At 67.7% G+C, this 45673-nt stretch carries 48 protein-coding genes (1 of these 48 cut by a window edge); 25 read left to right on the top strand and 23 right to left on the bottom strand.

What is annotated here, in order from left to right; translation table 11 throughout:
* Together AC1DFC_RS11820 and phbB are read right to left on the bottom strand one after the other, a co-directional pair.
* Positions 1 to 1169: dicarboxylate/amino acid:cation symporter (locus AC1DFC_RS11820; protein WP_478179290.1), on the bottom strand; the 1169-nt coding region annotated here is incomplete at its 3' end.
* Positions 1170 to 1298: 129 nt separating this feature from the next.
* A complete protein-coding gene (phbB, locus tag AC1DFC_RS11815; RefSeq protein WP_007833119.1) occupies positions 1299 to 2036 on the bottom strand; it encodes an acetoacetyl-CoA reductase in 738 nt (245 codons plus the stop codon).
* A 203-nt stretch (positions 2037 to 2239) separates the two neighbouring features.
* On the opposite strand from phbB, the gene AC1DFC_RS11810 reads away from it, so the two are divergent.
* Positions 2240 to 2887, top strand: a complete 648-nt coding sequence (locus AC1DFC_RS11810; protein WP_007833117.1) for a DJ-1/PfpI family protein — start codon at positions 2240 to 2242, stop codon at positions 2885 to 2887.
* Positions 2884 to 3405, top strand: coding sequence for a CinA family protein (locus AC1DFC_RS11805; RefSeq protein ID WP_007833116.1), 522 nt, complete (start codon positions 2884 to 2886; stop codon positions 3403 to 3405). Before AC1DFC_RS11810 ends, AC1DFC_RS11805 begins: the two co-directional genes overlap by 4 nt.
* A 5-nt stretch (positions 3406 to 3410) precedes the next feature.
* Here the strand turns inward: AC1DFC_RS11805 and AC1DFC_RS11800 are convergent, their stop codons facing one another.
* Genes AC1DFC_RS11800 through AC1DFC_RS11780 form a run of 5 tightly spaced genes read right to left on the bottom strand, consistent with a single transcriptional unit; the run spans position 3411 to position 8383 of the window.
* Positions 3411 to 4415, bottom strand: coding sequence for a tripartite tricarboxylate transporter substrate-binding protein (locus tag AC1DFC_RS11800; RefSeq protein ID WP_413335364.1), 1005 nt, complete (start codon positions 4413 to 4415; stop codon positions 3411 to 3413).
* Between the two features lie 29 nt (positions 4416 to 4444).
* Entirely contained in the window at positions 4445 to 5296 is an 852-nt protein-coding gene (locus AC1DFC_RS11795; RefSeq protein ID WP_478179295.1) for an HpcH/HpaI aldolase/citrate lyase family protein, read from the bottom strand.
* Between the two features lie 2 nt (positions 5297 to 5298).
* Positions 5299 to 6480: a CaiB/BaiF CoA transferase family protein gene (locus AC1DFC_RS11790; RefSeq protein ID WP_478179289.1), complete on the bottom strand. Its 1182-nt coding sequence runs from the start codon at positions 6478 to 6480 to the stop codon at positions 5299 to 5301.
* A gap of 15 nt (positions 6481 to 6495) precedes the next feature.
* A complete protein-coding gene (locus tag AC1DFC_RS11785) occupies positions 6496 to 7392 on the bottom strand; it encodes an HTD2 family dehydratase (protein WP_007833111.1) in 897 nt (298 codons plus the stop codon).
* Positions 7393 to 7402: 10 nt separating this feature from the next.
* On the bottom strand, positions 7403 to 8383 hold the full coding sequence (locus AC1DFC_RS11780; protein WP_478179288.1) for a tripartite tricarboxylate transporter substrate binding protein: 981 nt from the start codon (positions 8381 to 8383) through the stop codon (positions 7403 to 7405).
* 110 nt (positions 8384 to 8493) lie between these two features.
* On the opposite strand from AC1DFC_RS11780, the gene AC1DFC_RS11775 reads away from it, so the two are divergent.
* Positions 8494 to 9405 carry a LysR family transcriptional regulator gene (locus AC1DFC_RS11775; RefSeq protein WP_007833108.1) on the top strand — a complete coding sequence of 304 codons (912 nt, stop codon included), beginning with the start codon at positions 8494 to 8496 and terminating at the stop codon, positions 9403 to 9405.
* Positions 9406 to 9846: 441 nt separating this feature from the next.
* On the opposite strand, the gene AC1DFC_RS11770 is transcribed toward AC1DFC_RS11775, so the two are convergent.
* A complete protein-coding gene (locus AC1DFC_RS11770; protein ID WP_478179287.1) occupies positions 9847 to 10437 on the bottom strand; it encodes an NADPH-dependent FMN reductase in 591 nt (196 codons plus the stop codon).
* Positions 10434 to 11315, bottom strand: a complete 882-nt coding sequence (yghU, locus tag AC1DFC_RS11765; protein WP_007833104.1) for a glutathione-dependent disulfide-bond oxidoreductase — start codon at positions 11313 to 11315, stop codon at positions 10434 to 10436. The genes AC1DFC_RS11770 and yghU overlap by 4 nt, the downstream gene beginning before the upstream one ends.
* A 28-nt stretch (positions 11316 to 11343) precedes the next feature.
* On the opposite strand from yghU, the gene AC1DFC_RS11760 reads away from it, so the two are divergent.
* A complete protein-coding gene (locus AC1DFC_RS11760; RefSeq protein WP_413335371.1) occupies positions 11344 to 11976 on the top strand; it encodes a glutathione S-transferase family protein in 633 nt (210 codons plus the stop codon).
* Positions 11977 to 12006: 30 nt separating this feature from the next.
* Here AC1DFC_RS11760 and AC1DFC_RS11755 read toward each other — a convergent pair whose 3' ends face one another.
* Both AC1DFC_RS11755 and phaC read right to left on the bottom strand, forming a co-directional pair.
* Positions 12007 to 13185, bottom strand: a complete 1179-nt coding sequence (locus AC1DFC_RS11755) for an acetyl-CoA C-acetyltransferase (protein ID WP_007833100.1) — start codon at positions 13183 to 13185, stop codon at positions 12007 to 12009.
* Between the two features lie 43 nt (positions 13186 to 13228).
* Positions 13229 to 14980, bottom strand: a complete 1752-nt coding sequence (gene phaC, locus AC1DFC_RS11750; RefSeq protein ID WP_478179294.1) for a class I poly(R)-hydroxyalkanoic acid synthase — start codon at positions 14978 to 14980, stop codon at positions 13229 to 13231.
* Between the two features lie 113 nt (positions 14981 to 15093).
* Here phaC and AC1DFC_RS11745 point away from each other — a divergent pair, with 113 nt between their 5' ends.
* A complete protein-coding gene (locus tag AC1DFC_RS11745; RefSeq protein WP_081502654.1) occupies positions 15094 to 15420 on the top strand; it encodes a hypothetical protein in 327 nt (108 codons plus the stop codon).
* Here AC1DFC_RS11745 and pgeF read toward each other — a convergent pair.
* Positions 15349 to 16110, bottom strand: a complete 762-nt coding sequence (gene pgeF, locus AC1DFC_RS11740; protein WP_007833093.1) for a peptidoglycan editing factor PgeF — start codon at positions 16108 to 16110, stop codon at positions 15349 to 15351. The two genes, AC1DFC_RS11745 and pgeF, sit on opposite strands and share 72 nt — an antisense overlap.
* A gap of 5 nt (positions 16111 to 16115) precedes the next feature.
* Positions 16116 to 16754: a maleylacetoacetate isomerase gene (gene maiA, locus AC1DFC_RS11735; RefSeq protein WP_007833091.1), complete on the bottom strand. Its 639-nt coding sequence runs from the start codon at positions 16752 to 16754 to the stop codon at positions 16116 to 16118.
* A gap of 140 nt (positions 16755 to 16894) precedes the next feature.
* On the opposite strand from maiA, the gene AC1DFC_RS11730 reads away from it, so the two are divergent.
* From AC1DFC_RS11730 to AC1DFC_RS11715, 4 genes are all read left to right on the top strand, one after another.
* Positions 16895 to 17596 (top strand): fumarylacetoacetate hydrolase family protein, encoded by a 702-nt coding sequence (locus AC1DFC_RS11730; RefSeq protein ID WP_007833089.1) that lies wholly within the window; start codon positions 16895 to 16897, stop codon positions 17594 to 17596.
* A gap of 17 nt (positions 17597 to 17613) precedes the next feature.
* A complete protein-coding gene (locus AC1DFC_RS11725; protein WP_007833088.1) occupies positions 17614 to 18165 on the top strand; it encodes an NUDIX hydrolase in 552 nt (183 codons plus the stop codon).
* Between the two features lie 14 nt (positions 18166 to 18179).
* Positions 18180 to 18662, top strand: a complete 483-nt coding sequence (locus tag AC1DFC_RS11720; RefSeq protein ID WP_478179286.1) for a CreA family protein — start codon at positions 18180 to 18182, stop codon at positions 18660 to 18662.
* A gap of 155 nt (positions 18663 to 18817) precedes the next feature.
* Positions 18818 to 19324: a murein hydrolase activator EnvC family protein gene (locus AC1DFC_RS11715; protein ID WP_478179285.1), complete on the top strand. Its 507-nt coding sequence runs from the start codon at positions 18818 to 18820 to the stop codon at positions 19322 to 19324.
* An 89-nt stretch (positions 19325 to 19413) separates the two neighbouring features.
* On the opposite strand, the gene AC1DFC_RS11710 is transcribed toward AC1DFC_RS11715, so the two are convergent.
* Both AC1DFC_RS11710 and AC1DFC_RS11705 read right to left on the bottom strand, forming a co-directional pair.
* Entirely contained in the window at positions 19414 to 21042 is a 1629-nt protein-coding gene (locus AC1DFC_RS11710) for a phospholipase D family protein (protein WP_478179284.1), read from the bottom strand.
* A gap of 93 nt (positions 21043 to 21135) precedes the next feature.
* Positions 21136 to 21366, bottom strand: coding sequence for a hypothetical protein (locus AC1DFC_RS11705; protein ID WP_042673331.1), 231 nt, complete (start codon positions 21364 to 21366; stop codon positions 21136 to 21138).
* A 161-nt stretch (positions 21367 to 21527) separates the two neighbouring features.
* Between AC1DFC_RS11705 and alkB the strand changes: the two genes are divergently transcribed.
* Both alkB and AC1DFC_RS11695 read left to right on the top strand, forming a co-directional pair.
* Positions 21528 to 22211, top strand: coding sequence for a DNA oxidative demethylase AlkB (gene alkB, locus AC1DFC_RS11700; protein WP_478179283.1), 684 nt, complete (start codon positions 21528 to 21530; stop codon positions 22209 to 22211).
* Positions 22212 to 22346: 135 nt separating this feature from the next.
* The gene (locus tag AC1DFC_RS11695; RefSeq protein WP_413312755.1) at positions 22347 to 22553 is read left to right on the top strand and encodes a hypothetical protein; all 207 of its coding nucleotides are present in this window, start codon (positions 22347 to 22349) and stop codon (positions 22551 to 22553) included.
* A 30-nt stretch (positions 22554 to 22583) separates the two neighbouring features.
* Here the strand turns inward: AC1DFC_RS11695 and AC1DFC_RS11690 are convergent, their stop codons facing one another.
* On the bottom strand, positions 22584 to 22850 hold the full coding sequence (locus AC1DFC_RS11690; RefSeq protein ID WP_007833071.1) for a hypothetical protein: 267 nt from the start codon (positions 22848 to 22850) through the stop codon (positions 22584 to 22586).
* 207 nt (positions 22851 to 23057) lie between these two features.
* Between AC1DFC_RS11690 and AC1DFC_RS11685 the strand changes: the two genes are divergently transcribed.
* From AC1DFC_RS11685 to AC1DFC_RS11670, 4 genes are all read left to right on the top strand, one after another.
* The gene (locus tag AC1DFC_RS11685; RefSeq protein WP_478179282.1) at positions 23058 to 24731 is read left to right on the top strand and encodes an alpha/beta hydrolase; all 1674 of its coding nucleotides are present in this window, start codon (positions 23058 to 23060) and stop codon (positions 24729 to 24731) included.
* Positions 24732 to 24836: 105 nt separating this feature from the next.
* Entirely contained in the window at positions 24837 to 25793 is a 957-nt protein-coding gene (locus AC1DFC_RS11680) for a S1C family serine protease (protein ID WP_478179281.1), read from the top strand.
* A 65-nt stretch (positions 25794 to 25858) separates the two neighbouring features.
* Positions 25859 to 26704: a 3-deoxy-8-phosphooctulonate synthase gene (kdsA, locus tag AC1DFC_RS11675; RefSeq protein ID WP_007833068.1), complete on the top strand. Its 846-nt coding sequence runs from the start codon at positions 25859 to 25861 to the stop codon at positions 26702 to 26704.
* 10 nt (positions 26705 to 26714) lie between these two features.
* On the top strand, positions 26715 to 27548 hold the full coding sequence (locus AC1DFC_RS11670; protein WP_413335729.1) for an alpha/beta hydrolase: 834 nt from the start codon (positions 26715 to 26717) through the stop codon (positions 27546 to 27548).
* 20 nt (positions 27549 to 27568) lie between these two features.
* On the opposite strand, the gene AC1DFC_RS11665 is transcribed toward AC1DFC_RS11670, so the two are convergent.
* The gene (locus AC1DFC_RS11665; protein WP_413335727.1) at positions 27569 to 28222 is read right to left on the bottom strand and encodes an alpha/beta fold hydrolase; all 654 of its coding nucleotides are present in this window, start codon (positions 28220 to 28222) and stop codon (positions 27569 to 27571) included.
* Between the two features lie 272 nt (positions 28223 to 28494).
* Here AC1DFC_RS11665 and fusA point away from each other — a divergent pair, with 272 nt between their 5' ends.
* Entirely contained in the window at positions 28495 to 30555 is a 2061-nt protein-coding gene (fusA, locus tag AC1DFC_RS11660) for an elongation factor G (RefSeq protein WP_478179280.1), read from the top strand.
* On the opposite strand, the gene AC1DFC_RS11655 is transcribed toward fusA, so the two are convergent.
* From AC1DFC_RS11655 to AC1DFC_RS11635, 5 genes are all read right to left on the bottom strand, one after another.
* On the bottom strand, positions 30552 to 30989 hold the full coding sequence (locus tag AC1DFC_RS11655; protein ID WP_056599619.1) for a CBS domain-containing protein: 438 nt from the start codon (positions 30987 to 30989) through the stop codon (positions 30552 to 30554). The two genes, fusA and AC1DFC_RS11655, sit on opposite strands and share 4 nt — an antisense overlap.
* Positions 30990 to 31034: 45 nt before the next feature.
* Complete coding sequence (locus AC1DFC_RS11650) at positions 31035 to 32090, bottom strand: 2-oxoacid:ferredoxin oxidoreductase subunit beta (protein WP_413312747.1); 1056 nt, start codon at positions 32088 to 32090, stop codon at positions 31035 to 31037.
* Positions 32087 to 33928: a 2-oxoacid:acceptor oxidoreductase subunit alpha gene (locus AC1DFC_RS11645; RefSeq protein ID WP_042673326.1), complete on the bottom strand. Its 1842-nt coding sequence runs from the start codon at positions 33926 to 33928 to the stop codon at positions 32087 to 32089. The genes AC1DFC_RS11650 and AC1DFC_RS11645 overlap by 4 nt, the downstream gene beginning before the upstream one ends.
* Before the next feature lie 2 nt (positions 33929 to 33930).
* Positions 33931 to 35730: an FAD-dependent oxidoreductase gene (locus tag AC1DFC_RS11640; RefSeq protein WP_413335725.1), complete on the bottom strand. Its 1800-nt coding sequence runs from the start codon at positions 35728 to 35730 to the stop codon at positions 33931 to 33933.
* Positions 35731 to 35907: 177 nt separating this feature from the next.
* On the bottom strand, positions 35908 to 36720 hold the full coding sequence (locus AC1DFC_RS11635; RefSeq protein ID WP_007833054.1) for a class I SAM-dependent methyltransferase: 813 nt from the start codon (positions 36718 to 36720) through the stop codon (positions 35908 to 35910).
* A 177-nt stretch (positions 36721 to 36897) separates the two neighbouring features.
* Here AC1DFC_RS11635 and AC1DFC_RS11630 point away from each other — a divergent pair, with 177 nt between their 5' ends.
* The 4 genes from AC1DFC_RS11630 to AC1DFC_RS11615 are packed head-to-tail and all read left to right on the top strand — an operon-like array spanning position 36898 to position 40305.
* Positions 36898 to 38118 carry a hypothetical protein gene (locus tag AC1DFC_RS11630; RefSeq protein ID WP_007833052.1) on the top strand — a complete coding sequence of 407 codons (1221 nt, stop codon included), beginning with the start codon at positions 36898 to 36900 and terminating at the stop codon, positions 38116 to 38118.
* A gap of 43 nt (positions 38119 to 38161) precedes the next feature.
* Positions 38162 to 38842, top strand: a complete 681-nt coding sequence (locus AC1DFC_RS11625) for a Vgb family protein (protein ID WP_007833049.1) — start codon at positions 38162 to 38164, stop codon at positions 38840 to 38842.
* A 1-nt stretch (position 38843) separates the two neighbouring features.
* Positions 38844 to 39644 carry a DUF899 domain-containing protein gene (locus tag AC1DFC_RS11620; RefSeq protein WP_413312738.1) on the top strand — a complete coding sequence of 267 codons (801 nt, stop codon included), beginning with the start codon at positions 38844 to 38846 and terminating at the stop codon, positions 39642 to 39644.
* Between the two features lie 34 nt (positions 39645 to 39678).
* Positions 39679 to 40305: a hypothetical protein gene (locus AC1DFC_RS11615; protein WP_007833045.1), complete on the top strand. Its 627-nt coding sequence runs from the start codon at positions 39679 to 39681 to the stop codon at positions 40303 to 40305.
* Here the strand turns inward: AC1DFC_RS11615 and AC1DFC_RS11610 are convergent.
* The gene (locus tag AC1DFC_RS11610; RefSeq protein WP_478179279.1) at positions 40302 to 41207 is read right to left on the bottom strand and encodes a LysR family transcriptional regulator; all 906 of its coding nucleotides are present in this window, start codon (positions 41205 to 41207) and stop codon (positions 40302 to 40304) included. The genes AC1DFC_RS11615 and AC1DFC_RS11610 overlap by 4 nt on opposite strands.
* A 75-nt stretch (positions 41208 to 41282) precedes the next feature.
* Here AC1DFC_RS11610 and AC1DFC_RS11605 point away from each other — a divergent pair, with 75 nt between their 5' ends.
* The 5 genes in view from AC1DFC_RS11605 to AC1DFC_RS11585 are tightly spaced (at most 35 nt apart) and all read left to right on the top strand, a layout consistent with a single transcriptional unit that may run on beyond the window.
* Positions 41283 to 42152: an HpcH/HpaI aldolase/citrate lyase family protein gene (locus AC1DFC_RS11605; protein ID WP_007833041.1), complete on the top strand. Its 870-nt coding sequence runs from the start codon at positions 41283 to 41285 to the stop codon at positions 42150 to 42152.
* 35 nt (positions 42153 to 42187) lie between these two features.
* Positions 42188 to 43162, top strand: a complete 975-nt coding sequence (locus AC1DFC_RS11600; protein WP_478179278.1) for a tripartite tricarboxylate transporter substrate binding protein — start codon at positions 42188 to 42190, stop codon at positions 43160 to 43162.
* 26 nt (positions 43163 to 43188) lie between these two features.
* Positions 43189 to 44382, top strand: a complete 1194-nt coding sequence (locus tag AC1DFC_RS11595) for a CaiB/BaiF CoA transferase family protein (protein WP_478179277.1) — start codon at positions 43189 to 43191, stop codon at positions 44380 to 44382.
* Between the two features lie 4 nt (positions 44383 to 44386).
* Positions 44387 to 45262 carry an amidohydrolase family protein gene (locus AC1DFC_RS11590; protein WP_413335715.1) on the top strand — a complete coding sequence of 292 codons (876 nt, stop codon included), beginning with the start codon at positions 44387 to 44389 and terminating at the stop codon, positions 45260 to 45262.
* 23 nt (positions 45263 to 45285) lie between these two features.
* Positions 45286 to 45673 carry the 5' end (the start) of a tripartite tricarboxylate transporter substrate binding protein gene (locus AC1DFC_RS11585; protein ID WP_007833033.1) on the top strand. 575 nt of this gene lie beyond the right edge of the window, so 388 of the gene's 963 nt are visible here — the first part of the coding sequence; the start codon lies at positions 45286 to 45288; the stop codon falls past the right edge of the window.

The raw sequence follows: 45673 nt of genomic DNA, 5'->3' as shown, positions 1-45673 counted from the left end.
TCCGACATGAAGCGGTCGATGCCCAGGATCAGCGCAAGGCCCGCCACCGGCACGTGCCCCACGGCCGACAGCGTGGCCGCCAGCACGATGAAGCCGCTGCCCGTGACGCCCGCCGCACCCTTCGAGGTGAGCAGCAGCACGGCCAGCAGGGTGATCTCCTGCGTGAGCGTCATCGGCGTGTTGGTGGCCTGTGCGATGAACACGGCCGCCATGGTCAGGTAGATCGACGTGCCGTCGAGATTGAACGAGTAGCCGGTGGGAATGACGAGGCCCACGCAGGTCTTGTTGGCGCCCAGGTTCTCCATCTTCTCCATCATGCGCGGCAGCACCGATTCGCTCGACGACGTGCCCAGCACGATCAGCAGCTCTTCCTTGATGTACTTGATGAACTTCCAGATGCTGAAGCCGTGGAAGCGCGCGATGAGTCCCAGCACCACGAAGATGAACAGCAGGCAGGTCAGGTAGAAGGTGCCCATCAGCTTGCCGAGCGAGAACAGGCTGCCCAGGCCGTACTTGCCGATGGTGAATGCCATCGCACCGAAGGCGCCGATGGGCGCGAGCTTCATGATGTAGTTGACGATGCCGAAGAGCACGTGCGAGCCTTTCTCGATCACGTCGAACACCAGCGTGCCGCGGCCGCCGAAGCGGTGCAGCGCGAAGCCGAACAGCACCGCGATCAGCAGCACCTGCAGGATCTCGCCCTTGGCGAAGGCGTCGACCACCGTGCTCGGAATGACGTTGAGCAGGAAGTCGACCGTGCCGGTCATCTTTCCCGGGCCGGTGTAGGCCGCGATGCTCTTGGTGTCGAGCGTGGCCGGGTCGATGTTCATGCCGGCGCCGGGTTTGAGCAGGTTCACCAGCACCAGGCCGACCAGCAGCGCGATACTGCTGACGATCTCGAAGTACAGCAGCGCCAGCCCGCCGGTCTTGCCTACCTTCTTCATGTCCTCCATGCCGGCGATGCCCACCACCACCGTGCAGAAGATGATCGGCGCGATGATCATCTTGATCAGCTTGATGAAGCCGTCGCCCAGCGGCTTCATCGCCTCGCCCGTCGCCGGGTAGAAGTAGCCGAGCAGCACGCCGATGATCACCGCGGTGATCACCTGCACGTAGAGGGAACGGTAGATCGGGAGCTTTCTGGCGGGTGTGGTTGTTGTGCTTTCCATGGCTTGCCTTCCGGAGGGTTTGGAAACTGTAGGACGCATATCGGCCGCTTTCTATCCGTGGAACCCGCATCGATGAAATGAAAAAACCCGCCGAAGCGGGTCTTGTCGATCAGGTACAGGTCCGCATGCTCAGTGCATGTGCAGGCCGCCGTTGACCGAGAAGTCGGCCCCCGTGCTGTAGCCGCCCTCGTCGGTGGCGAGCCACGCGATGATCGAGGCGATTTCGCTCGGTTCGCCCAGGCGCTTGACCGGGATGGTGGCGACGATCTTGTCGAGCACTTCCTGTCGGATGGCCTTGACCATGTCGGTGCCGATGTAGCCCGGGCTCACGGTGTTGACCGTCACGCCCTTGCTGGCCAGCTCCTGCGCCAGCGCCATGGTGAAGCCGTGCATGCCGGCCTTGGCCGCCGAGTAGTTGGTCTGGCCCGCCTGGCCCTTGGCGCCGTTGACCGAGCTGATGTTGATGATGCGGCCCCAGCCCTTCTCGACCATGTCGCCCACCACCTGCTTGGTGACGTTGAACATGCTGTTGAGGTTGGTCTCGATCACCGCGCTCCAGTCCTCGGGCGTCATCTTGAGGAACATGCGGTCCCGCGTGATGCCGGCGTTGTTGACCAGCACGTCGATCGGGCCGTGCGCGGCCTTGGCGGCGGAGAAGGCCTCGACGGTGGATTGCCAGTCGCCGACATTGCCGACCGACGCATGGAACTCGAAGCCTTCGGCTTTCTGTTCGGCCAGCCACTTGGCGTGGTCGCGCGTGGGGCCGCATCCGGCGACCACGGTGAACCCGTCCTTGTGCAGACGCTGGCAGATGGCAGTTCCGATGCCACCCATGCCTCCGGTGACATATGCAACTTTCTTGCTCATGAGATTTCCTTTATGTACATAGCAAAAGCCTGAACGGCCGCCTTCACTCTAGCGAGTTTCAAGCCGTGGTCCTCTGAGGAAAACACTGAGCCGAGCTTGCAACCAGCTGTCACGAAGCGACCTTCGTGCCCGGGCTCTATCCTCGCATCTGTACGCTCTCGCGCAAGCGTCATCGCCAACCTTATTACCAAGGAGTCGAAAGTATGAATTTCGGGATCATCGTCTTCCCCGAGGTCGAGGAACTCGACTTTGTCGGCCCCTGGGAAATGCTCACCATGTGGAGCAAGCTGGCCGGCGGTCCCGAGCATTGCCTGATCGTGGCCGAAAAGCGCGAACCGGTGGTCTGCGCCAAGGGGCTGTCCATCAACCCGCACGTGTCCTTCGCTGACTGCCCGCCGCTCGATCATCTGCTGGTGCCCGGCGGCATGGGCACGCGACGCGAGGTCGACAATCCCGCAATGACCCGTTTCCTCGCCGACCAGGCGCCGGGATGCCAAACGCTGATGTCGGTATGCACCGGCGCCTTCGTGCTGCACGCGGCCGGGCTGCTCTCGGGCAAGACCGCCACCACGCACTGGGGATCGCTGGACCGCCTGCGCGCACTGGGCGACGTGAAGGTGGTCGAGCAGCGCTTCGTGCAGGACGGCAACGTCTGGACATCGGCGGGGGTATCGGCCGGTACCGATCTGATGCTGGCCTTCATCGCCCACACCGCCGGCGATGAAGCCGCCGCCCGGGTGCAGCTGCAGGCCGAGTATTACCCGGCGGATACGGTATACGGCAGTACCGCGAGCCACGAGCGCGCGCCGGCCTACGTGACGCGTCCGGGCACGCCCTTCAAGACGCCATGAGCGCCGTTCCCCTGCCCGAACTTCTGTCCGTACTGGCCGCGCGCGTCGGCGAAACGCTGCGCGCGCGGGGCCAGACGGTGTCGGTCGTCGAGTCTTCGGCCGGCGGCCTCGTGTCTGCCGCCCTGCTCGCCATTCCCGGTGCATCGGCCTACTTCCGCGGCGGCGCGGTCGTCTATTCGCGGCGCGCCGGCCGCGCGCTGCTGGGCCTGACCGCGGAAGACATGGCCGGCATGCGCGGGGAAACCGAGCCCTACGCCCGGCTCGTGGCAGGCCGGGTGCGCGACACCCATCACACGACTTGGGGCATCGCCGAAAGCGGTGCGGCCGGCCCGTCGGGCAGTCCGTATGGCGATGCGCCGGGGCACGTGTGCGTCGCCGTGGTCGGTGGGGTCACGGTGAGCCGGACTATCGAGACCGGCGACACGGACCGTCCGAGGAACATGGAGGTGTTCGCGCGGCACCTGCTCGCGCTGTTCGACGAGACGCTGCGGGCGCAGCCGCAGACACCGCCCGCCTGAGAGATTCAATCCGCCTGCACGCCCGCTGCGCGGATCACCTTGCCCCATTTCTCGATCTCCGCCGCGAGGTGCGTGCGCAGGCCTTCCGGCGTCTGCTTGTCGAGCGGCACGATCTCCGAGCTGAGTTCGGCCAGCCGGTGCTTGACCATGTCGTCCTGCAGCGCGGCGCGCAGGGCGACGTTGAGCTTCTCGAGCACTGCGGGCGGCGTGCCCTTGGGCGCGTAGATGCCGTGCCACACCTTCACGTCGAAGCCCTTGAGCCCCTGTTCGTCGAGCGTGGGAATGGTCGGCATGCTCGACAGCCGCCTTGGCGTGGTCACGCCGAACACCTTCACGCGATTGCCGTCCTTGATGACCGGCGCGGTCTGCGTGGTCTGGTCGCACAGCAGGTCGACCTGCCCGCCCATGAGGTCGTTGAGCGCCGGGCCCGCGCCCTTGTAGGGCACGGTGGTCAGCTGAACGCCGATCTGGTTCATGAACAGCAGGCCGCACAGCTGCGACACCGCGCCCACGCCCGCATTGGCCAGCGTCACCTTGTCCTTGTGGGCCTTCACGTAAGCCAGCAGCTCCTGGTAGTTGTTGGCGGGGAAGTCCTTGCGCGACAGCAGCGTCATCGGCACGTCCATCACCTGGCCGATGTATTCGAAATCTTTCAACGGGTCGTAGTTGAGCTTCTTGTAGAGCGCGGGCGCGGTGGCCATGCCCATGTGATGGATCAGGATGGTGTAGCCGTTGGGCGCCGCCTTGGCCACCCGCGTGGGCGCGATGGTGCCGCCCGCGCCCACCGTGTTCTCGACGATCACGGTCTGGCCCAGCGACTTGCCCATGGGAATGGCCAGCATGCGCGCCACCACGTCCGTCGGGCCGCCGGCGGAGTACGGCACGACCAGGGTGACGGGCTTGTCGGGCCACGCAGCCTGTGCGGCCGCCGGTGACTGAAAGGCAAGCAGGCAGGCGCTCGCCGCGGCCGCGAGCAGGGCCTTGGATTTCCAGGTCTTCGTTGCTGTCACTTCGTTGTCTCCTTCTGGGGGTTATTTATTTACGGATGTTCGAGCGCGAGCAGGCGTTCGGCCAGGCGCACCACGGGCGCGTCGACCATGCGGCCGTCCAGGCTGACGACTCCGCCGCCGGCTGCGCGCACGGCATCGATCACGCGACGGGCCCATGCCACTTCGTCGGCGCTCGGGCCGAGCGCGGCGTGCACCGGCGCGACCTGATCGGGGTGGATGCACAGCTTGGCGCCGAAGCCGCCGCGCCGGGCGCGTGCGGTGTCGGCCGCAAGCCTTGGCGCATCGCGCCAGTCGGGCGTCACGCCGTCGATGGGCGCGGGCAGGCCGGCGCGGCGCGAGGCCAGCAGCAGCGCGAGGCGCACCGGCACGAGTTCGGCTTCGTCCGCATCGCAGGCCAGGCCGAGGTCGGCCTGGAAATCCAGGTTGCCGAACGCCAGGCGCAGCACCTGCGGGCCAGCCGCGAGCTCATCGACCGCCGACAGGCCTTCAGCCGACTCGATCAACGGCACCAGCACGCCCTTCGGGCCGATGGCTTCCGCAATCCTGGACAGATGAGCCGCGCGCTCCGCCTTGGGCAGCACGACGCCGGCAATCAAGCCTTGCGCCGCCAGTGCGCCGACCTGCGCGCAATCGTCTTCATGCCACGGCGTGCCGGCAGCGTTGATGCGCACCAGCAGGCGTTGCCGGTCGATCTCGGGCAGCTTGGCGAACGAGGCGGCGAGCGCCTCGCGCACCGCCACCTTGCGCTCGGGCGCCACCGCGTCTTCGAGATCGACGATCACGCCGCCCGCACCGGTCGCCAGTGCCCGCGCATGGCGCTCGGGCCGGTCGGCCGGCACGAAGAGAAAGGCGCGCGCGAGAGCAAGCGGAGCCAATGGCACGCTCACACCGCCCCTGCCTCGCGCAGCGCCGCGATGTCCGCCTCGCTGCGGCCGAGGCTGCGCAGGATGGCGTCGGAGTGCTCGCCCACCGCCGGGATCGGGTCCATGCGGTAGTCGAACGCGCTCTGCCGGCCGGCCGGCAGCAGGGCCGGGATGTTTCCGGCCGGAGACCCCACCTGCCGCCAGCGCTCGCGTGCCTGCAACTGCGGATGGGCCCACAGCCCGGCCATGTCGTTCATGCGGGCGTTGGCGATCTGCGCCGTGTCGAGCCGTTCCAGCACCTGCGCGGTGCTCAGCGCGCCGAAGGTCTCGACGATGATTGAGCGCAGAGCCTCGCGGTTGTCGTTGCGCCGCGCATTGCTGTCGAAGCGCGCATCGGCCGCGAGCCCGGTCTGCAGCAGCACCTTCTCGCAGAAGGTGCGCCATTCGCGTTCATTCTGCAGGCCCAGCATCACCGTGCCGCCATCGCCGACGGGGAACGGGCCATAGGGATAGATGGTCGCGTGCGAAGCGGCGCTGCGTGGCGGCGGCGCCGCGCCTTCGTACGCGTAGTACATCGGATAACCCATCCACTCGGCGAGCGATTCGAGCATCGACACGTCGATGTGCGAGCCCTTGCCGGTCTTGCCGCGCTGCAGCAGCGCCGCGAGGATGCCGGTGTACGCATACATGCCCGCTGCGATGTCGGCGATGGAGTTGCCCGACTTGCACGGATCGTTGGGCGTGCCCGTGACCGACAGGAAGCCGGCTTCGCTCTGGATCAGCAGGTCGTAGGCCTTCTTGTCGCGGTACGGGCCGTCTTCGCCGTAGCCCGAGATGTCGCAGACGATGAGCCGCGGATGCTTCGCCTGCAGCGCCTCGGCGCCGAGCCCCATGCGCGCCGAGGCCCCGGGTGCGAGGTTCTGCACCAGCACGTCGGCGCCGGCCAGCAGCTCCTGCAGGACCGCGAGCGCGGCGGGCTGCTTGAGGTCGAGCGTGAGGCTTTCCTTTGAGCGATTCACCCACACGAAGTGCGAGGCCTCGCCGGCCACGCGGGCGTCGTAGGCCCGCGCGAAGTCGCCTACCTCGGGGCGCTCCACCTTGATGACTCGGGCGCCGAGGTCGGCCAGCTGGCGGGTGCAGAACGGTGCGGCAATCGCGTGTTCGAGCGAGATGACGGTGATGCCGTCCAGGGGTCTTGTCATGTGTTCCTTCTCTTGTCAGGCGAGTACGGCCGTGGCCTGCATCGTGAGCCAGCCGTCGGCGTCTTCGCCCCAGAGGCTGAATGTCTTTCCATCGGCGTCCGGCTTGCCGTGCACGCGGAACGGCGCGATGTCGAAGGTCGGGCGCACGGCGCGAAATTCGAAGCGCGCGAGCAGCGCGCCCGGCACGTTGCGGCGAAGCAGGTCGACCAGCAGCGTCGCGATCAGCGGGCCATGCACGATCAGGCCCGGGTAGCCCTCGACCTGCGTCACGTAGCGGCGGTCGTAGTGGATGCGGTGGCCGTTGAAGGTCAGCGCGGAGTAGCGGAACAGCAGCACGTCGTCGGGCGCAATGTCGCGGCTGAAGGCAGCGTCTTTCGGCGCGGGCGTGGGCGGCGGGGCCTTCTCGCCAGGCGCGGCGGCGGCGCGGTAGACGATGTCGTGCTCCTCGGTCAGCGCGAGGCCGCGCTCGTTGCGCACCTCATGGCGCACGAGCACGAACACCAGCTCGCCGGTGCGGCCCGCCTTGTGCGTGACCGAGGCGATGGTCGAGGTGCGCTCCACCTTGTCGCCGACCTGCAGCGGATTGCCCGCCTCCCAGTTGAGCCGCCCGCCGGCCCACATGCGGCGCGGCAGCGGCACGGGCGGCAGGAAGCCGCCGCGCTTCGCATGGCCGTCGTCGCCGATCTCGGACTGGCGATGGTGCGGCAGGAAGTAGAGCCAGTGCCACAGCTCGGGCAGGCGCGTGCCGGCCTGCGGCAGCGGATCGTCGCGATCGAGCGTCGCGGAGAGCGCGCGCACGGGTGCGGCGGTGATGTCGTCGGCCAGCGTTTCGCTGCGGCCCTGCCAGGCCTGCAGCCTGGCCAGCGCCTCGCTGTCGATCATGGAAGGCGCCGTGTGGTTGTCGTTGCTCATGGGGCTTCCTTCAATCGACCGCAGCGCCGGAGGCCTTGACGATGCGCGCCCACTTGGCGAGATCGCCCTGCAGCAGCGCCGCGAACTGCTCGGGAGAAGTCGGCGCCGCGATCTCGACGCCCTGCTGTTCGAGCTTGTCGCGCAGGTCCTTCGAGGCGAGCGCCTTGCGCGTGGCGTCCTGCAAGGTCGCCAACACGTCGGCCGGCACGCCTGCGGGTGCGAACAGGCCGATCCACAATGTGCCGTTGTAGCCTGGCACCGCCTCGGCGATGGTCGGCACGTCGGGCAGCACGGCCGAGCGCTTGTCGCCGCTCACGGCCAGCGCGCGCAGCTTGCCGGCCTTGATGTGCGAGAGCGCAGAAGGCAGGCTCGCGAACACGATCGGCAGTTGCCCGCCCAGCACGTCGTTGAGCGCGGGCGCCACGCCCTTGTACGGCACGTGCTGCAGCGAGATGCCGGCCATGCTGTTGAGCATTTCGCCGAGCAGGTGGTTGAGCGTGCCGTTGCCGGCCGAGGCGTACTGGTAGTTGGCACCCTTCTGCCGTGCGAGCTTCAGGAACTCCGCGAGGTCCTTCGCCGGGAACGTGGGATTGACCAGCAGCACGTTGGGCACGGCGCCGATCAGGCCGACGGGCTTGAAGTCCTTCACCGGGTCGAAGCCCGGGTTCCTGTACAGCGCCGGGTTGATCGCCTGGCTGCTGCTGATGGTCATGAGCAGCGTGTAGCCGTCCTTCGGCCCCTTGGCGACAAGCTGCGTACCGATGTTGCCGCCCGCACCGGGACGGTTGTCGACCACCACGCTGGCGTTGTTCATCACCTCGCCGAGCTTCTGACCCACGAGGCGCCCGACGATGTCGTTGGTGCCTCCGGCAGCCTGCGGCACGACCAATGTGATGGGGCGCGAGGGATACGGCTGGGCGCTCGCCGGGCCCGTCGGGATCAGAAGCGCTGCCGCAGCCAGCGACAGCAGCGCACGTAGGCGGAATCTCATGTGTGGTGTCTCCATGGCCGCATGGTCGTTCGCCCTCCTCCTGCGCGCAATCTGCGATTTCGGAACCCAGCCTTCTGCATTTCCGAAGGCTCGGCGCATAACATCGCCTCATGCTTTTCGATCTCACCGACCTGCGGCTGTTCGTGGCCACGGCCGAACTCGGCAACCTCACTCGGGCCGCCGAACGCCAGCACCTGTCGCTGGCCGCCGCGAGTGCGCGCATCAAGGCGCTGGAAACACAGGCGGGCCTTCAGCTGTTGCAGCGAGAAGCCCGCGGCGTGCGGCTGCTGCCGCCGGGCGAAGCCTTCCTGCACCACGCGCGCCTCGTGCTGCACCAGACCGAACAGCTGCGCGCCGACCTGCTCGAGTACGGCGGCGGGCTGCGCGGCCACCTGCGCGTGTTCGCCAACACCACCGCGGTGACCGATTTCCTGCCCGAGATCCTGCCCGGCTTCCTCGCGCACAACCCGCGCATCAACGTCGACCTTCAGGAAAAACCGAATGCTCAGATCCCGCGGGGCGTGCTCGACGGCCGCGCCGACATCGGCATCGTCGCAGGCCGCGTCGACACGCTAGGCCTGGAGGCAATCCACTTCAGCACCGACCGGCTGGTGCTCGTCACATCGCGCAAGCACCGCTTCGCGAAGCGCCGCAGGATCGCCTTCGCCGAGACGCTCGACGAGGATGCCATCGGCATGCAGCAGGGCAGCACGCTGCAGACCTTCCTGGCGCAGATCACCGACAACCTCGGCAAGCGGCAGAAGCTGCGCATCCAGCTCGGCAGCTTCGACGCGATGTGCCGGATGATCGGCAGCGGCGTGGGCATTGGCGTGGTGCCGGAGTCGGCGGCGCGGCGCAACCAGGAGAGCATGCAGCTCGCGCTGATCGATCTCAGCGATGCGTGGTGCGTGCGCGAGCGGTATCTGCTGGTGCGGAACCGGGAGGCGCTGCCGGTCTATGCGCAGGCGCTGGTCGAAACCTTGTGCCGGCACTACGCCGAACAGCAAGCCGAAGAAGACTGAGCGTGGCCTCCCGAAAAACAGGGGACTTGCAGGCGATTGCCGAACAAGTCGATCCCGTCCCCATTTTCCGTGGACAACTTTGGGGGTAACTCACGAGGAGCCTTGTAAAACAGATTTAAGTCATTGTTTTACAAGGGTAATCCTTAGTTTGCTCAAAATTTGGGCGGTGAACAACCTGAGCGGGCAAAACGGTTCCGATGGGCCTGAAAACGGCGATGAAGAGAACTTTCCTTCAATTTCTGGAGGGCAGAAAGCCCCATCGGATCAGTGACTTACGCCCGAATCAAGAAAACCTGATGTCGTCCCCATTTTCAGTGCACAACTTTGGGGATAACTCATGGGGAGCCTTGTAAAAGGCTCATAAGTTATTGTTTTATAAAGAAATTAATCACTTTGCCCAAAAAATGGGCGGTGAACAAAGTGCTTCGCCTGGCCTGTCGCTCAGTATGGCGGTGCCTTGCGCTCACGTTGCGCTCGCGCCGCTTCGGTCCACCACGCCAGGTCGTCCGCAAAGCGGTCGAACGAGCGCTCGAGCGATTCACCCGCCGGCCCGGTCGGCTTGCCGGCCGCGTCCAGCGTCTGCGAGATCGGGCCAACCGCGAGCGTGCTCGACACGACGACCATGCCCATCTCCGACAGGATCGAATGCCACACCGTGCCCGAGCGCACGCCCGAGAAGCGCCCCGCCGAATAGCTCGCGATGGCCGCGGGCCGCCAGAACCACTCTTCGAGAAAGTGGTCGGTCAGGTTCTTCAGGCCCGGCTGCGGACCCCAGTTGTATTCGCCGGTAACGAAGACGAAGGCATCGGCTGTGCGGATCTTTTCGGCCAGCGCTTCCATCGCCGCCGGCGCGGTGCCCTTGGGATATTCCTTGTACATGCGGTCGAGCATGGGCAGGTCGACCACCTTCGCGTCCACCAACTCCACATCGTCGCCCCGCGCGCGAAGGCCGGAGACGACGTAGTCCGCCAGGCGCACGCCCATGCGATCGGAACGGTACGAACCGTAGAAGACCAGGATCCTGTCGCTCATCGCTGTTCCGTTTCGAGCTTGTCCTGGGTGCGGGTCCCGAAGTCGCCTGCGTCGTGGCGCTCGTGCAGCTGGCTCGAAGGCTGGCCCCAGGCGCGATTGACCATGCGGCCGCGCTGCACCGCCGGGCGCTGCGCGATCTCGTCGGTCCAGCGCAGCACGTTCCTGTACTCGCCCACCTGGAGGAACTCGCCCGCCTCGTACAGCTGCCCCTTGGCGAGCGTGCCGTACCAGGGCCAGACGGCCATGTCGGCAATGGTGTATTCGCTGCCCGCCAGGTAGCGGCTCTCGGCCAGCCGGCGGTCGAGCACGTCGAGCTGGCGTTTGGTCTCCATGGCGAAGCGATCGATCGCGTATTCGATCTTCGTTGGCGCATAGGCATAGAAGTGCCCGAAGCCGCCGCCCAGGTAGGGCGCGCTGCCCATCTGCCAGAACAACCACGACAGGCATTCGGCGCGGGCTGCCCGCTCGGTCGGCAGAAAGGCATTGCCGAACTTCTCGGCCAGGTACTGCAGGATCGCGCCGGACTCGAACACGCGGATGGGCGTAGCGCCGCTGCGGTCCATCAGCGCGGGGATCTTGGAATTCGGGTTCACCGCCACGAAGCCGCTGCCGAACTGGTCGCCGTCGCTGATGCGGATCAGCCAGGCGTCGTACTCGGCGCCGGTGTGGCCGAGCGCCAGCAGTTCTTCGAGCATCACCGTCACTTTCACGCCGTTCGGTGTCGCGAGCGAATAGAGTTGCAGCGGATGCTTCCCTATCGGCAGGTCTTTCTCATGGGTGGCACCCGCGATCGGGCGATTGATGTTCGCGAAACGGCCGCCGCTTTCCTTGTTCCAGGACCAGACGGTGGGCGGCGTGTAGGCTGTCGTGCCATTCATGCGATGAGTTCCAGGAGTTGGACAGACGATGATCATTCTCTACGACTGCGCCACCGCGCCGAGTCCGCGGCGCGCCCGCATCCTGCTTGCCGAAAAGGGCATTGCCCATGAAACGGTGCAGGTCGACCTGGCACATGGTGAGCAATTGGGTGCAGCCTACCGCGCGATCAACCCGCAATGCACGGTGCCCGCGCTGCGCACCGAGGAAGACGGGCTGCTGACCGACAACGCCGCCATCGCGGCCTGGCTGGAGGCCCGCTACCCGGAGCCACCGCTGATGGGCCGCACGCCCAAGGAAAAGGCCGAGATCGCCAACTGGAACTGGCGCATCGAATTCGAAGGCCTGCTGGCCATTGCCGAGACGCTGCGCAACGGTTCACCGGCCATGGCCAATCGGGCACTGCCCGGCCCTGTGGACTATGCGCAGATTCCCGAGCTGGCACAGCGCGGGCTGGCACGTGTGCAGCATTTCTTCGAGAGGCTGAACGAACGGCTGGCCGGCCGCGAGTTCGTCGCCACCGACCGATTCAGCCTGGCCGACATCACCGCCGTGGTGGCGGTGGACTTTGCCCGCGTGGTGCGGGTCAAGCCCGGGGAACAGCACCCCGAGCTGCTGCGCTGGCGCGCTGCGATGGCGCAGCGCCCGTCGATGTCGCGCTGAGCGGCACGACGGCGCGCCGGGCGCTGTGGATCAGCGCTCGATGGTCAGGGCCACGCCCATGCCCCCGCCGATGCACAGCGAGGCAATGCCCTTCTTGGCGTTCTGGCGCTGCATTTCGTGCAGCAGCGTCACCAGGATGCGGCAGCCCGACGCGCCGATGGGGTGGCCGATGGCGATGGCGCCGCCGTTGACGTTCACCTTGTTCACGTCCCAGCCCATTTCACGGTTCACGGCGCAGGCCTGCGCGGCGAAGGCTTCGTTGATCTCGAGCAGGTCGAGGTCGGCCGCCTTCCAGCCCGCGCGCTGCAGCGCCTTGGTCGATGCAGGCACCGGGCCCATGCCCATGATGGCCGGATCGAGGCCGGCGGTGGCGTAGCTGGCGATACGGCCCAGCGGCTTCAGGCCGAGCGCGGCGGCTTTCTTGGCAGTCATCACCATCACGGCGGCAGCCCCGTCGTTCAGGCCCGAGGCATTGCCCGCGGTCACGCCGCCGGCCTTGTCGAAGGCGGGACGCAGGCCGGCCAGGCCTTCGGCGTTGGTCTTGCGGTTGATGAATTCGTCCTTGTCGAAGACGACGGGATCGCCCTTCTTCTGCGGAATGCTCACGCCGACGATCTCGTCCTTGAACTTGCCGGCGTCCTGCGCGGCGGCGGCCTTGGTCTGGCTGCCCAGGGCCAGCTCGTCCTGCGCGGCGCGGCTGATTTCGTACTTCTTGGCCACGTTCTCGGCCGTGATGCCCATGTGGTACTGGTTGTAGACGTCCCACAGGCCGTCCACGATCATGGTGTCGACCATCTTCCAGTCGCCCATGCGCTGGCCGTTGCGCGAGTTGGGCAGCACGTGGGGCGCTGCGCTCATGTTTTCCTGGCCGCCGGCGATGACGATCTCGCTGTCGCCCGTGGCCACGGCCTGGGCCGCCAGCATCACGGCCTTCAGGCCCGAGCCGCACACGGCGTTGATGGTGAGCGCCGGCGTTTCCTTGGCGCCGCCGCTCTTGAGCCACGCCTGGCGCGCGGGGTTCTGGCCGGCGCCGGCCGCCAGCACCTGGCCCATGATGGCCTCGCCGACCTGTTCGGCGGTGAGGTTCGCGCGGGCAATCACTTCCTTGATCACGAGGGCGCCCAGCTCGGTGGCGGGAATGCCGGCGAGCGAGCCGCCGAACTTGCCGACTGCCGTGCGTGCAGCCGAAACGATGACGATGTCTTCCATGAGGTTCTCCGTTGAAGTGATCTGAAATTCGAGGTGAGAGGGATCAGGCGCGAGCCTTGACGTAGCGGCCCGGCGCCGGCTCGATGGCCTTGTAAGCCTTGCCGTTGCCGTAAGCCTTGGGCGCGGGGATCTGTTTGCCCGCGTGGCCCTTGAGCCATTGTGCCCAGTCGGTCCACCAGCTGCCGGGATGCTCCTGCGCGCCGGCGAGCCATTCGGCCTGCGTCTTCGGGAACTTGCCGTCGTCGCGGATCCAGTGGCTGCGCTTTTTCTTGGCGGGCGGGTTGATCACGCCTGCGATGTGGCCCGAGGCGCCCATCACGAAACGCTTCTTGCCCGGCAACAGTTGCGTGGAGGCATACGCGCCGCCGATGGGCACGATGTGGTCTTCGCGCGAGCCGTAGATGTAGGCCGGGATGTCGATGTTGCCGAGGTCGATCTTCTGCCCGCATACCGTCAGCGCATTCGGCTTGGCCAGCTTGTTCTCGTGGTACGTGTTGCGCAGGTACCAGGCATAGAACGGGCCCGGCAGGTTGGTCGCGTCGCTGTTCCAGTACAGCAGGTCGAAGGGCGGCGGGGTCTCGCCCTTCAGGTAGTTGCCGACCACGTAGTTCCACACGAGGTCGTTGGGCCGCAGGAAGCTGAAGGTCGAGGCCAGGTCGCCGCCCGGCAGCAGTCCGCCCTTGCCGAGCTGCATTTCGCGGTACGCCACCATCTGCTCATCCACGAAGATGTCGAGGATGCCGGTGTCGCTGAAGTCGAGGAAGGTGGTCAGCAGCGTGACCGATGCGGCCGGCTTCTCGCCGCGCGCCGCGAGCACGGCCAGCGCGGTGCTTAGGATGGTGCCGCCCACGCAGAAGCCCAGTGTGTTGATCTGGTTGCTTCCGCTGATCTCCTGCACCGTGTGGATCGCCTTGATGGCGGCGTTCTCGATGTAGTCGTCCCAGGTGGCCTTGTCCATCGACTCGTCGGGGTTGCGCCAGCTCACCACAAACACGCGGTGGCCCTGATCGTTCGCATAGCGGATCAGCGAGTTCTCGGGCTGCAGGTCGAGGATGTAGAACTTGTTGATGCACGGCGGCACCAGCAGGAACGGCCGCTCGTACACCTTGGGGGTGAGCGGCTTGTATTCGAGCAGCTGGAAGAACTCGTTCTCGAACACCACGGCGCCTTCGGTGGTGGCCACGTTGCGCCCCACCTCGAAGGCGCTCTCGTCGGTCATGCTGACGTGGCCCTGCTTCATGTCGTGCAGCAGGTTCTGGATGCCCTTGGCGATGCTCTCGCCCTGCGTGTCGATGGCCTTCTTCTGCGCTTCGGCATTGAAGGCCAGCGAGTTGCTGGGCGACGAGGCCGCCATCCATTGCTCGACCGCGAAGCGCAGGCGCGCCTTGGTCTTTTCGTCGGCGTCGATGGCCTCGGCCATGCCGAGCATGGTGCGGCCATTGAGCAGGTACACGGCCGCCGAGAAGGCCGACAGCGGGTTGCGGCCCCAGGCGTCGCCAGCGAAGCGCTTGTCGCCTTCGGGCTTGGCGCCGAAGCCCTGGCGCCAGAGTTCGGTGGCTTCCGCCATGTACTGCTGCTGGATGGACTGGAGCTTTTCGGGGTCGATGGAGAATTTTGGCAGCTCGGGCATCTTCGCGGCCTGCGGCAATTGCCATAGCGGCGTGCCGCCGCCGTTGAAGGCCGAAGCCCCTTGCGCGGCGGACTGCCGGAAAGCTTCCAGCGCCTGGGTCCATCCCTCGGTCATTGCCTGCTGGAAGGGCGCGAACGCATCGGCCCCCGTGGCTTGTTGCTTCATCATGTCTCCTGGTCCTCGCCTGAGTCGAAACGGATGGCTTGCGTGTTTTGAGTATCCTGCATTTCACGGGGCCCTCACAACGCCGCTTCCTTGCTTACCAACTGAAACTACTTGTGTTTATCCATCTGATCGTCATCGGTTGGTTGTACGTCGCCCTGATGATGGCGGTGGCCGAGGCCACCAACACCACAGGCACGGTGCTGGGCGCCATCTTCACATTTCTTTTGTACGGATTGGTGCCGGTGGCACTGGTGGTTTACCTGATGGGCACTCCGGGCCGCCGCCGCGCGATGAGGCAACGCGAGGCCGAGGCACAGGAAGCCGCCCGGCGTGCCGCAACCGAGAAATCGGCGCCGCCGGTCGCAGGCTCAGGCCTTCTTCCAGACCAGGGCGGCGAAGCGGCCGCTGACGCTGTCCCGCCGGTGCGAAAAGAACCTTGAGGGATTGGCGACGGTGCACCAGCCGTCGCTGCCGTCGTTGCCATGGACGGCCTCGATACCCACCGCGTGCAGCCGCTGGCGCGCCAGTGCGGGCAGGTCGGCCAGCCATTTCCCGGTGGCAGCCGCGGGCCTGAAGCAGGACGCCGCTTCGGGCGCATGCGCCTCGAAGGCAGCCCTGACCTCGGGGCCGACCTCGAAGGCCTTGGGCCCGATGCACGGGCCCAGCCAGGCGATGACGCGGGCCGCGCCATCGGCCTCGAAGGCCTTGGCGGTCTGTTCGAGCACACCGCCCGCCAGCCCGCGCCAGCCGGCATGCGCGGCCGCCACGCGGTGGCCCGCTTCGTCGGTGAAGAGCACGGGCAGGCAATCGGCCACCATGATCGTGCAGGCCAGGCCGCCGGCAGTGGCCGTGCAGGCATCACCAACGGTGCCGTCGCGCACCGCGTCCTGTGCGGCGTCGAGCGAGACGACGCCGGTGCCGTGCACCTGCTGCAGGAAGACCGGACCCGCTCCGATGGCCGCGCGCAAGCGGTTCCGGTTCTCCGCCACATGCGCGGGCTGGTCGCCCACGTGGTCGCCGAGGTTCAGGCTCTCGTAGCGCCCCAGCGAAACCCCGCCGTCGCGCGTGGTGCACACGGCCCGCACGTTCGGCGGCGCGGGCCAGTCGGGGACGAGCCAGCGCTCGTTCATGGGGCTCAGGCTTCCGCGTCGGGCGCCTGCGAGGGCTGCGCGCGCTGGAAGGCGTCGAGCTCCATGCAGGCCTCGAAGGCGGCCATGGTGCGCGGCAGGCCGCTGAAGTCGCAGTCGAAGCGGCGGCCGTTGAAGATCTGCGGCACCAGGCAGCAATCGGCCATGGTGGGTGTGTTGCCCCAGCAGTAGATGCCGGCTGGGTGCTGCGCAAGCTGACGCTCGAAGGCCAGCATGCCGTCGCGCACCCAGTGGCGGTACCAGGCGTTCTTGGCCGCATCGTCGAGCTTCAGCTCTTTCACGAGGTACTTGAGCACGCGCAGGTTGTTGAGCGGATGGATCTCGCAGGCGATCGACTGCGACAGTGCGCGCACGTGGGCGCGGCCCACCGGATCGGTCGGCAGCAACGCCGGCTCGGGGTGCACTTCGTCGAGGTATTCGATGATCGCCATCGATTGCGAGAAGCGCTCGCCCTCGTCCTCCAGCAGGGGCACCAGCATGTCGGCCGAGATGGCGGAGTAAGGGCCGGTGCGGTGGTCGCCGCGCGCGATGTGCACGGGGATGTACTCGAAATCGAGGCCCTTCAGGTTGAGGGCGATGCGCACGCGGAACGAGGAGGAGGAACGGAAATAGTTGTGCAGCTTCATGATTTCCCAAGCATAGCGCTCCGTCACGGGCGCGGCACGGCCCTTCAGCGCGCCGTTCTGGCCGGCTTCTATTGTGGACCTCCCGCCTCTGGCACACTGCCGATCTCCCGCTTAGGTTTCGCTGAAAAGGACACGTCGCAATGGCTTCCGAGTTCGTCTTCGCCCCGCCCGCCACCGTCTCGGTGCCGGTGGCCGGCCAGCCCGCCCGCTTCCCGGTGCACCGCATCTACTGCGTGGGCCGCAACTACGAAGATCACGCCAAGGAAATGGGCTTCACCGGCCGCGAGCCGCCCTTCTTCTTCATGAAGCCGGCCGATGCGCTGGTGGTGGTCGACGCGGGCCAGACCGGCACCATGTCCTACCCCTCGCTCACGAAGAACCTGCATCACGAGATCGAGCTGGTCGTGGCCATCGGCACGGGTGGCAAGAACATCCTGGCGGCCGATGCGCACAAGCACATCTACGGCTACGCCGTCGGCCTCGACATGACGCGCCGCGACTTGCAGAACGACATGAAGAAACAGGGCCGCCCCTGGGACATCGGCAAGAGCTTCGAGCAGAGCGCACCCATCGGCCCGATCGTGCCCGTGGCGCAGGCCGGCAATGCGGAAAAAGCCGAGATCTCCCTGCAGGTGAACGGCACCGACCGCCAGCGCAGCAACGTGGGCAAGCTGATCTGGAACGTCGCCGAGACCATCGAGCACCTGTCGGCCGCGTGGGAGCTGCAGCCCGGCGACCTGATCTTCACCGGCACGCCCGAAGGCGTGGCCGCGGTGGTGGCCGGAGACACGCTCGTGGGCGAAGTCGCGGGCCTGCCCAAGCTGACCGTCAAGATCGCCTGAAGACGGCAGCCGGCTCCATGCTCCTGCGCGTACCCATCAAGCATTGCAAGAACTGCGGCACCGCGGTGGTCTACCGCGTGCCGGACGACGGCGACACCAAGCAGCGCGCCGTCTGCCCGGCCTGCCACACCATCCACTACGAGAACCCGCTGAACGTGGTGGGCACCATCCCGGTCCTGGGCGACAAGGTGTTGCTGTGCAAGCGCAACATCGAACCGCGCTGGGGCAAGTGGACGCTGCCGGCCGGCTTCATGGAGCTCGAGGAAACCACCGCCCAGGGCGCGGCCCGTGAGACCGACGAAGAGGCCGGCGCCCACTATGTGATGGAGGGCCTGTTCTCCGTCATCAGCGTGGTGCGCGTGGGCCAGGTGCACATGTTCTACCGGGCCCGGTTGCTCGACGACAGGTTCGACCCAGGCCACGAGACCATCGAGGCCAGGCTCTTCGCCGAAGAAGAGATTCCCTGGGACGAGATCGCCTTTCGCACCGTGCGCGAGACGCTCGAGCACTACTTCGAGGACCGGCGCCGCGGCAGCTTCGACCGAGTCCACACGTTCGACATCGTCTGAACCCGCAGCGCCCCATGACACTTCGCTCCACCCTTCTTCGCGCCGCGATCGGCTTCGGATTCATCCTGGCCGCGACGGCGCAGGCGGAAACCGTGGGCGACGTCGACACCGCCTTCAAGCTCATCGGCCCGGACCACAAGATCGTGATCGAGGCCTACGACGACCCCAAGGTCAGCGGCGTGACCTGCTACGTCTCGCGCGCCAAGACCGGCGGGCTGGCCGGCGCCTTCGGCGTGGCCGAGGACAAGGCCGAGGCCTCCATCGCCTGCCGCCAGGTCGGCCCCGTGAGCATCACGCAGCCGCTACCCAAGCGCGAGGAGGTCTACAGCGAGCGGCTGTCGGTGCTCTTCAAGCGCCTGCGCGTGGTGCGCATGGTCGACCCGAAGCGCAACACGCTGGTCTACCTGACCTACTCCGACCTGCTGATCGACGGTTCGCCCAAGAACAGCGTGACGGCGGTGCCCATCGACCGCGGCACACCGATCCCGCTCAAGTAGCGCCCGGGGGCCGATGGCCCCTTCACAGCCGGTTGCTCTTTCGCGGGGCGCCGTCGCGGCAGTTTGCTAGCATCGCCCGCGTGGCCTCCCCCCGCGGGCCGCGGCGAGCCAGATCGCCGGAACCCTCCGCAACGAAACCGTTCCAACACAGCGCCATGCATCTTCAGACTTTTGTTTCCCGTATCGCCGCCCTGGCCATGGTTGCCGCGAGCCTCGCGGCCTGTACCACCACCGACCTCAACGCGCCGCGGCCCGGCCCCTCGGTCACTCCCCCCGTGCAAAGACCCACCGCGATGTTCGTGCGCCCCGCCACCGGCGCGACGCTGGCGCGCTTCGACGGCGTGCGCACCAAGGGCATCGACATCGCCGGCAACCTGGGCGATCCGGTCGTCGCCTCGGCCGACGGCCGCGTGGTGTACGTGGGTGGCGAGCTGCCGGCCTACGGCAACATGATCATCGTCAAGCACAACGAGACCTTCCTCACCGCCTACGCGCACTTGCAGACCATCCTGGTGAAGGAGAACCAGGTGGTCCGACAGGGCGAGAAGATCGGCGAGATGGGCAAGAGCAACGCCGACCGCGTGAAGCTGCGCTTCGAGATCCGCAAGAACGGCACGGCCGTGAACCCCGAGCCGTATCTCAACGGATTGCTTCAGCAATGACAGGCGGCGCCCGCCGCCCATGAAAAAAAAGCCCCTCGCGGGGCTTTTTTCTTTCAGAGCGCGTCATGCCGAAGCCCTGGCCTCGCCGGCTAGAGCAGGCTCTCGGGCACCAGCGGCGCCAGCAACTCCAGCTTCCAGCGCGACCAGAAATCCGTTTCGGGCTCCTGGTGCAGGATGGTGTCGGCCGCGTCCCCCGTGGCCGGGCTCACCCATTCGATAGCGCCCGTCGGTCCCAGCTGCAGCTGATAGGCGCCGTCCAGCCGGATGAAGCCGATCAGGCTGGTGAGCTGTTGGGCGATCTGCGGGCTGAAGATGAAGATGCCGACCTCGGTGTTGTGCAGCATCGAACGCGGATCGAAGTTCATCGAGCCGATGAACACGATCTTGCGGTCGATCACCGCCGACTTGCCGTGCAGCCGGCCGCTGGCCGAGCCGTACATGCCGAAGCGCCTGGTCTGCTCCACCCGCTTGGGGCTCAGTTCGTACAGCTCCACGCCCAGGCGCAACATCTCCGCGCGGTAGCGGCGGTAGCCGATGTGCACCAGCGACTCGTCGGTGGCCGCCAGCGAGTTGGTGACGATGCTGTAGCCCACGCCGTTGCCGCGCACGAGGCGGATCGTCTCCATGCCGCCGCGCCCCGGAATAAGGTAGGGCGTGGTCTGCATGATCTCGTTCTCGGCACCGCGCAGGTAGCGGCGCACGTTGTAGAGCACGCTGTCCTTCGATTGGTCGGCGGGCAGGCCGCGCGCTTCGTCCGTCGGCGCAAGCGCCTTGGCCGGCGCGTCGGCGTAGGCCTCGGCGCGCGCCCAGACCAGCTTGAGCGCACCCGCGTCCAGGTCCTTGGCCAGCGGGTTGTTGCCCAGCAGGTCGGTGGAGGCAAGCTCCTCGGGGTGCAGCTGCTCGGGGCCGGTGGTCAGTTTGTCGAAGCGCTCGCGCAGCTGCTGCGGCGTTTCGCCCGTGGCGGGCACCAGCGATTCGATGGGGTAGACGTACGGGCTGCTCCAGTACATGTCGAACAGCGACGACAGCCTGGGCACCACAGCGCCGGCCACCAGCGTGTCGATGTCGATGAAGTTCGAGCCCCCGTCGCGCAGGAAGTACTCGTTGGCCATGTTGCGCCCGCCCATGACGCCGATGACGTTGTCCACCACATAGAGCTTGTTGTGCATGCGGCGGTGCACACGGTCGAAGTCCAGTATCGACCAGGCCCAGCGCGTGCCGAAGCGGCCCCGCCCCGCGGGGAACGGGTTGAAGAACCGCACCTCGACGTTCGGATGCGCGGCGAAGCTGGCGAAGAGCGGGTCGGCGCCAGCCGTGTAGAGATCGTCCACCAGCAGCCGCACGCGCACGCCGCGGTCGGCCGCATCGCGCAGGGCACGCAGCAGGTAGCGGCCGGTCTCGTCGTTCTGCACGAGGTAGTACTGCACGTCGATGGAGCGCTGCGCGCGGCGCGCGAGCTCGATGCGCGCGTGCAGCGAAAACTGTGGCATGGGCAGCAGCCTGAATCCGCTGAGCGGCTCGCCGGGCGGGGCAGCCGCCTGCACGAGACGGCCCAGGGTGGTGTCCGCGCCATCGCTGATTGCCACGGAGGGTTTGCGCTGCACGTCGGCAGGCAGTCCGGCGCAGCCGGCCATGCACAGCGCAACGATGCCGAGCAGCAGCCACGCCAGCCACCGGGCGCACGGTTCGTCGGCAGCCCGACAGGGGAAATTCGGCATGAAAAACAGAGGTGGGTTGGAGCGTGGATCGAAAAGCTCGCGGTTTCTACCACGCGCCTGTCGAACGTGCTGCACCGCCGATCGCGTCCGGGTTCAGTGCCCGCGCGTCGGCTCCCATTGCCTGACGAAGTGATCCGCCCGCAGCGTGGCCCGCTCTACCGCCGCATCCCACGACAGCTGCTGGGTGATCACCAGGGCACAGCGCGGAATGCCGCCCAGGCTCAGCTCGCAGATGCCGGCATAAGTGCCGCTGGGTGTGCGCATGAGCTCGATCCAACCCGTCCAGCCTTCTGGAACGCTGAGAGCGACTCGAGCGCTGGCCATGATGAATACACCCTACCCTTTTTGTAACGCAGCGCCATGAATTGAAACCCTAAGCACTACAAATATTCGTCAGGCGGAGACTAAAGGCAGCACTCACGAACAGCATCCCTCGAATATGGGGGCCGGCACATGCCTCCGCTTTTCAGCAAAGATCGAGGGGCATGAACACAAAGACCAATTCCGCAGCGGGCAGGCCGGCCACCCTCGCGCTGTTCGACGACCCGCCGCGCGAGGGGCGCGAACGGCTCGGGCCCGGGGCCTTCGTGCTGCCCGGCCTCGCCCTGCCCTTCGTCGATGCGCTCCTGCCGGCCATCGAAGGGCTGGCGGAACGCGCGCCGTTCCGCCACCTCGTCACACCGGGCGGCTTCACCATGTCCGTGGCGCTGACCAACTGCGGCGCGCTGGGCTGGACCAGCGACCGGCGCGGCTACCGCTACAGCGCCGCCGATCCCGACACCGGCAAGCCGTGGCCCGCCATGCCCGAGCCATTCACGCGGCTGGCGCGCGAGGCGGCCTCGGCAGCCGGCTTCGACGGCTTCGCGCCCGACGCCTGCCTTGTCAACCGCTACGCGCCCGGCGCACGCCTGTCGCTGCACCAGGACAGGGACGAGCGCGACTACGGCGCCCCCATCGTCTCGGTGTCGCTCGGCATGCCTGCCGTGTTCCTGTTCGGTGGACTGGCGCGTGGCGACAAGGCGGCGCGCATTCCTCTGATGCATGGCGACGTGGTGGTCTGGGGCGGCGAAGACCGGCTGCGCTACCACGGCGTGCTGCCACTGAAGGATGAACCGCATCCGCTGCTGGGCGCGATCCGCATCAACCTCACATTCCGCAAGGCGGGGTGACACGCATGCAGGCGACCGGCAAGACAAGGAAGATATCGAAGAGGTCTTTCCTGAGGGGGGCAGCCTGCAAGTTGCGCAACGACCGTCGCCAACGGCCTACAGACAACTCCCCCTCGCCGCGCCATGTTGCAAGCCATGACACATCCCATCGAACTCACCATCGTGGAGCCGCTGCCGGGCGCCTTTGTCTGGCAGTTGCTCGAAACCGACGACGCAGGAGCACACCCGCGCGTGCTGCGCAGGGCTTACGACGCAGCGGAAAGTTATGAGCTGGCGCTCTCGGCCGGCCAGCGGGCGCTGCAAAGCGAGATCCGGCACCGCGTGCCTGCCGGCCACGGTTGAGTGGAACGCTACGCCTTACAGCCTTGGGGCTCAGGCGTGCAATGCGAAGTCGTCGACCGTGAGCGTGATGGCGCCGCGCTGCCCCGCCTGGTAGCGGGCAATCGCCACGGGCTCGATGACGTGGAAGTACCGCCTGCACGTTTCCAGCAGGCCCTCTCCCATTTCGCGTGCACCGAATTCGTCGTGCAGGGTTTCCTCTGAAATCTGCGCGACGACGCGCGGCCCGTCAGGGCCTTCGGGGTAGAAGGCAAATCGCACGCTCGCCGTGTCGAAGCAATAGATGCCTTCGAAGTTCATCTCTGGTGTCTCCTTGTGAAGCGGCGGCGATTGGACGCGTGTGCCGCGGCGGCAGGGAGCGGAAATCAGCGCATCTCCGTGCAGGACATTTCCTACAGGCAACAGGGAGCGCGCTTGCATCCGGAAACGGTTCCGGCCTCCGTTGCAAGGCGTCGATGCAGCGAAGATCAGGCCTCCAATTTCCTCGCTCACGGAGCACCTGATTCGATGATGACCGCCACGATCACGCGCCCTGCACCTCGATGCGCCGCTGCATGCGCCCTCGCCGCCTCGCTCCTGCTGGGCGCGTGCACCGGAACCAGCGAGGCCCAGCGCCAGGCCACCGCCAGCACGCCGCCGCCCACCGATTGCACCGCCTGGGTCGGTGCCGACCGCAACGCCATGATGGGCGGCTATCTGCTGCCGCAAGGCCAGAAAAACAGCACAGGCACCAAGGTCTGCGTACCGGTGCTGACGACAGCCAACCGCGCGCCCGCCGGCTACGCGGGCGGCGACTATCACATCGGCGAATTCACCGACGACAAGCTCAAGGCCCGCTGGCGCGCCTGCAAGGAAGACCCGGCCTGCTTCAAGCGCATTGACGCGCAGATGCAGCGCTGGCTGCCGCCCAACAAGGAGCGCGCCACGCGCTCGACCGGCGTGGTCGACCCTTCCGGCAAGATCGATCCGGACGGCCAGGTCGACCTGAAGCAGATCCGCCGGCCCGCCTTCTTCGCCAAGGCGCCGTACCGCGAGGGCATCGCGGAGGCCGACGCCCGCACCTACATCGTCGAATTCACCGCGCCGCGCGACACCTTCGAGCGCATCGACCTCAAGATGACCGGCGACATCAAGCTGCGCGGCTGGTACATCGAAGGCGCCGGCGTCGATGACGGCAAGGGCAGGAAGGTGCGCGCGCTGGCCATCATGGCGCCGGGCGGCGGCGGGCAGCTCACGGCCGTCCAGCATCCGGACGAAGCTGCGTACCGCATCGACGAGAAGACCGGCAGGACCGTGCCCATCAGTTTTCCCAACGCGACCACCGAGACCATGGGCCAGCGCTGGTGGCGCGAGAACCTGTACGCGCTCAACCAGGCCGGCTTCGACGTGCTGGCCTACGACCGGCGCGGCGAGGGACTGTCGGGCGGCTTCAGCGACACCAACACGCTGGAGCAAGGCGAGGACGTGTTCCGCGCGCTCGCCGCCCTGGACACCGGGCGCGGCCTGCGCATCCTCACGCCGAAGGGCGAGGTGCTCGAAGGCAACGCCACCCGGGGCCGGCTGCTGGCGGGCATGGCGTCGAGCGAAATTCCGCTGGTGCTCGGCGGCTATTCGCGCGGCTCGATGTCCACTGCGTGGGCCATGACCCGCAACTACGTGGCGCAGTGCAGCTTCGACATGCCCGAGCCCAACTGCACGCCGCCCAAGGGCCTGCGGAACATCCGCGGCGCGATATTGCTGTCGTCGTTCGCCAGTGGCGCGGGCTACGTGGGCGATTCGCCCGACCTGGCCGATCGCAACCTGTTCCTGGGCGGCATGGCGGCCGAGCACCACATCGCGTTCTATCCGAACTCGTCCACGCTCGCGGGCATGGACCGCTGGCCGGCGGCCTTCTTCGGCAAGGGCCTGTGGGACCGCGCGGAAACGCTCGAAGGCACGGTGGCCGCCTACAACCGCATCCGCGGCGTGAAGGAGATCGTGCTGGCGCGCGGGCCGCATTCGATCGAGACCTGGCCCGCCTCCGATCAGGCCTACCTGCGCGAGCGCATGGTGGTGTTCGCGAAGGCGGTGATCGTCGGCGGGCGTACCATCCCGGGCGCTCGGCCCTGGAAGGACTTCAAGTCGCTGGTCGCAACCACGCCTGACTCGTGGGAGCCGTCGTCGCGGCCCAAGGCGCCTTGAGCGGCCACCGCACGCGCTTGCCGGGGGCGCCCGTCACGGCCGGGTTGAAAACCTCCGGCACGCCGCCACCTCCTCTGGGATCCAGGCGACTGAAAGAGGTGCTCCATGGGCGCGCGCGACGAATTCATTCTTGACTCCTACTCGGCCACCGTCACGCGGGTGGCGCACACCGCCAGCGCGGCGGTCGCGCACATCAAGGTCCGCAAGGCGGCTCAGCGCGGCAACGCAGCCTCCCACGGCAGCGGCTCGGGCTTCCTGTTCACGCCCGACGGCTTTTCGCTCAGCAACGCCCACGTGGTCGAGGGCGCAACCGAGTTGCGCGCCGCGTTCGCCGACGGCACCGAAAGCATCGCGCGCCTGGTGGGGCTGGACGCCTCGACCGACATCGCGGTGCTGCGCATCGAGTCGCACCCGGGGGCTTTCCTGCCGCTGGGCAGCTCGGCCACCCTGCAGCCCGGCCAGCTGGCCGTGGCGGTCGGCAACCCGCTCGGCTTCGATTTCACCGTGACCGCGGGCATCGTGAGTGCGCTGGGGCGCAGCCTGCCGGCACGCGGCGGCCGGATGATCGAGGACGTGATCCAGACCGACGTGGCCCTCAACCCCGGCAACTCGGGCGGCCCGCTGCTCGACAGCGCGGCGCAGGTGATCGGCGTGAATACGGCGGTGATCCCGTCGGCGCAAGGCCTGAGCTTCGCGGTGGCCATCGACACCGCGCGCTGGGTGGCCGGCGAGCTGATGCGCCATGGCGCAGTGCGCCGCGGCAAGCTGGGCGTGCAGTGTGCGGCGGTGGCGCTGCCCAGGCGCTGGGTGCGCGAGAACGAATGGCCCGTGGCCACCGGCGTGCGTGTGGTCGAGGTGGTGGCCGGCTCGGCCGCGGCGCGCGACGGGCTGCGCAGCGGCGACATCCTCATCGGATGCGACGGGATACCGCTTGCCCAGCTGTCCGACCTGCTCAAGCGGCTGGCGGGCGAAGGGTACGGGCGGCCGCTGCTGCTCAAGCTGCTGCGGCCGGTGGCCGGGACGCTGACGCCGTTCTACATCACGGTATCGCCGGCAGGCTGAGATGAAGACCGGCCGGCGCAACGACAATAGGCGCCTGCAGCGAAGCACCCGTCCAGGAGAAAACCTTGTCCACCGTCACCATCACCCCTCAAGTCAACGCCGGCAACGACGCCCCCTTCGTCCTCTTCGGCGGTGTCAACGTTCTCGAATCGAAGGACCTGGCACTGCGCTCCGCCGAGGAGTACGTGCGTGTCACGCAGAAGCTGGGCATTCCCTACGTCTTCAAGGGCAGCTTCGACAAGGCCAACCGCTCCTCCATCCACTCCTACCGCGGTCCCGGCCTGGATGAAGGCCTGAAGATCCTGCAGGCCGTGAAAGACAGCTTCGGTGTTCCCGTGCTGACCGACGTGCACGAGATCGCGCAAGCAGCGCCTGTCGCCGAAGTGGTCGACGTGCTGCAGCTGCCCGCCTTCCTCGCGCGCCAGACCGACCTCGTGGTGGCGCTGGCCAGGACCGGCCGCGTCATCAACATCAAGAAGCCGCAGTTCCTGAGCCCATCGCAGATGCTCAACATCGTCGAGAAATTCAAGGAGGCCGGCAACGACAAGCTCATCCTGTGCGACCGCGGCACCTGCTTCGGCTACGACAACCTCGTGGTCGACATGCTGGGCTTCGGCGTCATGAAGAAGGTCACGCAGAACCTGCCCGTCATCTTCGACGTGACCCATGCGCTGCAGCAGCGCGAAGCCGGCGCCGCCGCATCGGGCGGCCGCCGCGAACAGGTGGCCGACCTGGCGCGCGCCGGCATGGCGGTAGGCCTGGCCGGTCTTTTCCTCGAAGCCCACCCGGACCCGGCGCAAGCCAAGTGCGACGGCCCGAGCGCGCTGCCGCTGGACAAGCTCGAACCGTTCCTGGCGCAGATCAAGGCGCTGGACGATCTGGTCAAGTCGTTCGCACCCCTGAATATCTGAAGAACCCATCTTGTCATCCAAAGTCTCCCGCATTGCCCTGTCGGCTTCGGCCGCCGCCGTCGGCGGCATCGCGGCGTACTGGACCCTCCTCGCGACGCGCCAGGGGCACATCCTGTTCAACGCCCGCAAGCTCCCCGTCGTCCACCTGTCGGACGACTTCTCCACCTACTCCCACACCGTGCCGGGCGGGATGGTCCGCGGGTATGTCTACCACCCCCAGGGTGAAGACACGCTGCAGGACCTGTTCGTCTATTTCGCCGGCCGCGGCGAGGACGTGCGCGCCACCGCGCAGATGCTGCACTGGCTGCCCAAGGGCTTCGGCTTCGCCGCGATCAACTACCGCGGCGTGGCCGACTCGCAGGGCCATCCTTCCGAGATCGCCTCGGTGGAGGACGCGGCCCAGTTCGCCAACCACCTGCGCCGGGCCTTTCCGCAGGCGCGCCTGCACGTCGTCGGCCGCAGCCTGGGAACTGGCGTTGCCATCCAGCTCGTGGCGCTGCAGGACTTCGAGAGCCTGCAGTTGGTGACGCCCTACGACTCGATGCTGGAGATTGCGAAGAAACGGTTCCCGCTCGTGCCGCTGTCGCTGTTGCTGCGGCACCAGTTCAACTCGCTGGAGCATTCCAAGGAAGTCGCCGCGAAAACCCAGGTGCTGCTGGCAGAGCACGATGACGTTGTCGTGCCCGAGCGCTCGCAAAAGCTCATCGCCGCATGGCCCACGCCGATCAGCGTGCAGACGATTCCGGGGTCGAACCATCACAGCATCATGGGGCTCGAAGCGACCTGGCTTCATCTCATCGACTTTGCGTTGACGGCGATTCTTCCGGAGCCGAAGGCGGCTTAGGGCTTGCAGGCCCGGCTTTCCTATACGTACTTCAAGAGAATCCTCGCGAGAGCTTCGGGGGCCAGCCGCGGAACATCGTGTGCGCATTCGAGGCGATGCGTGGCCCATTCAGGATCCAGCCGCAGGCGTTCGTACAGCTCGACGAATGGGCTTCCTTCCCACCCACACGCGGCGATGAAGGCTTTGCTGCGGACGTTGCGCCAGTTGCCGGTCAACTTGATCGCCTGCAGGAAGGTAGCGATCGGATGGGGACGGCATCGACTGTCGAGATGGGCCGGCGGCGCGCAATTCAATCCATCCGCAGCCGCGCCCGCTATGAAACGCTCCCGGTAGCTCGGTGTGGCAAGCGCCCAGACCGATGCACCGTTGTCCGGCACATAGGCATCGGCGTAAACGATGGCCTTGATGCGCGACGGCTCCTTGTCCGCCGCGCCGGTGATGACCATTCCCCCATACGAATGACCGACGAGAACGGCACTCGCATCGCGCCCGCGAACCGCTTGGACCACCTCGTCGATATGACTGTCGAGATTGGCGCCACCCACGGGCTCGTCTCCCAGTCCCGAGAGAGTGAGCGCCTGGACTTCATGGCCTGCGCCTGACAGCGCATTGCCGACAGCCTCGAATGCCCAGGCCCCGTGCCAACCACCTGGCACCAAAATGAATCTTGCCATCCAGTTTGTCCTCTCGGATACGGCTGCAGAGCAGGCGCCGGGCCATCGGCCGCAGCAATTTCGCCGTGCGCACATTGTTGCTTGGGGATCGTGTTCGCGCCAAGCTCGGCGCTGACCGGGATGCGAGGGCTCCTGTCCCCGCGACATGCCAGCAAGCAGCACCGGCTTGCGTTGACACGTTCAATCCCGTACGCTGGCTTGGCGTCCACGCGCAGCACCCGAGCCCTTGCGGGCCGCCGGACCGGCCTTGCGGACGTGAAGGAGTCCACGCCATGCCAAGCCGATCGAACGGCCCCACGGCCGAAATGGAAGCAGTGCGAACGCTGGCGCTCGTCGGTGCCGCCGCAGCCGGCAAGAGCTCCCTTGCCGAGGCCTTGCTGCACAAGGCTGGCGCCATCGCAGCGTGCGGCAGCATCGAGCGCGGCAGCACCGTCAGCGACTACGACCCGCTGGAGCGCCGCATGCTGCACTCGCTCAACGCATCGGTGATGCACCTCACGCATGCCGGCACGCGCGTCCACTTCATCGACACGCCCGGCGGCCCCGACTTCCTTGGCCAGAGCCTGCCGGCGCTGGAGGCGGTCGAGACGGCGGCGGTGGTCATCAATGCCGCCACCGGCATCGAGCCGATGACGGTGCGCATGATGGAGTACGCGGCCTCGCGCCACCTCGCCCGCATGATCATCGTCAACAAGATCGACTCGCAGGGCGTCTCGCTGGCGCGCCTGCTGGCCGACATCCAGGCCACCTTCGGCCGCGAATGCCTGCCGCTGAACCTGCCCGACGGGGTCGGCAAGCAGGTGGTGGACTGCTTCTTCAACCGCTTCGGGCAGTCCGACTTCGGCCCCGTCGAAGCAGCGCACCGCGCGCTGGTGGAGCAGGTGGTCGAGGTCGATGCGGCCTTCGTCGAGCGCTACCTGGAAGAGGGCGACATGGATCCGGCCGAGCTGCATGCGCCGCTCGAACAGGCGCTGCGCGAGGGCCACCTGATTCCGGTCTGCTTCGTCTCGGCGCGCAGCGGCGCGGGCGTGGCCGAGCTGCTCGACGTGATCGTCAGGCTGCTGCCCGACCCCGCCGAAGCCAACCCGCCGGACTTCCTGGTCGGCGAAGGCGCGGATGCCAAGCCGATGCAGGCCCGGCCCGATCCGTCGCTGCATGTGCTGGCGCATGTGTTCAAGGTCATGGGCGACCCTTATGTCGGCAAGCTCGGCATCTTCCGCGTGCACCAGGGCGCGGTCGCGAGCGACAGCCAGCTCTACATCGGCGACGGCCGCAAGCCCTTCAAGGTGGGCCATCTGTTCATGCTGCAGGGCAAGGACCACGTGGAGGTGTCGCGCGCCGTGCCGGGCGACATCGTGGCGGTGGCGAAGATCGAGGAGATCCACTTCGACGCCGTGCTGCACGACGCGAGCGAAGACGACCACGTCCATCTCGCGCCGCTGGAATTTCCTGTGCCGGTGCACGGACTCGCCGTGGAACCCGCACGCCATGGCGACGAGCAGCGCACCTGGGAGATCCTCGGCAAGCTCGCGGCCGAAGACCCCTGCCTGCGCATCGAGCACGTGGCCGCCACCAACGAAACGATCCTCTACGGCCTCGGGGAGCTTCACCTGCGCACGGTGCTCGAGCGCCTGCGCGAAGTGTACCGCTTCGAGGTCCGGACGCGGCCGCCGCGCATCGCCTATCGCGAGACGGTGGCCGCACCGGCCATGGGCCATCACCGCCACAAGAAGCAGACCGGCGGCTCCGGCCAGTTCGGCGAAGTCTTTTTGCGCATCGAGCCGCTGGCGCGCGGCGCCGGCTTCCAGTTCGATGACGAGGTCAGGGGCGGCGCGATACCGAGCCAGTTCATCCCCGCGGTCGAGAAAGGCGTGCGCGAGGTACTGCTGGGCGGTGTGATCGCCGGCTACCCGGTGGTCGACGTGCGGGTGGTGGTGTACGACGGCAAGCACCACAGCGTCGACAGCAAGGACATCGCCTTCGCGACTGCGGGCCGCAAGGCCTTCATGGCGGCAGTCCGCGAGGCCAGGCCGGTCGTGCTGGAGCCGATCGTCCAGATCGAGATCGTCGTATCCGAGCATTCCGTGGGCGACGTCACGAGCGACCTGTCGTCGCGGCGCGGCCTGGTCACGGGCACGTCGGCCATGGGAATCGGCAGCGTGGTCGTTCGCGGGCAGGTGCCCATGGCGGAGCTGGCCAGCTACCAGTCGCGGCTGAATGCGATGACCAGCGGCCAGGGCCGCTACACCATCGCGCTGTCGCACTACGAAGCCGTGCCGCCGGCAACGCAACAGGCGCTGATGGGCCAGTTCCAGGTGCGCGACGAGGCTTAGCCCAAAGCGTCGTTCACCTGCTCGCGGAACTCGCTCAGGCTGACTGCGGCGCCGATTTCCCGCGGCAGCGCATCGCGCACCGAGAACACGCCGAGCACCTTCGCTCCCGCCACCAGCGGCAGGTGGCGAAAGCCGCGCTCGAGCATGAGCACCACGGCATCGGACACCAGCGTTTCAGGCGGCACGCAGATCGGGTTGGGCGTCATGACTTCGCGCACCGCGGTGTGATCGGGATCGAGTCCCCGGGCCAGCACCCGGGTCATGAGGTCGCGCTCGGTGAGGATGCCCAGCAGGGTGTCCGGCAGCTCCATGACGAGCACGCTGCCGCAGTTGGCCCGCGTCATCACGCAGGCAGCGTCGCGCACGCTGGCCTGCGGGCCCAGGCTGACCACATGTGTGCGCGAGATGGATTGGAAAACGGTGCGCTCGGCCATGGTGCGCCCTCCGGAAGTAGCGTGAATGGTGCCGCCGGCTTTCGCTCAGCGCAAGGAGTCGTTGAGCCGCTCCAGCGCCTCGGCGCCGGGGCACAGATGGGCCGGCCCCAGCGCGTTGAGCGGCCGGTCGCTGGTGTTGAGCGCCGTGTGCAGGTCGGTGGCCAGCGGATCGACATAGAGCAGTCCGGTGACCACTTCGCCCATCTCCTGGTGCCGTTGCATGTAGGCCATAGCGGCATAGCGGTCGCCGGGGTTGTAGTCGGAATGCAGGCTGCGCAGGCGCAGCAGCGTGCCGTCGTGCTGGCGCACGTCCACCACTTCGCCCGCCCCCATGTCGACGGTGATTTCCTCCCGCCCGCTGATGAAGTCGATGCGGCTCACCGCCTCGTTGTGCTCGCGCACGTAGTCGTAGCTCTTGGTGCTGCCGGGGTGGTTGTTGAAGGCCACGCAGGGGCTGATCACGTCGATGAAGGCAGACCCGCCGTGGCTGATCGCGCCCTTGATGAGTGGCACAAGTTGCGCCTTGTTACCCGAAAACCCCCGCCCCACGTAGCTGGCTCCCAGTTGCAGCGCCATGGCGACAAGGTCCACCGGGCTGTCGCTGTTGACGACGCCCTTCTTGCTCCTGGAACCCTGGTCGGCGGTGGCCGAGAACTGGCCCTTGGTCAGGCCGTAGACGCCGTTGTTCTCCACGATGTAGGCCATGCGCACGCCGCGCCGCATGGCGTGGGCGAACTGTCCCAGGCCAATGGACGCCGAATCCCCGTCGCCCGAGACACCCAGGTACAGCAGGTCGCGGTTGGCCAGGTTGGCGCCGGTCAGCACGCTGGGCATGCGGCCATGGACGGTGTTGAAGCCGTGCGATGCACCGAGGAAATAGTCCGGCGTCTTGGAGCTGCAGCCGATACCCGAGAGCTTGGCCACGCGATGCGGTTCGATGTCCAGCTCCCAGCAGGCCTCGATGATGGCGGCGGAGATCGAATCGTGGCCGCAGCCGGCGCACAGCGTGGAGATCTTGCCTTCGTAGTCGCGCCGCGTGTAGCCGACCTTGTTGGTGGTCAGCGTCGGATGGCGCAGCCGGGGCTTGGCGAGATAGGTCATGCAAGTTCCTTCGTCCCGGTGCTGCCGGATGCATGCGTCTGCACGTGCGAGCTGATCGCCTGCACGATGAAGCGCGCGGTGATCGGCGTGCCGTCGAAATGCAGCACGCGCACGAGCCGGGCGGGGTCGGCGTCCAGTTCGTTGACCAGCAGGCTGCGCATCTGCGCGTCGCGGTTCTGCTCGACCACGAACACCTTGTCGTGCTGCGCCAGGAACTGCACCACGCTGTCCGGAAAGGGAAAGGCGCGCAGCCGCAGTGCATCGAGGTGGATGCCGCGCTCTTCCAGCGCCTGCAGCGCCTCATGCATCGACGGGCTGGTCGAGCCGAAATAGATCACGCCGAGCGCGGTCTTTTGGGCGGCCGGCCGCAACACCGGCTGCGGCACCAGCGTGGCCGCGGTCGCGAACTTCTTCAGCAGCCGCTCCATGTTGTAGATGTAATCGGGGCCGCGCTCCGAATACCGGGCATAGGCGTCGCGCGTCGTGCCGCGCGTGAAGTAGCTGCCCTTGGTCGGGTGCGTACCCGGCAGCGTGCGCCACGGAATGCCGTCGCCGTCCACGTCCTTGTAGCGGCCGAAGTCGCGGCCCGCCTCGAGCTCCTCGGCGCTCATGACCTTGCCGCGGTCGTAGGCCTTGCTGTCGTCCCAGGCGAAGGGCTTGCACAGGCGCTGGTTCATGCCGATGTCCAGGTCCGTCATCAGGAACACCGGAGTCTGCAGCCGGTCGGCCAGGTCCAGCGCCGCCGCCGCTTGCTCGAAGCATTCGTGCGGGTCTTCGGGGAACAGCAGCACGTGCTTGGTGTCGCCGTGCGAGGCATAGGCGCAGGACAGGATGTCGGCCTGCTGCGTGCGCGTCGGCATGCCGGTGGAAGGGCCGCCGCGCTGCACGTTGATGAGCGTGATCGGGATCTCGGCGAAGTAGGCCAGCCCGATGAACTCGGCCATCAGCGAAATGCCCGGCCCCGAAGTCGCCGTGAAGGCGCGTGCGCCGTTCCAGCCGGCGCCGACCACCATGCCGATCGAGGCCAGTTCGTCTTCCGCCTGCACGATGGCGAAGCGGTGCTGGCCCGTGGCCGGGTCCACGCGGAATTTCGCGCAGTACTTCTGGAAGGCCTCGGCCACCGAGGACGACGGCGTGATCGGATACCAGGCCGCGACCGTGGCGCCGCCATACACGCAGCCCAGCGCCGCGGCACTGTTGCCGTCCACAAAGATCCGGTCGCCCACCCGGTCGGCGCGCCGCACCTGCAGCCCCACGGGCTCGCGCAGGTTCTCCCTCGCGAAGTCGCAGCCCAGGTGCAGTGCCTGCACGTTGGAGGCCAACAATTTTTCCTTGCCCTTGTACTGCTCGCCGAACAGCTTCTCGACCACTTCCGGCTCGATGCCGAGCAGGATCGCCAGCGCGCCCACATAGACGATGTTCTTGAACAGCTGGCGCTGGCGCGGGTCCTGGTAGACCGCGTTGCAGATCTCCGTCAGCGGCATGCCGATGACGCGGATGTCGTCGCGGAACTTCGATGGCGGCAGCGGCCGCGTGCTGTCGTAGAAGAGATAGCCGCCGGGCTCCAGTTCGGCCACGTCGGCGTCCCAGGTCTGCGGGTTCATCGCCACCATCATGTCGGTGCCGCCACGCCGCCCGAGATGGCCCTGCTCGGTCACCCGCACCTCGTACCAGGTCGGCAGGCCCTGGATGTTGCTCGGGAAAATGTTGCGCGGGCTCACCGGCACGCCCATGCGCAGGATGGCCTTGGCGAACAGTTCGTTGGCCGAGGCCGAACCCGAGCCGTTGACGTTGGCGAACTTGATGACGAAGTCGTTGACCGCCTCTATCTGCTTCATGCTCATGCGGCCACCCCCTGCCCTGCCGGCGTCATCTTCAGCAGGAACTTCTGCATGTCCCACGCGCCGGTGGGACAGCGCTCGGCGCACAGGCCGCAGTGCAGGCAGACATCTTCGTCCTTGACCATCACGCGGCCCGTCTTGAGCCCGCCGGAGACGTACAGGTCCTGCGCCAGGTTCAGTGCCGGCGCCTTGAGCCGGGGCCGCAGTTCGGCTTCGTCGCCGTTGTCGATGAAGTTGATGCAGTCCATCGGGCAGATGTCCACGCATGCATCGCATTCGATGCAGGCGGCCTCGGTGAACACGGTCTGCACATCGCAGTTCAGGCAGCGCTCGGCCTCCTTGAAGGCGGTGGCGGCGTCGAAGCCAAGCTCAACCTCCACACGGATGCTCGCCAGCGCCATCTCGGCCTTGGCCCACGGCACCTTGTAGCGCAGGTCGTTGGAGGTGTCGTTGCCGTAGCTCCATTCGTGGATGCCCATCTTCTGCGACACCAGGTTGGTCATGGGCGCGGGCCGCACATACACCGGTTCGGCACGCAGAAGCTTGTCGATCGACACTGCCGCCTCGTGCCCGTGGGCCACGGCCGTGATGATGTTCCTGGGCCCCAAGGCCGCATCGCCACCGAAGAACACGTTGGGCACCGTCGACTGGAAGCTGGTCTTCTCGAGCACCGGCAAGCCCGACTTGTCGAAGTCGATGCCGCTGTCGCGCTCGATCCACGGAAAGGCGTTTTCCTGGCCCACCGCGACCAGCACCTCGTCGCATTCGAAGTACGCGTCCGGTGCGCCCGTCGGCACCAGCGTACGGCGGCCCTGGCTGTCGTATTCGGCCCGGACGATTTCGAAGCGCATGCCCAGCAGCTTGCCCTCCTCGTGCACGAAGGCCTTGGGCACATGGAAGTCGATGATCGGAATGCCTTCGTGCTGGGCATCTTCCTTCTCCCAGGGCGAGGCCTTCATTTCGTCGAAGCCGCTGCGCACGATGACCTTCACGTCGGTACCGCCCAGGCGGCGTGCCGACCGGCAGCAGTCCATCGCCGTGTTGCCGCCGCCCAGCACGATCACGCGCCGGCCGATGCTGCTGACGTGGCCGAAGGACACGGAGTTCAGCCAGTCGATGCCGATGTGGATGCCGGCCGCTGCCTCCCGGCGCCCGGGAACGTCCAGGTCGCGCCCGCGCGGTGCGCCGCAGCCGACGAAGATCGCGTCCCATCCCTGCGCCAGCAATGCCTTCATCGAATCGATGCGCTCGCCGCCGCGGAATTCGACGCCCAGGTCGAGGATGTAGCCCGTCTCTTCGTCGATCACCGACTCCGGCAGGCGAAAGCGCGGTATCTGCGTGCGGATGAACCCGCCGGCCTTGGCCTCGCCGTCGAACACCGTCACTTCGTAGCCCAACGGCGCGAGGTCGCGCGCCACGGTGAGCGAGGCCGGCCCCGCACCGACGCAGGCGACCCGCTTGCCGTTCTTCGGTTCGGGCTTCGGCATGCGCGCGCGCACGTCTTCCTTCATGTCGGCTGCCACGCGCTTGAGGCGGCAGATCGCCACCGGCTCGGGCTCCTTCGTGTTGCCTTCTTCCACCCGCCCGCGCCGGCAAGCCGGTTCGCAGGGACGGTCGCAGGTGCGCCCCAGGATGCCGGGAAAGACGTTGGAGACCCAGTTGATCATGTAGGCGTCGCCGTAGCGGCGCTGCGCGACCATGCGGATGTATTCAGGGACGGGGGTATGCGACGGACAGGCGTACTGGCAATCGACAACCTTGTGGAAGTAGGCCGGATCTGCAATGTTGGTGCGTTGCAATGCGTGTCTCCTGGCAAGCCTCCCTCGACCCCGGAGGGGCCGGCATGCGGCTTTGCCGCCAGTATGCGCCGCACTGGCGGGCGCACGGCCTTGGTGGAATCCCGCAGCGCTCCGGGCCATGCCTCGGTGGCCAATCCCCGCATCGATGCCGGCAATGCGTGTGCGCCCGGGCCTGCGCTATCCCTTCGCAACGATCACGTGCGCCTGTATCTTGCCGGCCACCGGGCCTTCGCCATGGCGGCTGGCGATCGCCTGCGTTGCGCGGTCCGTCGCGAGCTGAAGCAAGCTGGCGTCGCGCGCCTCGATTTCGTTGCGCAGAGGCGTTCCCTGGCAATAGGCGGTGGCGACCTCGCGTGCCGAGGGCGCGCGACTCACCTCCTCGCGCGTCTCGATCTCGATGCCGGTGAACCCTGCGCGGCTCACATCCTCTCGGATCAGTGCGACATCGTGATAGCCGTGCGGCGTGCGGGCAAGGAATCGCGGAGGGTCGTCCGGAAACATCGCGGCAACGGCGTTGGTGACATCGTCGGCAAAGGCGTTCTCTTCGATGCGGTCCCAGACGTTGAAGACGAAGCGCCCGCCAGGCCTCAGCACGCGACGCGCCTCGGCGTAGCCGGCGACCCTGTTGGGGAAGAACATCGCGCCGAACTGGCAGCAAACGACATCGAACGAGGCATCTTCGAACGGCAGGCCGAGCGCATCCGCCTGCCGCCATTCGATGCGGCCGTCGGGGCCCTGGCGGGCGGCAGCATAGTCGAGCATGGGCTGGTTGAGGTCGCTCACCACATAGCGTGCGTCGGCGCGGAGTCTTGGTGCAAGCGCACGCGTGACCACGCCGCTGCCGGCGGCCGTCTCAAGCACCGCGCCGGGCGAGAAGGCAGCGACGCGCTGCGCCATGTCGGCGGCATAGGCCTCGAAGATCAGGGGGACCATCAGCGTGTCGTAGAACTTCGGGATCGAACCCGCGAACACCTTGTCGCTCTCAGCCATGGGATCTCCTTGAAAGCTCCGAACGGCGCCTTGAGCTTCCGTTCCCGAGCGGGCCAGTCCTCCCCGACGAGTCCGCCGCCTGGTGGGACACCCGCGACGACCCGCCATGGTGGACGCGCCTGCCGGCCTCGTCAACGTCGTCGTCCTGCGGTCTGCCCCTCAAGGTAACCTGTCGCCATGGATTCCCTCATCGCCGCCTCCGCCCGCGCCCTTGCCGCCGGCGATGCACTCGGCGCCCTCAAGCGGATCGCCCTGCGCGACGATCCGCCGGCGCTGGCCCTGCGCGGCATCGCCATGGCGCAGCTCGGAGAACACCCCCGCGCACGCGAGTTGCTGCGGCGCGCCGCGCGCGACTTCGGCGCCCATGAAGAGCTGTCGCGCGCCCGCTGCATCGTCGCCGAGGCCGAGGTCGCGCTGGCCATGCGCGACCTCGGCGGCTCCCCGCGCCCGCTGACGGCGGCGGCAGCCACGCTGGAGGCGCACGACGATCACGCCAACGCATTGCAGGCGCGGCTGATCGCGGCGCGCAGGCTCCTGCTGCTCGGCCGCCTCGACGAAGCCGCCGCCGCACTGCTGCACATCGATGCGCGCGGCCTGCCACCAGCGCTGGGGGCGGTGGCCGAACTGACCTCGGCCGAACTGGCGCTGCGCTCGCTGCGCATCGGCCCGGCCCAGGCCGCACTCGCCCGCGCACACGAAGCGGCCGGCCGCGCGCGCGTGCCCGCGCTGCTGGCCGAGGTGGCGGAGGCGCGTGCGGCCTTCGAGCGACCCGCCGCGCGGCGCCTCTTCGCGGGTGGCGAGCAGGCGCTGCGCCTCGACGAAGTGGCCGCCCTCCTCGCCTCGAACGCGCTGGTGGTCGACGCCTGCCGCCGGGGTCTGGGCGCTGGCGGCGCATGGCTGCCCCTGGCTCGCCGGCCGATCCTGTTCACGCTGGCACGCGCGCTGGCAGAAGCATGGCCCGCAGACGTCGACCGCGAAGCCTTGATCGCATCCGCCTTCCGCACCCACCGCCCCGACGAAACGCATCGCGCGCGGCTGCGGGTCGAGATCGGCCGCCTGCGCGCGCTCGCCACCACGCTGGCGGGCATCGAGGCCACGCCGCGCGGCTTCGTGCTCAAGCCGCATGGCGAGCGCACCGTCGCGCTGCTGGCACCGCCCATCGACGGAGACCAGGCCTCGCTGGTCGCGTTGCTGTCCGACGGCGCGGCGTGGTCGACCTCGGCCCTGGCGCTGGCGCTCGGGGCCAGCCAGCGCACCGTGCAGCGCGCCCTCGCCGAACTGGAGGCCGAAGGACGGGTGCGCTCCATCGGCCAGACGCGGGCGCGCCGCTGGCTGTCGCCGCCGCTGGCGGGATTCACGACGATCTTGTTACTCCCCGCTGCGCTGCCGTTTGAATAAAGTTGTCTCCAGGCGCCGATCCACGGCGCTACAGGAGCCAACAATGACCAGCAGGAAGAGCAAGGACACCACCCAGCCCACGGTGCGGCCGGCCGAGATCGTGCGCGAGTACGGCCCCTTCGGCGGTTCCGGCAGCATCGCCGGCGTGACCCATGACGGCCAACGCGTCTGGGCCGCCACCGGCACCAAGCTGGTGGCCTTCGACCCCGCCAGCGGCGAGACCACGCGCACGCTCGATGCCGCCTGCGACGCCGGCACCGCCTTCGACGGCACACACCTCTACCAGATCGCCGAGTCGCGCATCGACAAGATCGACCCCGCCACCGGCAAGGTGCTGGCGTCGATCCCCACACCCGGCCACGGCTACGACTCGGGGCTCACCTGGGCCGAAGGCAGTCTGTGGGTGGGGCAATACCGCGACCGCAAGATCCACCAGATCAACCCCGAGACCGGCGCCATCGTGCGCACCATCGAGTCGAACCGCTTCGTCACCGGCGTGACCTGGGTCGACGGCGAGCTATGGCACGCCACCTGGGAAGCCGAAGAAAGCGACATCCGCCGGATCGACCCGCAAAGCGGCGCCGTGCTCGAGCGGCTCGAGATGCCGCGCGGCGTCGGCGTGAGCGGGCTCGAATCCGACGGGGCCGATCTCTTCTATGCCGGCGGCGGCGAGAGCGGAAAGGTCCGCGCCGTTCGCCGTCCCCACAACCCTACGGAGCACTGACATGACCGGCCTCGCCACCACCGCCAAGAACCCCGCCATCGAACCGGGCCTCGCCAACCATCCCGTCGTATCCGGCGAACGATGGCTCGCCGAGCGCAAGGCATTGCTGGCGCGCGAGAAGGAGCTCACGCACCTGCGCGACCAGATCGCCCGCGAGCGCCGCGCGCTGCCGTGGGAGCGCGTGCAGAAGAACTACCTCTTCGACACGCCCGCCGGCCAGCGCACGCTCGCCGGACTCTTCGAGGGCCGGCGCCAGCTGCTGGTGCAGCACTTCATGTTCGGTCCGGGATGGGAGCAGGGCTGCCAGAGCTGCTCCTTCATGGCGGACCACACCGACGGCATGAACGTGCACCTGGCGCACCGCGACATCACGCTGGTCGCCATCTCGCGCGCACCGCTGGCCGAGATCGCGCGCTTTCGCGAGCGCATGGGCTGGCAGTTCAACTGGGTGTCGTCGAACGGCAGCGACTTCAACCGGGACTTCCACGTCAGCTTCTCGCCCGAGGAACGCGCCGGCGGCGAGGTCTACTACAACTACGGCATGCAGCCCTTCCCGCAGGAGGAAGCACCCGGCGTCAGCGTGTTCTACAAGGACGACGCAGGCGAGGTGTTCCACACCTACTCGACCTTCGGCCGCGGCGTGGAAGTGATGATGGGCGCGTACAACCTGATGGACCTCGTGCCGGAGGGCCGCGGCGAGCGCGACGTGCCCTACAAGATGGAATGGGTGCGCCACCACGATCTGTACGAACCACAGCCCGATGCGAAGGCTGCCGGGTCGTGCTGCTCGGAACACAGCTGAAGCGCGAGCGGCCCGGGCGCGTGGAGACAACATCATGGCAAGCCTCTGGCCATGGCTGGCGGTCGCGGGGGTCGGCGCCCTTCACGGGCTGAACCCCACCACCGGCTGGATGTTCGCCGCCGCCCGGGGCGTGCGGTCGCGCGACCGGACGAAGGCGCTGCGGGCCCTGCTGCCGATCGCCATCGGACACGCCGCATCGGTCGCGCTCGTGGCCGCCGCAGTGGCGCTTGGCCTGTCGATGGGCGGCGTGATGCTGCAGGTGCTGGCGGGCGGGCTTCTTGTCGCCGTCGCGGTGCATCACCTGCGGCGCCGCAATGCAGGGCATGCGCGGGCAGCGGCCGGGAATGCCGGGCTGGCACTCTGGTCTTTCATGATGTCCACCGCGCACGGCGCGGGGCTGATGCTGGTGCCGGCGCTGATCCCGCTGTGCATGAGCGGCGCACCGGCAGCCCGCGAGATCACCGCGTCGGGCTCGCTGCTGCTGGCGCTCGCGGCCGTCGGCGTTCACACCGCGGCGATGCTCGCCGTCACCGGCGTGACGGCCATTGGTGTTTGCCTGGGCTTCAACGCCGTCCGTGCTACCTCCGCTCCTTCGGCAGGCGAAAATCCGGCGACCGACGGTCTGGCGCGCAGGCGTCGGTTCGCCCCGAACCGGAACTAGCGGGCGGGCGATCCGCGAGCGCCGCTGCCCTTGCCGGCAATGACAAGCCCCGCGCTCTCGACGAATCCGTGAATCAATTTCAGCCGCGGCGACGCGCGCGGCCACAGGACGCCGAAGCGCCGGGTCTCCGAGGGCAATGGCAATGGAATCTTGGCGACCCGCTGCCCCTCCAGCAGCGGCGATGCGATGTCGGGCACGATCGACACGCCAAGGCCGCGGTCGACCATCATCGCGATGGTCAGCAGTGAACTGAGCTCGAAGCGCTCCTGCGGAACGATGCCCGCCGCGCGCAGGTAGCGGTCGGCCTGCTTGCCGCCGCCGAGATTGCGGTCGTAGCGGATGAGCGGTGAAGTTCGCAGCAGCCCGTGCGGGTCGCGCCGCGCGAGCCGACTGGGCGCGAGCAGCACCAGCGGCTCCTCGCGCAGCAGCGCCCAGTCGAAGGTCTTCGCGAGCGCGAACGACGGATACAAGCACACGGCCGCATCGAGTTCGCCCTGCTGCATCGACTTGTAGAGCGTGGCGGTGGTGCCCGACTGCAGGAACACCTTGACGCCCGGATGCGTCCTCACGAAGCGCGCGAGGATGTCCGGCAGCAGGCTGTGGATGGCCGTATTGATGGTGCCGATGACCAACTCGCCGCTGGCTGCTTCGCTGCCGAGCATCGCCTTGATGTCGCTCACATCGCGCAGCAGCGTGCGGGCCCGCTGAACCAGCCGGTGCCCCGCCTCGGTCGGCTGCACCGTGCGGCCGGCGCGCGCGAGCAGCGGCGCGGCGAGTTCGCGCTCGAGCGCGCGGATCTGCTGCGCCACCGCGCCGGGCGTCAGGTCGAGCCGGCGTGCGGCCTCCGACATCGAGCCCGATTCCACCACCAGAAGAAAGCTTTGCAGGTAGGCCGTTTCCATGAAGATAGATTTTCTACGATGTGATCGCAGGAAGCAGCTGTTTTTCTCCTCTCACGAACTGCGGACACTGCATCCATGAGAAGCAAACTCTTCGTTCCCGGCACCCGCCCAGAGCTGTTCGCCAAGGCACTGGCCAGTGCAGCGGATGCCATCTGCCTCGACCTGGAAGACGCGGTGTCCGAGCCGCGCAAGGACGAGGCGCGCGAAACCGTGCGCAAGTTCCTCGAAAGCGGCGAAGCGGCGGCGTCGCACAAGACGCTGATCATTCGCATCAATGCCATGGACACGCCGCACTTCGAGCGCGACGTGGCAGCGGTGGCGCAGGCCGGCGTGCACCTGATCAACTTGCCCAAGCCGCAGAGCCCGGCGCATGTGCGCACGGCGGCCGAAGCCATCGAGCGCGCGGAGCGGGCCAACGGTGTGCATGCGCCCATCGGCCTGCTGCTGAACATCGAGACACCCGCTGCCCTGCGCACGGCCGCCGAGCTCGCACTGGCGCATCCGCGCGTGGCGGGGTTGCAGCTGGGGCTGGGCGACCTCTTCGAGCCGCTGGGCATCGCGCGGCGCGAGCCCTCCGCGATCCGGCAGGCAATGTTCGCGGTGCGCATCGCGGCCGGCGAAGCGGGCCTGTATGCCTGCGACAGCGCCTTCGCCGACATCCGCGACGCCGAGGGCTTTCGTGCCGAGGCGATGCTCGCGCGCGACCTCGGCTTCCTCGGCAAGACCTGCATCCACCCGAGCCAGATCGCCATCGCCAACGAAGTGTTCCGACCGACCGACGAAGAAATCGCGCACGCCCGCAAGGTGGTCGAGGCGGCGCAAGAGGCCGATGCCAAGGGCGTCGGCGCCTACGTGGTGGACGGAAAGATGATCGACATCCCCTTCGTGATCCGCGCGCGCGCCATCGTCAAGAGCGCACGCAGCTCGGGGCTGTTGCCTGGCTGAGCTTCCCTATTCGAAAAAAGAACCGGAGACAAAAAATGCGTATCCCTTCATTCATTCGTCCGCTCGCGCTGGCCTCGGCCGTCGCACTCGCCGGCACCGCGTTCGCACAGGCCGCCTATCCCACCAAGGCCATCACGATCGTCGTGCCCTACCCGGCCGGCGGATCCAACGACACCTTCGCGCGCCAGGTTGCCAAGGAGCTCGGCGATGCGCTCAAGCAACCCGTGATCATCGACAACCGCCCCGGCGCGAGCGGCAACACCGGCACCGGCCAGGTGGCCAAGGCGGCGCCGGACGGCTACACGCTCGTGGCCGTGTCCTCCAGCATGACGACCAATGCGGCCGTGCAGTCGAAGCTGCCCTTCGATCCGGTGAAGGGCCTCGCGCCCGTGGCCATGTTCGCCAAGGGCCCGCTCATCGTCGCGGTCAACAACGAGTTTCCCGCGAAGACGCCGGCCGAGCTGATCGGCGCCATCAAGGCGAAGCCGGGCCAGTACAACTACGCCTCGTCGGGCTCGGGCAGCGTGAACCAGTTCGGCACAGAGCTGCTCAAGGCCAAGGTAGGCGACCTGCAGATCGCGCACATCCCCTACAAGGGCATGGGCCCGGCCGTGACGGACCTGGTCGGAAACCAGACGCAGCTGCTGATTTCCAGCGGCCCCTCGCTGCTGCCGATGGTGCGTGCCGGCAAGCTGCGCGCCGTCGGCATCACGAGCCTGAAGCCCAGCCCCATCGCCCCCGATCTCACGCCAATGGCCACGGCCGTGCCCGGCTACGAGTTCGAACTCTGGTGGGGCCTGCTGGCACCGGGGGGCACGCCGACCGACGTGGTCGCGAAGCTGAACGGAGCCGTCAACCAGATCCTGGCAAGGCCGGAGATCAGCGCCAACTTCCTGCGCGAAGGCGCCATCGCCACCCCGCTCACACCGGCGCAGTTCGGCACCGTCATCGCCGAGGACGTGGAGCGCTGGAAGAAGCTGGCGAAGCAGCAGAACATCACCGCCGATTGAGGAAAGAAAGAAGGAAAGAAAAGCCCATGAGCACCACCGTCCCCGACGACGCGTCCCTGCCTGTCCGCCAAGGCCCCTCCGGGCCGTTGAGCGGCCTGCGCGTGCTCGACCTGAGCGCCTACATCGCAGGCCCCTACGGCTGCTCGCTGCTGGCCGACCAGGGCGCGGAGGTCATCAAGATCGAGCCGCCCACCGGCGACAACCTGCGCAAGTACCCGTCGTCGCTGGAGGCCGAGAGCCGCGCGTTCGTCGGCGTCAATCGCAGCAAGCTGGGCGTGGTGCTCGACCTCAAGAACCCGCAGGACCTTGCCGCGCTGATGGCGCTGGTGCGCACGGCCGACGTTCTGGTGCACAACTTCCGCCCCAGCGTGCCGCCGCGGCTGGGCATTGCCTACGACCAGCTGAAGGCCGTGAACCCGCGCCTCATCTACTGCGCCGTGACGGGCTACGGCGAGACGGGGCCGCTGCGCGAGAAGGCCGGCTACGACCAGGTGCTGCAGACCATGACCGGCATGTGCGCACTGCAGGGCAAGCGCGGCGAGCCGCCCGAGATCATCTACGGCTCGGTGGTCGACTACTACGCGGCCGCGCTGGTGGCCACCGGCGTCGCCTCGGCGCTGTACGAGCGCGAGAAGAGCGGCGAAGGCCAGTTCGTCGGCGTGTCGCTGCTGCGCTCCGCGCTCACGATGCAGTCGGCGCGCATGGTGTGGGCCGAGGGCGAGCCGAAGGACGTGGGGCGCGACATGCGTTCGGGCGGCATCACTGGCATCCACCCGACCCGCGAAGGGCACATCTACATCTCGGCCAACACGCCGCATTTCTGGCAGGCGCTGTGCGCCAAGGTCGGGCTGCAGGAGCTGGCCAACGACGAGCGCTACGACTCGGTGCGCAAGCGCGCGCAACATTTCGCGGAGATCGTTCCGAAGCTTCGCGCCGCGCTGGCCGAACGCACCGCGCTCGAATGGGAAGAACTGTTCGGCGAGGACGTGCCCTGCGCCGCGGCCCGCACGGTGGAAGACATGTTCGACGACGAACAGGTGCTGGCCGAGGACATGGTCGCGAACTTCGCGCACCCTACGCTGGGCTCCTACCGCGGCTTCACCCGTCCCGTGAAGTTCGGCCGCACGCCCGGCCCCGAACCCTTCGCGGCGCCCACACTGGGCCAGCACACGCAGCACGTGCTGACCCCGAGAGCGGTCGCCAGCCGCACGGGCGACTGAGCCCATGCGCGCCGATCTCGTGGTGCCGCACAGCAGCGGCACACGCAAGCCCACCCATGCGGCGCCCGAAGACGCCTGCGACGCCCACATGCACGTGTACGACCGCCGCTTCGCGCTGCAGGGATCGCCCGACGCCATGCTCGACCATGCCACCGCCGACGACTATCGCCTGCTGCAGCGGCGCATCGGCACGCAGCGCACGGTGGTCGTGCAGCCGCGTGTGCACGGCACCGACAACAGCGTGACACTGGCGGCCATCCGCGAACTGGGCGCGCAGCACACACGCGGCGTGGCGGTGGTGCGGCCCGACGCGAGCGACGCCGAACTCGAACGGCTGCACGCGGGCGGCATCCGCGGCATCCGCTTCACGCTGTACACGCCGGCGAATGCAGCGACGGACTTCGGCATGGTCGAGCCGCTGGCGCACCGGGTGCATGCGCTCGGCTGGCATGTGCAGCTGCATTGGAGCGCCGGCCAGATCGCGGAACACGCGGCGCTGCTCGCGCGGTTGCCTTGCACCGTCGTCTTCGACCATCTCGCGCGCATGCCGCAGCCCGACGCGCAGGCGCATCCCGCGTCCGAGGTGGTGCACCGGCTGCTCGACAACGGCCGCACCTGGATCAAGCTGTCCGGCGCGTACCTTGACTCACGGGTCGGCGCGCAAGGCGGCTATGCCGACACCGTCGCGCTCGCGCGAGCGTGGGTGATGCAGGCGCCCGAACGCGTGGTGTGGGGCAGCGACTGGCCGCATCCCACGGAGCGCATCGCCAAGCCCGACGACGCGCAGCTCTTCGACCTGCTGAGCCAGTGGGTGCCCGACGAAGTGCAGCGCCGGCGCGTGCTGGTCGACAACCCGGCGCGGCTCTACGACTTTTCCTGAACCACAAGACCCGAGACATCGACATGAACAAGCGACTCCTGAAATCCGTCGCGGCCCTGGCCGCCTGCGCCGCTCCACTGCTGGGCTGGGCCGCCTGGCCCGACAAGCCGATCCGCATGGTGGTGCCGTATGCCGCGGGCGGCGGTGCCGACAACACCGCGCGCATCGTTGCGCAGCAGATGAGCACCGCGCTGGGCCAGCAGATCGTGATCGACAACAAGCCGGGCGCGGGCGGCGTGATCGGCGCCGACAGCGTGGCCAAAGCGGCGGCCGACGGCTACACCGTGCTGTACGACGCGTCGGCGTTCTCGGTGAACCCCTCGCTGCGCAAGCTGCCCTTCGACGCGGCGAAGGATTTCATTCCCGTGTCGCTGGTGGCCACGGCGCCGCAGATCCTCGTGGTGCCGGCGA

Source organism: Variovorax sp. 10L421 (assembly GCF_056395365.1).
This window is presented reverse-complemented; position numbering and strand designations above follow the sequence as displayed.

Excerpts from the sequence above, each read along its gene's own strand:
- phbB (WP_007833119.1), bottom strand. The coding sequence starts at position 2,036 with ATGAGCAAGAAAGTTGCATATGTCACCGGAGGCATGGGTGGCATCGGA.
- AC1DFC_RS11810 (WP_007833117.1), top strand. The coding sequence starts at position 2,240 with ATGAATTTCGGGATCATCGTCTTCCCCGAGGTCGAGGAACTCGACTTT.
- AC1DFC_RS11805 (WP_007833116.1), top strand. The coding sequence starts at position 2,884 with ATGAGCGCCGTTCCCCTGCCCGAACTTCTGTCCGTACTGGCCGCGCGC.
- AC1DFC_RS11790 (WP_478179289.1), bottom strand. The coding sequence starts at position 6,480 with ATGACAAGACCCCTGGACGGCATCACCGTCATCTCGCTCGAACACGCG.
- AC1DFC_RS11785 (WP_007833111.1), bottom strand. The coding sequence starts at position 7,392 with ATGAGCAACGACAACCACACGGCGCCTTCCATGATCGACAGCGAGGCG.
- AC1DFC_RS11780 (WP_478179288.1), bottom strand. The coding sequence starts at position 8,383 with ATGAGATTCCGCCTACGTGCGCTGCTGTCGCTGGCTGCGGCAGCGCTT.
- AC1DFC_RS11775 (WP_007833108.1), top strand. The coding sequence starts at position 8,494 with ATGCTTTTCGATCTCACCGACCTGCGGCTGTTCGTGGCCACGGCCGAA.
- AC1DFC_RS11770 (WP_478179287.1), bottom strand. The coding sequence starts at position 10,437 with ATGAGCGACAGGATCCTGGTCTTCTACGGTTCGTACCGTTCCGATCGC.
- yghU (WP_007833104.1), bottom strand. The coding sequence starts at position 11,315 with ATGAATGGCACGACAGCCTACACGCCGCCCACCGTCTGGTCCTGGAAC.
- AC1DFC_RS11760 (WP_413335371.1), top strand. The coding sequence starts at position 11,344 with ATGATCATTCTCTACGACTGCGCCACCGCGCCGAGTCCGCGGCGCGCC.
- AC1DFC_RS11755 (WP_007833100.1), bottom strand. The coding sequence starts at position 13,185 with ATGGAAGACATCGTCATCGTTTCGGCTGCACGCACGGCAGTCGGCAAG.
- phaC (WP_478179294.1), bottom strand. The coding sequence starts at position 14,980 with ATGAAGCAACAAGCCACGGGGGCCGATGCGTTCGCGCCCTTCCAGCAG.
- pgeF (WP_007833093.1), bottom strand. The coding sequence starts at position 16,110 with ATGAACGAGCGCTGGCTCGTCCCCGACTGGCCCGCGCCGCCGAACGTG.
- maiA (WP_007833091.1), bottom strand. The coding sequence starts at position 16,754 with ATGAAGCTGCACAACTATTTCCGTTCCTCCTCCTCGTTCCGCGTGCGC.
- AC1DFC_RS11730 (WP_007833089.1), top strand. The coding sequence starts at position 16,895 with ATGGCTTCCGAGTTCGTCTTCGCCCCGCCCGCCACCGTCTCGGTGCCG.
- AC1DFC_RS11725 (WP_007833088.1), top strand. The coding sequence starts at position 17,614 with ATGCTCCTGCGCGTACCCATCAAGCATTGCAAGAACTGCGGCACCGCG.
- AC1DFC_RS11720 (WP_478179286.1), top strand. The coding sequence starts at position 18,180 with ATGACACTTCGCTCCACCCTTCTTCGCGCCGCGATCGGCTTCGGATTC.
- AC1DFC_RS11715 (WP_478179285.1), top strand. The coding sequence starts at position 18,818 with ATGCATCTTCAGACTTTTGTTTCCCGTATCGCCGCCCTGGCCATGGTT.
- AC1DFC_RS11710 (WP_478179284.1), bottom strand. The coding sequence starts at position 21,042 with ATGCCGAATTTCCCCTGTCGGGCTGCCGACGAACCGTGCGCCCGGTGG.
- AC1DFC_RS11705 (WP_042673331.1), bottom strand. The coding sequence starts at position 21,366 with ATGGCCAGCGCTCGAGTCGCTCTCAGCGTTCCAGAAGGCTGGACGGGT.
- alkB (WP_478179283.1), top strand. The coding sequence starts at position 21,528 with ATGAACACAAAGACCAATTCCGCAGCGGGCAGGCCGGCCACCCTCGCG.
- AC1DFC_RS11695 (WP_413312755.1), top strand. The coding sequence starts at position 22,347 with ATGACACATCCCATCGAACTCACCATCGTGGAGCCGCTGCCGGGCGCC.
- AC1DFC_RS11690 (WP_007833071.1), bottom strand. The coding sequence starts at position 22,850 with ATGAACTTCGAAGGCATCTATTGCTTCGACACGGCGAGCGTGCGATTT.
- AC1DFC_RS11685 (WP_478179282.1), top strand. The coding sequence starts at position 23,058 with ATGATGACCGCCACGATCACGCGCCCTGCACCTCGATGCGCCGCTGCA.
- AC1DFC_RS11680 (WP_478179281.1), top strand. The coding sequence starts at position 24,837 with ATGGGCGCGCGCGACGAATTCATTCTTGACTCCTACTCGGCCACCGTC.
- AC1DFC_RS11665 (WP_413335727.1), bottom strand. The coding sequence starts at position 28,222 with ATGGCAAGATTCATTTTGGTGCCAGGTGGTTGGCACGGGGCCTGGGCA.
- fusA (WP_478179280.1), top strand. The coding sequence starts at position 28,495 with ATGCCAAGCCGATCGAACGGCCCCACGGCCGAAATGGAAGCAGTGCGA.
- AC1DFC_RS11655 (WP_056599619.1), bottom strand. The coding sequence starts at position 30,989 with ATGGCCGAGCGCACCGTTTTCCAATCCATCTCGCGCACACATGTGGTC.
- AC1DFC_RS11650 (WP_413312747.1), bottom strand. The coding sequence starts at position 32,090 with ATGACCTATCTCGCCAAGCCCCGGCTGCGCCATCCGACGCTGACCACC.
- AC1DFC_RS11645 (WP_042673326.1), bottom strand. The coding sequence starts at position 33,928 with ATGAAGCAGATAGAGGCGGTCAACGACTTCGTCATCAAGTTCGCCAAC.
- AC1DFC_RS11635 (WP_007833054.1), bottom strand. The coding sequence starts at position 36,720 with ATGGCTGAGAGCGACAAGGTGTTCGCGGGTTCGATCCCGAAGTTCTAC.
- AC1DFC_RS11630 (WP_007833052.1), top strand. The coding sequence starts at position 36,898 with ATGGATTCCCTCATCGCCGCCTCCGCCCGCGCCCTTGCCGCCGGCGAT.
- AC1DFC_RS11625 (WP_007833049.1), top strand. The coding sequence starts at position 38,162 with ATGACCAGCAGGAAGAGCAAGGACACCACCCAGCCCACGGTGCGGCCG.
- AC1DFC_RS11620 (WP_413312738.1), top strand. The coding sequence starts at position 38,844 with ATGACCGGCCTCGCCACCACCGCCAAGAACCCCGCCATCGAACCGGGC.
- AC1DFC_RS11615 (WP_007833045.1), top strand. The coding sequence starts at position 39,679 with ATGGCAAGCCTCTGGCCATGGCTGGCGGTCGCGGGGGTCGGCGCCCTT.
- AC1DFC_RS11610 (WP_478179279.1), bottom strand. The coding sequence starts at position 41,207 with ATGGAAACGGCCTACCTGCAAAGCTTTCTTCTGGTGGTGGAATCGGGC.
- AC1DFC_RS11605 (WP_007833041.1), top strand. The coding sequence starts at position 41,283 with ATGAGAAGCAAACTCTTCGTTCCCGGCACCCGCCCAGAGCTGTTCGCC.
- AC1DFC_RS11600 (WP_478179278.1), top strand. The coding sequence starts at position 42,188 with ATGCGTATCCCTTCATTCATTCGTCCGCTCGCGCTGGCCTCGGCCGTC.
- AC1DFC_RS11595 (WP_478179277.1), top strand. The coding sequence starts at position 43,189 with ATGAGCACCACCGTCCCCGACGACGCGTCCCTGCCTGTCCGCCAAGGC.
- AC1DFC_RS11590 (WP_413335715.1), top strand. The coding sequence starts at position 44,387 with ATGCGCGCCGATCTCGTGGTGCCGCACAGCAGCGGCACACGCAAGCCC.